Below are 57,671 nucleotides of genomic sequence, written 5' to 3'. Positions count from 1 at the left end.
CGATATCCAAACTGGGACTGCTGCGTCCGGATACAGGCGAACGTGAAATGATCGAGGTACTGCCGGAAGGTGTAGTCGATTCCCTTTCCTGGTTGAACGATTACGAATTGATCTTTGCACTGCGTTCTCCGGTAATGCCTGGCGATATCTGGCGGTATAACCGTCTGAATAAAGAGCTGGTTCGACTTACCCGAATAGGACATTCCGACACAGTGGGATCATTGTGGAGACAGCCAAAGCTATATCGTTATGATTCATTTGATGATCTGTCGGTGCCTTATTTCCTGTATGATCAGCAGTCTGTACCCAGTGGAGAGAAGGCAGCAGTCATCTATGTACATGGTGGTCCGGAAGGACAGACCAAAGCGGAATACCATCCGGTTATGCAGTATCTGGTACAGCAGGGATTCGTCGTAGCTGCTCCCAATGTACGCGGAAGCAGCGGCTATGGAAGAACCTACATCCAGCTGGATGATGCCCGCAAACGGATGGATTCGGTGCAGGACCTTGCCTGGCTTGTAAAAGCGCTCATTCGTGACCACGGTGTTCATCCCCAGAAAATCGGCATTATGGGACGTAGTTATGGCGGTTTCATGGTACTGGCTGCGATCACGCATTATCCCAAGCTGTGGGCAGCAGGGGTAGATATTGTCGGTATCTCCAATCTCAAAACACTACTGCAAAATACAGGTGCCTGGCGTCGCCGGCTGCGTGAATGTGAATATGGTTCGCTGGCAGAACACAGTGACTTTTTCGATGATATCGCTCCACTACATCATACTGCCAATATTACAGCACCACTGCTTGTATTTCATGGACGCAATGATACCCGCGTACCGGTCAGTGAAGCCGAGCAGCTGGTACATGATATGAAGGAGCGTAATCAACAGGTAGAGCTGATTGTTTTTGAAGATGAAGGACATCAGACAGAACGACTGGAGAATCATATTACCATGCACCGCAAAACTGTTGAATTTTTCAATGATCATTTGCGCTAAGTAGACCATATTTGAATGACAAAGGAGGCGGAATATATGAATAAACCAATCAATCATCCTGTTATATCCGCACAGGTTGGACAGATCTATGAGCAGCTTATGGCTGATGTACAGGTACAAGCCGGATTGCAGTTTCTGGAACAGGATCATGATCGAACGATTGAAGAACAGATTCAACTTACAGAGATCGAAGCACCAACATTTGCCGAAGCAGCCAAAGGAGCGGTATATCAGCGCAAGCTGGAGGAGTATGGCATTCAGGATGTTATGGTAGATGAGACAGGTAATGTATTCGGTCTTCGTTCTGGCAGTGGCAGTGGTCCTACTCTGGTTGTATGTGCACATCTGGATACCGTCTTTCCTGCCGGTACCGATGTTCAGGCCAAGCACAGAAACGGACGTATCTATGCACCGGGTATTGCGGATGACGGGCGTGGTCTCGCTGCTGTACTGACCATAGCCAGAGCGCTTCAGCACACCGGTATTCATACAGTAGGTAACCTGATTATTGGGGCAACAGTCGGTGAAGAAGGTCTGGGCGATCTGCGCGGAGTCAAAGCATTATTTGCAGGTCGCAGTGATATCGATGGATTCATTTCGGTAGAACCGGGAGCCCCGGAGAAGATTACCTACCTGGCTGCCGGCAGCAAAAGATACAGAGTAACTTTCCACGGTACCGGTGGTCATAGCTTTGCTGATTTTGGTATTCCGAACCCTATTCATGCGCTGGGACGTGCTATTGCTGGAATCTCGGAGATTCGTACGCCTGCTGAACCGAAGACTACTTTTAGTGTAGGGGTAGTAGAAGGAGGTACATCCGTCAATACGATTTCGGAGCATGCGACGCTGCTGCTCGATATGCGCTCCAATTCTGCACAAGCATTGGCAGAATTGGAGCAGCAGGCATTGAATATTATCCAAAAAGCAGCTGAAGCCGAAAACACCCGCTGGAACCGTGAAAATGAGCTGACAGTTCAATTGGAACTGGTCGGTGACCGGCCAGCAGGAGAACAGGGGTCTGATGCTGCAATTGTACAGGCGGCATCAGCTGCGAATCGCGCGATGGGACTGGAACCGGAACTGGAAGATGCAAGCAGTACGGATTCCAATGTAGCGATCAGTCTTGGTATTCCAGCGGTTACACTTGGCGGCGGCGGAGAATATGGAGGCATGCATACACTTGAAGAATATTTTGACCCTGCAGGTGCTTATCGTGGAGCGCAATATGTATTCCTTGTGATGCTGGGGCTACTTGGAGTAGAAGGTATAACACCGCCTTTGCTAATTTCCAAACAACAATAAGACAAAGCAGGCAAGTAAAAAGGCAAAAAGGTAAAAGCAAAAGTCAATCAACAGCGAACGTAAAAGTGAACTTAAAAGTAAAATTGAAAGTCTGATTATTTGTGGGAACTAATATTTGGTAGCGAAATAAGTCTACATTTTGCAGGTTGTGAGCAAGAATGGTATACTGGGAATTCTTTTTCAAACACAGTTATTTATGTGATATCGATATAGTCTTGATCAGATAGTAACACAATCAGAGACATATCCTGATGCATAATCAAATACTGTATTTTAGAAAATTGGAATTCCCAGTGACCTATTATTTTAGTAGTAATATTGCTAATGATCGGCATCAACAGGACAAAGTAATCCTATTTAAAAATTATAAAAATACTTCTTTAAGGCTATGTCATAGTTGGCATATCCTACATACTCGGCTTGATTTGATGACAAAAATGAAATATATTAATGGTGAAGCTGGTTACCAAAAGTCACATAAACTTAAAACATATGACCCAGTTTAAATCTTATAAATCTGGAAACTACCCTATGGAGCTTGATTTAATCATATATTATGGGTCCGTGGCATGGTGATGTCAGCCAAAAGGTATGCTATACTGCTACCAATATGTTTATTGTTCATGTGTTTACCTGGTTACATTTTTGTAATGCGTTATCTATTTCCTTGTTTGAAGCAGGGTGATATTGAACGGAACAACGCGACTCAAAGGAGCTATTTATTTATACCGGGTCAGATACCGATACCTAATAATATAGTTCCATACCAGAGTACCCGCATAACCGGAACGACAGTAATAGGGCATATAGCCAATATTATGGTCTTAGCCGACTATTCAAAAAATGGAGGTAATAACGAACTATGAGAAAACTACCCGCTTTTATAGCATCCTGTGCCTGTGCTCTAGGCATTACACTAATGGCGTCACCCGCAGACGCTGCTGTCCTGACTCAGGGCATGAGAAGTGGAGATGTCGTTCAATTACAACGGCAGCTTGCCGAGCACGGGTTCTTTCATGCGAATACAACAGGATATTATGGAAGTATCACCACTTCGGCAGTAAAACAATTTCAGCGTGCACACGGACTTAGTGCAGATGGTGTCGCTGGCCCTGCCACACTGTCCAAGCTTGGTGGTAAACGAAGCGGAATTGTAACTGCGAGTGCAAATGTGAGCAGTTCCAGCAGCAACCGGGTGACCGGTTATCACGTGAACGATCAGGAAGCTGTGAATATTCTGGCTCATATCATTTACGGCGAAGCCCGTGGGGAATCTTTCCGTGGACAGGTAGCAGTAGGCGCAGTCGTACTGAATCGTGTTCAATCCAGTCAATTCCCGAATACGATCTGGGATGTAGTGATGCAGCAGGGACAATTTACCGCAGTAGCAGACGGTCAGTATTACCTCAAGCCTAATCAGAGCGCGTATAATGCAGCACGCCAGGCACTTCGTGGTGTCGATCCGACTAATGGCTCGCTGTATTATTACAATCCACGGATTGCGACATCGCAGTGGAGTATGAGACGTCCGGCTGTTATTACCGTAGGACAACATATCTTTACGAACTAATTATTGGGTTGATTCCCGATTTCAAAAGCCCTATCCGCAGGTTGTAAGGGTACTCTGCGTATAGGGCTTTTATATATGTGTAAATTAAAGAAGTTACAGGGAAACGTATAGATTACCCATGATATATCTGTGCTGCTGAAGGAATATGAAAAAAGCTGGACACTGTGGTTGCTAACACGGTGTCCAGCTTTTCGGTTATATTTTTCTTGGGCTATAGCTTGTTATTCGGCTCTATCATCAGTTCAGCTTCGCTATACAGCTTTGGCGATCTCTCTGTCTGAAGCTGATCGTACCGATGTATACAAATGCAAATCCCATGATTCCTTTTTTATCTTATCAGATATTAATCATTCATCTGCTTGATGTTCAGCAAGAGCAAGAATCCTGTTCCGTTTGATTCTGATGGTTTGATATGGAACAGATTCTTGTTCCCGCTGAAAGTCTGGCAGAAAGATGAATATACTCTGGTAATTTTAGTGCAATCAGAGAAAGACATTACATCAGATCAATAAGGCAACTATATTTAAGCAAAAACAGATACTCAATCCACCAAGAAAACATAGCTTTCGATTAAAAGGACAATCATTTAGACATCATGTCCTCACAAAGTGTACTTCGTTAAATATGATGCCCTTCAAAAAGAGCAACTAATTAGCATCATGTCCGATAAAAGGTACACTTCATTAGACAAGATCAGCGTTTCAGACTTTTACCATTCGTGCTGATAACTTCTTTGTACCAGTGGAAAGATTTTTTGCGATAACGTTCCAGTGTACCTGATCCGTCATCATGACGATCCACATAGATATAACCATAGCGTTTTTTGAGCTGGGCAGAAGAAGCGCTGACTACATCGATACAGCCCCAGGAAGTGAAGCCCATAACCTCTACGCCATCTTCTACCGCTTCGGCTACCTGTACCAGATGATCATTGAGATACTGGATGCGGTAATCGTCTTCGACGGTTTTTTCTCCATCCGGACCAGTGATCAGTTCATCGACAGCGCCCAGACCATTTTCCACGATAAATAGCGGCTTCTGGTAGCGATCATAGAACATATTCAGTACATAACGCAGACCTTGCGGATCAATCTGCCATCCCCATTCGCTGGCTTCCAGATGAGGGTTCGGTACGCCGCTGAACAGGTTGCCCTGACCGGAATGCTTTTTGCTCTCATCGGCAGTTTCACAGATGCTGACATAATAGCTGAAGGAAATAAAATCTACCGTATTCAGCAGCATTTCCTCGTCGCCGCTTTCCATTTTGATCTCAATGCCATTTTCGCGGAAGTAACGCTTCATGTAGCCTGGGTATTTACCGCGTGCATGCACATCTCCGAAGAAGTAGTTTTTGTGCTCGGACTTCATCACGGCAATTACATCATCCGGATTCGGTGTCAGCGGGTAGGTGGGCATGCTCAGGATCATACAGCCAATCTGTGCATCCGGAATGATCTCATGACAGAGCTTCACAGCCGAAGCGCTTGCTACCAGTTCATGATGGATCGCCTGATACAGATCCTGCTTGCTCAGCTGATCCTTGGGCGTATAGATGCCGCCGCTCATAAACGGTGCTTCCAGGATAGAATTGATCTCGTTAAAGGTCAGCCAGTATTTGACTTTATCTTTATACCGGCGGAACACCGTCTCTGCATAACGCTCATAAAAACCGATCAGCTTGCGGTTGACCCAGCCATCGTATTCTTTGGACAGATGCAGCGGAGTCTCGTAATGAGACAGGGTAACCAGCGGCTGGATACCGTATTTGAGACATTCGTCGAACAGATCATCGTAAAATTGCAGACCCTGCTCGTTTGGCTCCGATTCATCACCTTTCGGGAAAATACGGGACCAGGCGATCGACGTACGGAATACTTTGAAGCCCATTTCAGCAAACAACTTCACATCTTCTTTGTAACGATGGTAAAAGTCGATCCCGACCAGCTTCATATTGTCTTCAGTTGGAGCTTCGGTAATTGGCCCCATTACGCCTTTGGGAGCAACATCCTGGGTGGACCAGCCTTTGCCGTATTGGTCAAAAGCGCCTTCGGCCTGGTTGGCAGCAATAGCACCGCCCCACAGGAATCCCGGCGGGAAATTAAGCGTGGTATTTTGAGAGTCACTCATGTTCAGCACTCCATTCGTTTCGGTATTTTGTGCTACACTGTTAGCAGCACTGCCTTTCAAGCGTAATCGTTGTAACGGGTTACATGTCAACCGGGAATTTTTAGTATGGTTCCGTCTGTATGAATGGGCAGGACAGTATAGTATGTATTTAGAGACAAAAGGGGAAGTCCGATGTCCAAGTTCGATGAAATTATTCGGTTATCCGGCTATTCCAGAGCAACAGTATCGCGAGTCATCAATCACTCGCGCCATGTCAGTCCGGAAGCAAGAGCCAAAATTTTGACTATTATGAAGCAGCTTAACTACGTACCCAATCGGAATGCAGTCTCCCTGTCGACAGGACAGACGAATCAGATCGGTATTGTAATGGCGAGTACAAACGAGATTGTACTGTCGTTTTTGAATCAATTTGTGGATATCGCCATGGATTATGGCTTTCAGACCATTATATATACGACACGCGGGGACAAAGAAAATGAACTGCGCGCTTTTGAAGACCTGCGCAGCAAAAGGGTCGATGGGCTGGTGATCGTCACCTGTGTTAATGAGCCCCGTCTGCTCAAAGCTTACTGTGAATATGGACCTATCGTCTCCTGGCAGCGGATGGGCAGTGATGAGATTCCTTCCGTCGCTATGGATCAAGCAGAAGGATATCGACTCGCTCTGGAACATCTGGTATCCAAGGGCTATACCCGGATCGCCAATCTATTTGGCCGGGTCGAGAGCTTGAATACCCGGAGCCGGCGGGAAGCCTATGAGCAGTTTATGCGGGATCATCATTTGCCGGTGCGAACAGATTGGTATCGGTATTCGGTATTTACACCAACTGATGGAGAGGAAGCGCTGCGCGAGCTGATTACCGGTTCGGAACTGCCCCAGGCTGTACTATGCGCCAATGATTATGTAGCGATCGGTATTCAGTCTGAAGCGAACAAGCAGGCAATCTCTATCCCGGATCAGCTGGCGATTGTAGGTTTTGATGATACAGAGCTGGCGCATACACTCGGGATTACAACTATTTATAATCCGATTGCAGAGCAGGCTACACATGCCTTTTATCGATTATGGGCTGTGCTTGGCAAGCAGCAGATGGGACAGGAACAACAGCTGCCACTGGAGAAGCTGCAGTACAAGCTGATTGCACGTCAGACTACTTAAACTCTCTTTTTTGTAATCCTTATGTAAAACAAACCTCTTCAAATCGCGATTTGTGTAAAAAATGTCTTATTTCCGGATTTTATTCGAAAAAGGCTTATCCATGATGACATTCCATCCGAATAATTGGGTAATAAGACGATATAAATTAGGGTTTATGATCAAGTTGTAGTCTGGTAGAAATAAAAACAACAATGATCTATCAGCGTCGTATCATGTTGTTTGCTCCACTTGCGCTGAATACTCGAAGGGGAAGGCAGGGGTTGCAGTGAAGCAGATCGCCGTACAGCCTTATTACAAAATCGAGCGTGAAATTACAGATCGCGAGCAGAAATACCTGACCGACGAGCGGGAAATGGTGCTGTATGAAGATCGTCTGATTACGCACCGCAGAGAATTTCCACTGTGTGATATATTCGATATGTCCTATCGTAAACTGGGAGCAGGCGAAGGATTATTCTATCTGCATACCAGCAAAGGTGTATTTTCGTACACGATTCGCAAAGACCCTACACGCTTTATTCGTGCCTTTAAGGAAAAGGGGTCCAAGTAGCAGCAAGCCGGAACCTATCGCTCCTAAACCAGGTACAACGTCAACATAGCATCATAACACAAGATTGGAATAAAAAAGAAAGCCCCGATCCTGGATCAGGGGCTTTTTATAATAATCAGATATGGTATGAGCGAAGATAAATAGGGTCTGAATTTACAGCAAGCACCACCGTACAAGCTCACTAACGAGCTTATATCGGGTTGTGCTGTTTGTGCATTTAATGAATGCTGGCAGCCGGGCGGATAATCATCTCGCTTACGTCCACTTCGGCAGGTTGCTCAATCGCATACAGGATCGCGTTGGCAATACTCGATGCAGGGATAGAGACGCTGCGGTATTCTTTCATCGCCTGGCGGGCATGTTCGTCAGATATGGTATCTGCCAATTCGGACTCTGTTACACCCGGAGAAATCAGTGTAACCCGTATATTGGAGTCCGTCTCCATTCGCAGTCCATCCGTAATTGCTTTAACGGCGTATTTGGTTGCGCAGTAGACTGCTGCTGTAGGAGTAACGCTGTAAGCCCCGATCGATGCGATATTGATAAAATGGCCGTTGGACTGCTGTTTCATAAGTGGTAATCCTGCGGCAATCCCATGCAGTACACCGCGTATATTGACATCAATCATACGATTCCACTCCTCCACTTTGATCTCTTCAAGAGCGGAGAGCGGCATGACTCCTGCATTATTCAATAGCACATCCACCTGTCCATAAGTATGAACGGCAAACTGTATAAATTGCTCCATTTCCTCCAGCCGCGTTACATCCAGTTGCATATACGCTGCAGATCCGCCAGCAGCCTGGATCTCGGAAGTGATGACTTCCAGTCGCTCGGTGCGGCGGGCGCCCAGAACGACGTGTGCTCCCCTGGCAGCCAATAGACGCGCGGTTGCTTCTCCGATTCCGCTGCTTGCACCTGTAATAACAATTACTTTTCCATTCAGATTAGACATGATAATTCCTCCAGTAAATTATATTTTAAAATCCCATTTGAAGACATCCAGAATCGCTAATATCTCTAATCATCTGCTGGTGTTTCTTGTACGAATCATCTGCCAACGTTCCATAGTTGAACCTGTGTACTATACATATCCCGGATAGTTTGATCTAAAAACATAATGTTTTGAAAGTAATAAAGTGTGTTGTCTATTATTCAATAAACAAGAGTATAGTCAGTCTTATTCACGATAAAGAACCATCCCGGCATGGTAAAGTACATCTTCACGAAAATCACCATCGGCAGTAAACCCGGTATCATCCACATAGTCAATATGATCACCGGTAATTGTATAATGACCTGTGTAGGCACTTGTAATCGTCCCTCTGGTTTCATCATAGCGTCCACCCGGTAATAATTCGTGACGGATATAACCGTCTGCGGTTACCCACATGCCAATATACGGATGAGTCGATACAGTTGGTTCGGACATGGTAATCTCTCCTTTGCTGGTTATAATTAAAATAGCAGCGGCATGATATACGGCTGTATAGAATATACTTATCGTATACAAACAGTGTATGAAGATAAGGAGTGCTGCCACTTGCTGATGTCTTTATTATGTGCCTCATTCAGCAGGAAGCGGTAGCAAGATCAGCCCGGATTCTTGCCTGAAACTCGCAAAATGGTTACAGCAGAAATTCGCAATTTAGGTACAGCAGAAATTGAATTCAACAGGAAAATGATAATTGACAGGATGGATGATAGAGAAATTCATATTTCGAGTATTCTATGTAGGCAGGAGGAATAGATATGACCATGATGGATACCGATCAGAGAATCCACGATCGTCTGCAGGAGTTGGCGGGTGAGATTGAGCGATTAACTGATCAAGAAGGCATTCAGCCAACACAGATTCTGTCACTAAGCCTGATTCGTAACAGTGAATTAACCAATGCGATCCATATGATCTATGAACCGGCTATTTGTCTGGTAGCTCAGGGGCGCAAGCAGGTGATGCTGGGACAGGAGAGTTACGAATATGGCCCGCTGGATTACTTTCTCGTCTCAGTCGATCTGCCTATTTCGGGTCAGGTAATCGAAGCTGATCGTGATCATCCCTATCTGGCAGTCCGGCTGGCTCTGGACCCTGCACAGATTCTGGAGATGGTGCAAGAGACGGAACTTCAGGCTGCCGCCGCACCGGCCAAGCGTGCCCTATGTGTAAGCCGGACTGATCTGGGATTGACCGATGCGATACTGCGGCTGGTCAGACTGCTGGAGACGCCGGATCATATTGAGGTGCTTGCCCCCCTGTTAATCCGGGAGATCCTGTATCGTATCTGGCAAGATCAACAGGGAGATATATTGCGGCAGCTGGCAGTGACCGGCAGCAGTACATCGCGCGTCGCCGGAGTCATCAAACATATCAAGCAGTACTACGATCAGCCGCTGCGTGTCGAGGAATTGGCAGCTGCAGGCAGCATGAGCAGTTCCTCACTGCATCGTTATTTCAAAGAAGTCACCGGCATGAGCCCGCTGCAGTACCAAAAGCAGGTACGGCTTCAGGAAGCGCGTCGTCTACTGCTATCGGAAGCGGCGGATGCAGCCGAAGTTGGCTATCGTGTAGGGTATGAGAGTCCTTCCCAATTCAGTCGTGAATATGCCCGGCTATTCGGTCTTCCGCCGATAAGTGATATGAAGCGATTACGTGAATGTCAGGTAGTTATATAAAACATGCACCGTCATCATAGACGGTGCATGTTATAAACGTACAGGGGCGCATCGGATTCATTTCCGATGCTTTTATATTATGTACGATTGGTATATTTGTAATTATTGAGCGGTAAATCCGCCATCAATAGGTATCACAGCTCCGTTGATATAGCGGGCACGATCACTGAGCAGGAAAGCGACCAGATCGGCGATCTCTTCGGGTTGTCCCAGACGACGCTGCGGAATAGCATTTTCTACGGCCTGGAAAGTCTCGGGATTATCCTGACGATATTGTCTGACCATTGGAGTCTCGGTAGTACCCGGAGCAATCGCATTAATCTGGATACCCTGATCGGCATATTCAACAGCAACTGTACGTGTAATCCCGATAATTCCATGCTTGGTAGCCGAGTAGGAACCCACGGTAGCCTGACCTACCAGTCCAGCGGTCGAAGATGTATTTACAATCGAGCCGCCGCCATGCTGAAGCATGACTTCCAGCACATATTTGATACCATACAATCCACCGAGCAGATTAATACCTACCACCTGATTGATCTGCTCAATCGTATTCTCTGCAAATTGTGTACCCGGTCCGGAAATTCCGGCATTATTAAAAAACATATCAATCGTGCCAAAATGCTCTACTGTACGATCTACATAATTTTTGACATCTTCGGCCCGGCTCACATCTGCCTGAATAAAAATAGCATCGGCGCCCTTTTGCTTCAGCAGTGTAATCGTCTCTTGGCCTGCTGTTTCCGAGATATCAACGATACTGATATTAATGCCTGATTCCGCCAATTTCAGTGCCACGGACTGACCCAGTCCACTGCCACCTCCAGTGATTACAGCTACTTTACTCTTCGTCTCACTCATACCTTTGTTCCTCCGTTATCGCATAATTATGCAGAAATCTGCTGCTTCATTGTATGCTTACGATAACGTATTTTCAAGTAAACCTGACAGTCATATATGGATGCTATCACCGGATACACAGGAATAGAGTAGAAGGAAGGGAGCACAGAACAGTAAAATAGCTGAATGTATCAGGTGATGATGATTTTGTTTTTGCTGGCGAGAATGCGCAGTTCACGCAGTAGTTGATCGCGTCCGTTTGGCGGAAATTCAATCTCTACGCCATAATGGTAGCGTCCGGATTCGGTACGGTTCCATTTCAGACGACCTTCCAAATACAGAGGTTCTTCATGCAGTAGCATATGGATGCTGACGCGGATTTCTTGATGATCTGCCTGAATCTCTACAGGAAGGGATAAACGGCAGCCTGCACTGCTCAGATCCAACAGCAGAGCCTGCATCGGCTTCGAATGTACAGCTTTGCCATTGATTTGCAGGATGTGCAGAGCAAAGGGTACAGGTTCTTTCAGTACATAACGGAACGGGGTTTTTCTGCGGTTATGTGTCATCATGATAATTCCTCCTTTGATTGGGTATCAGGATATAACGACAAGTAGAAGGGAAAGTTTATTTTACAGTCTAAAAGTAATGGTTTTTATAAATAACAGGTATTTAGTACTATTATTTATATCGACACTATTCGTCAAAATGTTAAGTCTTTTGTAACAATTTCGCCTAAAATAATACAAAACGAATGAAAATAATAAAATAAATTGAGAATATTGAATAGATAGATACGAATATGCGTGACAAATTTGTTATATATGGCATAAATGCGTTTATACGCACTATATTCTCCATAGAAATCCATAACAAAAAACATCTGCCTGTACTCAGGCCGGACAATAGCCATGAAGTTGGTACGGTCCGGTTGAAGTCTACAGAGAGATGTATAGATCGAGCAGATGAGTAAATGGTAAACGAAGAGTACAAATGAAAATAGTGAAGAGAGACAATGTGTATACCGATAGATGCAAGCAGGTATGGAGAAGCTGCTATACGCCTGAAAAATACAATTAATTATATCGATATCATTCGTATACTGATCAGAGAGCCAGTGCTTCTTCCGTAATCCGTTTGATATCAATGGTAGAGAATGTACCTTCATGTACCATATCCGGCAAAATATTTTCCAGAAAATAATCGACGCAATGAAGATCTACATGTTTGATTTTGACGAGTGCGTTACGGTACATGGCGATAAATTCTTTTTCGGTATTGCCGCGCTGAAGCTCCGAAAAAGCTTCATACACCTGGTCCATTTTATCAGCGACCTGCAGGATCATACCTTCGACCGAGTTGTCCTTTCCTTCATGCAGCTGCTTGCGGAAAATAGGCTTGAAGTCATCCGGAATATTTTCCTCGATAAAATGTTCAATCATGCCTTCCTCTACCTTTTGCAGCAGCGAACGCAGTTCGAGAGAAGAGTGCTTGACCGGCGTTTTGATATCGCCGATGAATATTTCGCCGTAATCATGGCTGCTTGTAATCTCGTAAAGTTTTTTCCAATCGATAGAAACGCCGTGCATCTCTTCAATGTCTGCCAGTGTTTTGGCATATTGTACCACTTTCCAGGAGTGGGCAGAGACGCTGTGCTGTTCAAATTTAAATTTGCCCGGGCAGCGAATAATCCGTTCCAGATCATCCAGTGAGCGGAAGTAAGCGTGAATTCCCATATGACTAACCATCCTTTGAGTACTGTGAATTTGAAGTGAGATCGCAGGTATAATGATCAGTATAGTACTCTAGTGTTAGCGGCAGGTTAAGCACAGGTCAAATCTGTGACAGACAGGAACAAAAGCAGACAAAATAAAAAAACTGATCAGCAATCAGATCAGTTTGGCATAACCTATGTAACAGACTGGGCCTTGGGAAGCCCGTCCACGAATAGATGAAAGGATGCTGCTGTCAGCATAACAGGGTATAATTATTAGTTGTAGCGAGGTGCAGTTTTTACGTTTTGATCCTGTACGATTTGTTCAGGGTCAAACTGCATCACACTGTCAGCAATTACGGATTTGGCTTGACCGTATGCGTAAAATGAAGCTTTGAATTCCTTCAGGAATGAAGCCAGTGTTTTCATCGGGGTAGCTCCTTTGATTAAAATATCTACATAAGTTATTTTCGGTTAATCCAGCTTATTTATCAAAGGGTGTGACAACGAGTACAACAGAGATGTAAGCGAGAACAGTCTGCGTTCTCTCCGCCAATCTATTGTTTTCTCCCTCTACCTTTTTATTTTAAAATAACAACAGATAATTCAGGAGGTCATATCATGAAAAATGCAGCCATTTACAGTTCTATACCAGACCTGAAGCAGCTGGAAGAAATTATCCGTACCCTGTACAAGGATCACAAAATTACGGTAAAACCTGATCGTACCTATATCGAAGTCATCCAGGGCGGACTGTTCCGCAAGAAGACGAGAAAAGGATTCAATATCATGACCAGTCAGACCGAGCCTGCACAGTTCAGCGCGATGATCGACGGAATGGGTGGATTTTTCTATCAGGTACCTGCTGTGAATAAGCAGGTACAGCAAAAGGTACTGCTTAAACTGAGTACTCTTAATATGGTGATTGGTATTGAGACAGAAGAAGATATTTCGGAAGAGTTCTATGGAGAACTGCTGCATATTGTTCGTTCGCTGGATGGGCTACTGTTCTGGGGAGGCGGCCAGCTGTTGAATGGTCAGGGACAGCTGCTGCTTGATGCAGAAGGCAATTCCGGCGTGGAAGATTATATGGTTACTGCGCATACGAGTCATTTGCATAACGAATTTCAGATTACACCGACCGGAGAAAGTCGCAAACAGCGCTCCAATACCCATCTGGAAAAGCAGGACATACCGATCAATGCGACACTTCCTGCACGGCTGGGAGATGAGCAGGCCGAACGGATTCGTACGAGAGATGAGGTAGCCAAGCGAGCCGTCGCTGTCTGTATTACCGCTGTCAAAGGAGAATGTGTGGGTGCGGGCGAGACGGTGACAACTACCCGGAAACTGATCAGCCGGATTGTTCGGCAGTATGATGCAGAGGGCTTGTTCACTCCGGAAGAAAAGGCATTTATTGATCAGGAACAGCCAGGGCAGGACGATGTAGTTCGCTTCTCCTGGCGTTATGAAGCCTTATGGGTATTGCTGTGGGCACTCGGACATATCGATTCACTAGAGGAACCGACACAGATCTGTGACGTAGAAAAGGCAGTATCGATCCTGCATGAGTTTGACAGCTTTACAGCTTTTCGTGACCGTTCACAATTGCGACCAGCATCCGAGATTCTGGATGCAGCGGATTTGATCTATCGTTATGATTGGGCATGTATAGACAGTCGTGTACATCAGCGTCCTGTGCCGGGTGGTCTGGATGCAGGTGTTGTTCATGAACGACATTATGCGCTCAACTGGCTGACCGGTTATCTGGATCAGGACTGGGATGATGTTCGCACCGATACGTGATCGAATCCATACACTCATGCCGGATCGCTCAGGTTCATCGACGATTGGATTCGCAATGAAAGAGGCAATATACCCATCATCTACACGATTCAGCTGTCCCGAAAGAACAGCATTCATAAGCTGGTTAACAGGGTAGATACCCCCCCTTTTTTTAATGCGATAACAATAATTCTATTCCTGCCCTGTGTGACATAAAGCGTTTACAATCGAAAAATATCGTGTTATGGTAATGACCAAAGGATTGTTACTGCGAATGCGGGCAAAACCTGGGTACGACTATGTTCCATGCTATGGAGCACAGTGGTATCCGGGTTTTTTTGCGTTTATAGCTGAGGGGCAGACAATTCTACAGTATGTAAATGGAAAAGGGGTCAGCATAATGAGGAAAAGCAGATGGGTCAAAATGGTATTGTCAGTAAATCTATGTATACTGCTCGCAGGCGGAATAAGCGGACAAGCGACAGCTGCACCTGCCAAGAGCAAGGACGCTTTGGCGGCAGCCGGACAATCTGTCCAGCAGCAGAAAGCGCGAACCGTTATTACCAATGATGGTGAAGTGGATGATATGAACTCGATGCTGCGCTTTTTCCTGTATGCCAATGAAGTCGATCTGGCCGGGATTGTATTGACCAGCTCGGTCTATCATTATGCGGGTGATCCTGCGAAAGGAATTGAGCCTTATCGCTGGACCGGTACCCAGTGGCTGACAGATATGACCGATGCTTATGCACAGGCCTATCCCAACCTGAGCAAGCATGCCGATGGTTATCCAACGCCAGATTATATTCGCAGCGTAACCAAGATTGGCAATATCTCATACAAGGGAGAGATGGATCAGGTTACCGAAGGTTCCGAATTTCTGAAAAAGCTGTTCCTGGACAATGACCCGCGTGATCTGTACGTGCAGACATGGGGCGGTACCAATACAACAGCGAGAGCACTGAAATCAATTGAAGAGCAATATAAAGGAACGGATCAGTGGTCGGCTATTCAGCAGAAAGTCAGCGACAAGCTGGTACTGTACATTATTCTGGACCAGGACGACAGTTACAACGAATATATCGCCAAGAATTGGCCGGATATCCGTATTATCAATGATCAATCGAACTTCTGGCACTTTGCTTATGCCTGGAAAATGCACACCGAAGCTGTAAACAGCAAGCTGCACGGTGCGTGGAACTACGAGAATATCCAGAACAATCATGGTCCGCTGCTGAATCTGTATGCACTGATGGGTGACGGCAAAATGATCGATGGAGAGCTCGCTGAAGAACAGCGCGGTAGTGAATCCTATTTGCAGAACAATCCGCAGTATGATCGGTATGATTTTATTTCCGAAGGTGACTCACCATCGTTCTTTTACTTGATCGATAACGGACTGCGCAGTATGGAAGATCCAAGCTATGGAGGTTGGGGCGGCCGTTTCGGTCAGGTCAATGACAAGCTGTATCGCAACAATGTACTCGATTATGATGTACATACCGGTCGCTATGAATCGGAGTATTCATTAACGCGCTGGTTTGATGATATCCAGAACGACTTTGCAGCCCGTGCAGATTGGGCAATTGCTTCACAATACAAAGATGCCAATCACAACCCCACGCTCAAAGTCAAAGAAGGACTGAATCTGACTGCCAAGCCGGGTCAGTATATTACGCTGCATGCGATAGGCAGCGATCCGGATGGCGACCAGCTGAGTTATCGCTGGTGGCGTTATTATGAAGCGGATACGTATACCGATTCCCGCGTAACGCCTGCTGCCGAAGAGAAAGACGCGGTGGACGGACTGCTACTGGGTATTCACCGTCCGCTTGCGACAGGCGAGAAGCGTAATACGATAGGGCTGAAAAACAGCAATACCCCGACCGTTAAATTCCAGGTTCCCAAAGATGCCAAATCCGGTGATACGATCCATATGATCGCTGAAGTCCAGGATAATGGCGCTCATACACTCAAGCATTATCAGCGGGTGATTATTACAGTGAAATAATTCGCGCTGCTGCATGATCCCTGTTTCCCTTTTCCCTGAACGCTGCCATCTGTTCTACACAGCAGCAGTCTATGGACAAAAGGGATCAGGGTCTTTTTTTGTACAAGTGATCGAATGTAGTAAAATAAGTACCATACATAAAACGGATCATGAACGGAGGAGCTTATGGATAAAAAAGCAAAACAAATACTCACCAAAACATTCTGGCAAACCGGCGGCTGGAAGTCTGGACCGCCAGTGCTGCAGGGAGAAGATTTTGAGTATGCCCGCAGTCAGGGTGTCATGTTCGACCCGCTGACGATTACGCATGATGAACTGGTACAGCGTCTGCATGAGCTTCATCAGCGTATTACGTTGGAACAGGTGAGTGAAGCCTTTTTGCATAGTTTGTCTACCCGCCGGATACATCTGCGCAGTGCACTGTCCAGCTGGGCGCTTACGGCGGAGCTGCCCCTGCATACATACGAACAGCGCCAATCGGTACATGCCAATACGAGCAGCTGTGGTGATTGTAATTTTCACAGGCTTATGTCGGATCGCAGCTATGTAAATACAGATCTGAATGTACTTAATTTCGAACGGATCAAATGGGGCGGTGTACGATTGAACTGGCTGCTGTACTGCTGGCTAGATCTGGAATTGTTCAGCAGGGAAGAGCCTGCTGCTGCCACACAAGAAGATGTATGGCTATTCCGGCAGATGCTGGAGCGGGTGAATCAATGTGATCCTGCAGATAGCGCACGCAAACTGGAGAAGCGCTGGAAAGATATTTTCCCGTCCAGCAAGTATGAGCGGGATGCAGTTATGGAAATCCTCGGGTATGCCGGAATTCTCAAGACACAGGATACACCGCGAATCGGCAGGGGCGGCGATAATGATTTTAGTTCGATGGCGGTATGGCAGGGACAGGATCGGTATGAAGCTGGAGCGGTTGCATATTATTTTGGCAAATGGAGGCTGGATTCATGAATGGAGAGATCCATCAGCTGCTGCTGATTACATCGCTGGGTAACGGTTATCTGATTCATAGCGAAGATGCTTCCAGCAAGGAATTGGAGCATACCAATAGTATTCACGTTACCTTTACAGATGGCGTACAGAGCTGGAATTGGGCGAGCTGGCTGTATTATCTGCGCAGTGCAGGCTGTCAGCGTCTGATGATGGTCAGCGACAGCCAGCCCGAGGACAATTGGCAGACGAGCGGATTCGCCGGAGGTGGTGCCCGAGCAGGTATTATTGCCCTCGGAGCACTGCATAACCGGATCTGGATTCCCCAGTGGGAGAGTGGGCAGTTCCGTTCGGAAGTGCGCTGGAATATTACGTATACCGAGCAGGAACAAGAGCTGGGTCAGCCTTCCGAGCGGGTCTTTTTACCACTGGATGAAGTCAGGATACAGTTCAGAAGTGCGCTGGAACAAATTGCCCGATTGGCGGAGGAGATTGAACAATCCTTTTGGAAAAAGAACTTTTTTGACCCTGCGATTGCTATTCTCGATGGAACAGCCGATATGCCACGTCTTGTATTCAAACTGCCGGATGTCTACAGCGAAGAAGCAGTGCGTCTGCTGAATGCAGTCTACAAAACATGGGTATTTGGCGCGATGGGTTCGTGGAACGACGATCCGCCTGCTTCTGCGCATGCTCACGGAAGATATGAGGAATACAACCAATACTCCGCCCGTTTGTATGCAGCACTGGTGCAGACTGCCCAGGCAGCAGTAAATTCGGTTGTATTTTAACTTCTCGGATAGAGGAACAGGAAAGGAGGCAGACATCGATTATGTATCAGAAGATTCATGACCATCTGGTGCAGATAGAGCACACATTGACCCTGGAAGAAGTACAGCAGCTGGCTGCCAGCCCGGATCTTCGTATCATCCAGTGTGCAGAAGTGCTCGAACCGGCAGCCTGGAAACTGCTGAATGAGCACCTGTTCCCAGTAAGACAGGATATTCTGCTGCGTCTATACGGATTTTATGACTCGGTATGTGATCTGGGTGTTCTGGAGATTCTGCCACAGCTAACCCGACTGTCAGTGGAATGTGAAGGAGAATTCCAACATCTGGACGCAGTGGCTGCACTGCCAAAGCTGGTACAGCTGCAGCTGTCTCTGACACAACTGACTGATCTGGATATCCTGGAGCGGATTCCATTGGCACTGGAGCATCTGCATATCGGGCGTACGCAGTCCCGCAGACCCGACCTGCAAGTGCTGGCGAGATTCCAGCAGCTGCATCATCTGCATATCGAGGGACATCACAAAGGTATCGAGGTGATCAGTCAATTATCTCAATTAAAGCAGCTGACTTTACAATCAATTACCGTCTCTGATTTACAGTTTGTGCAGCCCTTGTCCAACCTGGATCAGCTTATTATTCGCCTTGGCGGAATACGGGATTTGAGTGCGCTGGATAACAATCAATCGATCCGGTATCTGGAGCTGTCGCAGATCAAGGGACTGGAAGATATCTCTGTAATTTCTTCACTGACAGGGCTGCAGTATCTGTTTCTCCAGGCACTGCCTCATATTTATGCGCTGCCATCCTTGTCCGGTCTGCATTACTTGCGCAAGGTGGCGCTGGAAAATATGAAAGGACTGCGGGATATTAGCACACTGGAGTATGCTCCGGCTCTAATCGAATTCACCCACCGCGAAGCATGGGAGATGAAGGTAGAGGCTTACGAACCGCTGCTGCGCAATCCATCGCTCCAGCGCGTCTATGCCAAACTGAAAACACCCAAAAAGATGCAGCAGCTTCGTCAGCGAATGATATATCATAACAAGAAAGATGCACTGGAAGAATATGAGCAGGGTAGAACCAGTTGGTGGGACACGTTTCCTGTTCAGTAGCGAGCACGGGTATAGGGACTGTAATTATAAAAAAGGGACGCTACCTTTTTCTGGCAGCGCCCTGTTTATGATGCAATTATTTAATAATGTTCATTGTATTATTCCGTCAGGCAAGTATACTTTTGCGCTTTGCTTCCTCGATCCAGCTTGGGAATTCACTCAGTAGCCGATCATATAGTTCCTCGTCACTGACTTTAGAGATATCGTCCAGTTCAAAGAAATTCGCATTATCTACGAAACGGCCTTTGAGTTCATCCAGTTCGCGCAGCACGCCATAGTTGGCATTGCCCAGTCCAACAAACTGCCAGAACAGATTGTAGCGAGAGCTGTCGATGATCAGCTTGGCAATTTTGCTCTTACTGCTGACACCACCATCGCTGAAAAAGATAATATAGGTAGGTATGCGTACATTGGGTTCTTCTTTGGTATATTTGCGGATCACGTCCTCCATCACGGGCGGCTCGTTATTGGTTCCGCCTTTGCTACCCAGCTTGTAGGCACGTTCCACATAATTCTCATAATCCTCTGCACGTACGCTTCGTGCACGCAAAAAATCTTTAGCAAAAAACCATACATCCAATTCTCCATTATCATCAAAAGCAGCTGCAATCGCCAGTACACGTTCAAAAGCTTCCTGTACAATCCCTTTTTTGTAAAGGGAGTACATGGAACCGGAAGCATCGAATACAACAGCTACCCGTGCCTGGATTGGTGCTACGTTTTTCTTTTGGAGAGACAGGGTGACTTTCTTTTTGAGCAGATCGATCTTGGTCAGCGATGTCGTTAGTTTGGGACCTGGAGGTTCGGCAGCGGTTGAATCTGTAGATGCAGATACAGCAGCAGGGGTGGAAGCTGTTGTTTGTGTGGCGGAATTTGTTGCGCTTGAGCTCTCTGCTTCATCAGCCGAAGCATCACTGCTCTCGATCTCTACGCCAAATGACTCGGCTAGTGGCTGCAGTCCACCGAAGAAGCCACGACCAATCGCCCGGACTTTGAATGTATCTTTATACTTATAGATCTCGATTAAAATCAGTGCCGTTTCTGCGGTCACCTCGGATAGGGTATATGTAATTTGCTGTCCATTTATTTGTAGCACAGCCTGACAATTGCTCACCTCTGCAAAGGTACCTGCACCCTCAAGGGTAGCCGTAAATACACATTTGCTGACAGGAGCCTGCTGGAGTCTGTTCAGATCCAGTTGAAACCGGGAGCGCTGTCCATCTGCCTGTACCAGTTGAACACACTGGTGAGGATCTACATTCTGATTATAAAAAATAAAATACTCGTCGGAAGGAACCTTGCCATCCTCATTGACCATAAAGCAGCTGATATCCAGTGAAGAAGGGGAAGCACTACATTGTATAACCACGTCTAGCATACTGCCGGATGGTATATTGGCGTTTTGTCCCTGATTTAATACAATCTGTTCTCCAGCCATGTGTCTAACCTCCTGAATAAATAATAGTTATTATACTCTTTACCATGATTTCTTGAATTCGCATCGTCCAATTGAAATAAATGTACGATTCTTCTATTGATCTGTGTGATACAAATAGTTAGAACAAGTATCCTCAAAAAAGGACTAATAAAGGAATCATCAGAGTAGCTATAGCAATCATAAAGGATACTTGGGACGATGCTCCAATCAAGTTGCTTCCTGCTCACCAGCTGCCAACATCAGCCGGTAAATCTGACGCGTTGTATTCACATTGCGTATTGTCATGTACCGGTACAGCCTGGAAGAGGCCAGTTTGTTCATGCCGCTTCGCGTGACATTTTCCCGGGGGACCGATATCAGCAATGCACCGGGGATATACAACAGCGTACCCAGATCTGGTTTGAGAGGTATCTGTTCCAGGATGGAGCTATCGTTGATGTCATCCCACAGGAAAAATACATCGCTTTTCATCTGCTCATCGTTGGTCCAGTTCTCTGGTAAAGCCGTGATAACCTCTTCCATCTGCAGCAGCGAACGTACCATTACCGGGATATCCAGCTGGAAATCTTCTGCAATCGCCTGTTCTAGCTGGATAGATAGTTCAGCCGAAGACAGTTCACTGGCGAAAATAATATTTCCTGAGTTAATATAGGTCGTCACCCGAGTCATCCCGGCTTGTTCAAAAGTGGATTTGAGCAGTTTCATATTGATTTTGTTATTGCCGCCAACATTAATGCCGCGAAGCAAAGCTGCATAAATCATCCCTATCCCTCCTAGGTGTCCGGTCTATTACCAGTTTAAGCCCAGATATATAAACAGATCATTCATTTGCTGTTCGCCCAGAAGGTCGAGCAGTTGCGGTTCGATCATTTTCGTATATTCGGTCTTGATCTCGTCTGTCTCTTCATCTGTAATCTCCCCCTGCAGGACAGCAGCCGCTTCAATCATAATAACCAGAGCCGCAAAAAAATCAGCCAGGGATGAGGCTATAGGCTCGGGATCATTGCCTTCAAAAGCGGCATATACCGGAGAGTCCGCTCTGCTGGTATCCACAATCAGCGGATCATCATTATAATTGGCAATTACCACATGGTGGGATGGCCAATTTGCTGATTCCACCGGTGAATCTGAAACTCCAATCCAGCGGTAGCCGAGCTGCTGGCGGTACAGATACTCCGGCGCTGCAAATTTCAGCAAAATACCGTCTCCAATCAGCACTGCTGCACTTTTTATTGAGCCAGCCGCTTTTTCATCGACCATTTCAAAATGACTGTATAGGTAATGAAGCTCGGGAGACAGGGGAATACGATCATCAATCTCTGGTTGAATCGGCTCGGAATAGGCACGAATAAAAGAATCGTCAAACAGTCCGTATGATTGATTGTACAGATCCTGCTGCTGAATAAAGGAAAGAATAGAGGTATGTAATTTACTAAAATCCGTCATTGGACAACGTCCTTTCAATAGGCTTTATAGGTGTGGATAAGTGTCTGTAACAACATTATAGTATACCATCCGGCGTACAGAACAACGTAGGTATTGGAGGCGAATAGATTACTATTTGGCCGGTCTGTTATACTCTACTATAAAGTAATTCAACCCAAAGGAGAGATGGATATGTCCGTATTATCTGCACAAGAATTAATTGACCGGGACAATCATGCCTGGGAAGAAATTGTACAGCTGTTTGCCGAAGGTACGAATACATATACCATATGGCCTGCCGACCGCAGCGAAGGAGAAGAGACCCTGCGTTGTCTTCAGGTAAGTACGCGTTCCTATCTGGGCGCAATCGCCTATGAAGCAGGCGGTATCTGCTTGGATCATGGCTGGATTACACTGCTGGGTGCAGGCAGTACAGAGGTATATGGCGATCTTCGTTCATGGAATGGACTGCAAAGTCAGTTGCCGGTGAAGACACTGACAGGCAAACTTCTGGTAGCTTATGATGCAGCAGGCGGGTTTTTCGCGCTGGATACGACAGATGGACAGATTTGTTATTTTGCACCGGATACGCTGGAATGGGAAGCGACTGAACTGACATATTCGGAATGGATCAACTGGCTGGCAGCCGGTAATTTACAGCAGTTTTACGAGACATTCCGCTGGCAGAACTGGAAGCAGCAGACCGAGCAACTGGAAGTGGGACAGATATTTGCCTACTATCCGCCGCTCTGGACAGCCGAAGGTGGAGGAGAAACCAGCAGCAAACAGGTAGTGCCTGTCACAGAAGCCTGGCAGCTGGCTTTGGAGAAAAGCTGACAATGGAGAATTCTGCAGGCCCATACCTATCGTTTGCACCTATTTATTGTATATTACAGCAGTAGAGAACGATTCGTTGGGTGCCATACGTGTACTTAACTTATATAATTGTCGATCGCAAGCTTCATCCCTTCATGACTAGCGACAAAGCCAAGCTTTTCATAAAAATGATGTGCGCTCTTCCTGCTCTTGTCGGTTGTCAGCTGAATCAGCTGGCAATCCATGTCCCGAGCGGTTTCAATAGCATGGCGCAGTAATGCTTCTCCGATTCCCTGGCTGCGATAGCGGCTGTCCACACGAACGCCTTCGATTTGACCGCGTGTCATCCCGAGTCTGGATAGACCGGGAATGATCGTTAGTTGGAGACATCCGATAACATCCTCATCATGAACAGCAACGATAATCGAGTTGCCCGCCTGTTGCTGGATTTTGGCAAAAGCAGTCTGATATTCTTCCGGTAGCGGATCTTCAAAACGCTCTCTCGAAGCTCCCAGTTCATCATCTGCCAGCAAACGTACTATTGCTGGCAAATGTTCCAAAGTAGCTGTCTTATATTCCATAAGAATTCACTCCCTTTTTATATGAATAGCTATTCCTGTGCAGCATGACGATTTACATACCAGTCGATCGCATTTTTGTACATTACTTTGTCGAATTGTTCCTGCTCCAGCGTATGATGGATGAGTTCAATATCATCATGATGATAAGGTCGTCTGGCTCTTGTAGAAGGCAGATCTGTACCGAACATTAGTGCATCCGGACTCACTGCACAAATTGCCTGGATCGCCTCCGGCACATTCAGTTCCACCCTCCCAAAGCCGGTAGCTTTGACACGGATGCCTTTGTCTACCAGATGGAGTAAATGAGGAAATCCTGCACGGGACAGTCCCATATGATCTACCACTACAGCCGGAAGATTCTCGATCACTGAGGCAATCTCGGGCAAAGAGGAAGAGTCGATATATAATTCCGCATGCCAACCCGCCAGTTCGTGTACTCTTTTGGCAAAGTAATCCAGACGGGATAATGTTTCCGACCCGCCACGTTGCACATTAAACCGGATCGCCCGTACTCCATGTCCATGCAGCTCCAGAATGTCTTCATCTGGAGTGTCATAAGGAAGCTGCGTCACCCCTACAAAGTCACTGCCCAGTGTCTGCAGGGAATGAATTAAATAAGACTGATCAAACCCCTGAAAGGAGCCGGAAACGACTGCTCCACCTCTAATATCTACTTCTTTGACCTTATCCAGATAATCTTCGCAGGTAAATGGTTCAGGCAAAAATCCCTGATTTTCGATCAGTGGAAATTGCGGATCAATAATATGCAAATGTGCATCAAACAAGATTCGTTTCAAAGGGGAAAACTCCTCTCCATATCAAGAATGAATGGTTGTGAAATAGATTCATGACAAGCTATTTGTATCAGCGAACCGATCCATAGATTGTCCATGATAAAAGACTAGCTTTGTTCTCTAAGCTGACTGACATGCTGCAGGAATTTCTTCTGCTTGCTTGCGCTGCCAAAGATCAGATATAGCAGCTGTTCCTGCTGATAATCCTCCAGCGAGGTGAGCTGATGATCCAAAGCAAGGACCAGCTCGGGTGTAGTCCAGCGGTCGGCGAGACCTTTGACCGGACGCGCAGACTGACCGCTACCTAGCAGGATCGCAGCCAGAACAGGCACCAGCCGTGGTTCCACTTCATGAGTCTCGATAAAAGTCTGGATATAGCTGTTATGTGCCATCTGATGCTCGGTATCTACCAGTTTCATGTAGTCCACCAGAAGTGGGAAATACTCATCGCTATGCAGACCCAGCCCCAATACCGCATATGTTCCCGGCATAACAGATTTCTCGCCGGGTTCTACATCGTTATACCAGGCAAATTCCTGCATCGCAAGCTGTGCATAATCAGCGATAAGCGGATACAGCTCGGGATACCTCATAGCTGTAGCAAATAGGCGGTGCAACGGCGATTTGGCCAGTCCTTTTACAGGCAGGAACAGTTTGGTCTTGCTGCCAAGCTTGAGTTTGTATTCGCACGGGAATCCCTGGCGCAGCAGATCACAGAGGTAGGTGATGGCTTCCCGGTAAGCTGCCGGATCTTCATTCAACAGCTTGATCTCGATCAGCTGCAAAATATCATTGGCTTTACCATGGATATAAGCATTTTTACGGGAACTCTCGACTTGGCCGCTGCCTTCCTTGAGATAACGTGTCGCTTTATCGGAGCCTAATTGTGCAGCATATTCCAGATACTGCTGCCGTTCATCGGCACTTTGTCTTCCCATGCACAGTGCAGCATAAAGAAGCAGTTCCAGTTCCTGTGGATCGACCGAACGGGAATCGGCATCCACTTTCAGACTGAATGGCTGGGCATAGCTGCCGGTTGCATCAAAGTAAACAGGCAGCCACTGTTCATTGGCCCATGTACGGAGCGCAGAGATCAGATTGCGGTCCCATTCGGCATGCAGCTTAGGAATCGGCTTTAGTTTGTGGTCCAGCTGGGTAGCCAATTCGATGATCCGGTCGGTACGGCGCGCCCAGATATCACTATTCAACAGCAGTTCACTGAAAAAGAAGAGATCCAGCTCTTTGGGATATAGAGGTGGTGGACTCTCTACTTTATCCCGGATAAATGTCTCCATTGCCAGACGTAGCGCTTCCCGTTTGGATTCATTTGTCCAATATTCGGTATGCTGCAGCGTATCCTCAACGAGCGCACGTTCAATATATAAGGAGACTTCCAGCTTGTAATCATAATACTGTGATCCCAGCTGATCTTCATAAAAGACCGGCTCCAGCCGCTTACGCAAAGCCGGCAGCCATTCCTGAATCAGCATCTCGTCGGTGATCGCTTCGATATCAACTTCCGTGTCCCATGGATACGCTGAATCACTCCAGGAAAAAGGTCTTTCAATCTCGATAAACATTTGGCCGCTGGTCCAATTGTTTTTACCTTTGCGATAGCCGATGCGGATGTAATCGTGAATCCCTGCCTGAAGCGTACTGCGTTGGCCGAACTCGCTAATTCGCTTTTGCTCACGCTTGGAGAGGGATTCCAACTGCTCCCATGTTTCTTCCAGTAATAATTCAATCTTGGCGTTCATATTCTATTCCTCCTGTAAGCCGCTTATATGTAAAATCATTTGTTATTCATTATATCATTTTGTATATGCCATCTTTTGGACGAGAAACTATCACCACAAAATATTAGCTGGTGATTGGAAAAGGATACATTTATTGATCATCTATAACAATTTATGATGAATCATCCGTTTAAGTATATAGAAGATTGTTTATGCATATATTCATTTTACATAGCTATAGCACATTCAAAGGATAACACTCATCCCTGATTATGCAATGGGATGACATCAAGGAGGTGAGAAGATTAATACACGGCAAATCGGGCTGCATATTATTTTGCCTATCCTGGTCGGTAGTATCATTTATATTCTTTACCGGCATACGACACTTCTTGTATTTCAATGGTTAAGCTTTGCAGGTCTATTGTCTTTTGTAATGCAGCTCAGAGAAATGGCTTCTCTATCTCTGCCATCTTTTGTTAAATATTCGCTGCCGGACGGATTATGGGCTTATGCATTTGCCTACACCCTTTATCAGATCTGGCGAGAATCCAGTAAAGTAGTCACGTATAGCATTATTTTTGGAATACCATGTATCGGAATATTCAGCGAGCTTTTACAGATTCCGCATATCATACAAGGTACATTCGATCTCAATGATGTGATCGCCTATAGTATCGCAGCTATTATTCTTTATATTATTTCTATTCAAAAGGGGAATATACACAGACATGAAAAAAACAATTTCAACACTGATCGCCTGCGCCATTTTTGGTACACTGGCAGCAGGAAGCATGAATAGCGATGAGCCTAGTTCGACCAGTAGTTCTACAAGTAGTTCCAATACAACTTCTGCCAAAGAAGAAAGTAGCAAAGCACCCAAGCAGGAAAAGAAACAATTTTATATTGGAGATGGCGTTAGTGTAGGTGGATTTGCCGTACTGGTACATACACCAGAAGTCAAAAGCAGTGTAGGTACTCAATACCTGCGTCAGGAAGCCAATGGCGAATTTTGGGCAATCCCGATTTCTGTGATTAACAATGACAAAGAAGCGCGTATGGTTACTATGGCTATGTTCAAGCTTGTATCCAAGGATGGAAGATCCTATGATGCCGATGCTACAGCCGTAATGTACATGGATTCTCAAAACAAATTGCTGCTGGACAACATCAATCCGGGTGTGCAGGTAGATGGATATATTGTATTTGATATGCCAACAGGTCAGAAAATGTCCAATTATTCCATGGAAGTTAGTGACCCGTTTAGCTTTACCCGCAACAGCCAAGTCATGATCAAGCTGGCCAAAAAATAACTTTGCTTCAAATAAAAAGACTGCCGACGTAGGTTCGGCAGTCTTTTTATATTTTTATCATATGAGAGAGGTTGTAATAGAATTGGCTGTATTCAAAATTTATTTGTTTGGAGAAACGAGGATTTTCACCTGATTTTTCTCTTTCATCAGTGCTTCAAATCCTTGCTCAACAATCTCGCTCAGGCCGATCCGTTTGGTAACCAGTTTCTCCGGAGAGAAATAGCCTTGATTCATCAGGCTGATTACAGCAGGGAACACATCACGATAGCCGATAATACCGGCGATATTGCGTTCCTGCATAACGATCAGATTCGGATGGATTGGAGCTTCTTTTTCGAAAATGCTGACGATCATGATCTGTCCGCTCAGCTTGGTTGATTCAATTGCCTGGGTCAGTACGACCGGTACACCGGTAACTTCATAGGCAACATCAGCGCCGCCTTCGGTCAGGCGATGAATTTCTTTGACTACATCGACATCAGCCGGGTTCAGGCCGATTGCGCCGAGAGATTCTGCTGTTTTGCGGCGTTCTTCGGACAGCTCAACCGCATAGATCTCGGCTGCGCCGGATGCACGCAGTGCTTCGATCACGAGCAGACCGATCGGACCTGCACCGAATACGACAGCGCGATCACCGACTTTGAACTGGCTCTGACGAACAGCATACAATGCGACTGCAGAGGGTTCAACTAGTGCGCCCTGTTCAAAGGAAACAGTATCTGGAATTTTGTGTACCATATGTTCATCTGCGGATACGTATTCGGAGAATCCGCCACCACCGCCGGCCAGACCGAGGAAGCCCATTTTCTCGCACAGATTATATTTGCCCTGACGACATGCTGTACATTTACCGCATGCAAAAATCGGCTCCACAACAACGCGGTCGCCTTCTTTGAATTTGGTTACGCCTTCGCCCACTTCGACGACCTGTCCGGAAAATTCATGTCCCATAACAACAGGTGCTTTTTCGTGAGTCAATGGGTGAGGGGTATCTTTGGAAATGAAAATAGGACCTGCTGCGTATTCATGCAGATCACTACCGCAAATGCCGCACCATTGTACTTTAATTTTTACTTTGCCTTCCTGTACGGTTGGTTCTTCAATTGTATCTACTCTCAAGTCTTTTACACCATGCCAACGTAATGCTTGCATCGAAGTCATCTCCCTGTGAGGTCATAAGATTATAAATGTGTTGCTACCGATAAGTATACACTATTTTAGGAAACGTTTCCGGTATTAATGATGTCACACTATAGACATATTGTCAAATGGATTTCGGCAGGAACTGACGTAAACCTACACAAGAAGGCAAAAAAATATATAGATCCATATTATCTTTGAATATGTGATTAAGGCTTTTATATCAGCTAATGAGTAGATAAAATTTAAAATAGTTCATTTCCGTAATGTAATCAGTATAGTCCGGATTGACTTCCTTTAATCAGACAGGCTTGTTTGCAAACCGCTATGTTATAATGTAAGAAAGTAATGAAAAATTTCACGGATGAATGGAAATGATTCCGATAAGAGGGGTAGAAACTGGCATGGCCAACAGAAAAAAGGTAACGATCGAAGATGTAGCCCGGCAAGCGGGCGTTGGTATTGCTACTGTATCGCGTGCTCTTAATGATAGCGAAGGCATCAGTGCGAAGACCAAAGCGCGTATTCTGGAAATCGTCGAAGAGATGGGCTTTATCCCCAATACATCTGCACAGAGTCTCAAAATCCGCCAGACGCGGCAGATTGCACTCGCTGTACCCGATATCCGCAATGCCATTATTCCGGATATCGCATGGTCGGTGGAGCAGGCTGCCAAGCAGCATGGCTATCGTGTTGTGCAGATCAATACGCTTGGTAATGCACGATTGGAGCTGGAGACGCTGCGTGAAGTAAAAAAATTGCATGTGGACGGTCTGGTTCTTATGCCACTGGCTTATCCGAAAACATTGGAAAATCTGATCAATCAATCCGCTATCCCGATATCGGTTATCAATTACAGCAAAAAACTCAGTCCCGATCTCAAAGCGGATATTGTCGGTATGGCACGCCCCGAAGGACGTCTCGTTATGGAACATCTGCTGCAGATCGGTCGTACCCGTATCGCTTACGCAGGAGCACCCAAGGACAAGATCGAAGAGCGTTATCTGGCGTATGAACAGTCGTTGCGTCACGTAGATGCTTCGCTTGTGTACTTTGGCGAAGACTTTACATTTGATACAGGACGCCAGGCAGCAGATTACTTTTATAATCTCAAACATATGCCTGATGCCATCTACGCAGTCAATGATATGGTTGCAATCGGTATTGTGAACCGGTTCAAGGAACTGGGTGTTCAGGTGCCCGAGGATGTGGCTATCGTCGGCATCGATAACAATCTATGGACTACAGTTACCACACCGCAGATCAGCTCGGTATCGATCATGGGCAATGAAGTGGGGAGGTTGGCAGCTGAGCTGTTGCTCAAACGTATTCAATCGCCGGAGCCTGTCGAATATGAACGCGTAGAATTTGAACCAAGGCTGATTGTCCGCGAATCGAGCCTTGCAGCCAAACATTATTCGCGTAAGGATCAGGAGTAGAGCGGACATCATGTCCACTCATATGGAGGAGAAAGTATGATTACTCAATCTCTGGAGCTGCTGCTCAAAGGAAAAATATTGCTAAAAGAAATAACGCCTGTCGATGCCAATTCCATCACATGGATGGAGGTGCGGTTGCAATCTGGCTGCCTTCCAGCTTATCCGCTACGTACTGAACCCGGTGCAATGATCGCATTTTCACCTTATCAACCAAGCGTTACTATAGAACAGGCCTGTTTCCAGGTCAGACAGGCTTCGTTTGATAGAGCCGATATTGAAGATGAACTGGAGCCCTCATATGACCGGGTAGGCGAGTATATACAGATTGCCAACTGGCAGGATCTACAGGAATATTTGGGTCACTATGATCTGATGATTGATGATTTTATCGATTCGCGGCATGTAGACAAGTATCCTTTATAAATGTCTGCTGACGAACGAGTATCTGGTTATACTGAAGCAGTGTAAAGGCAGAAAATCCAGCTCCCTTTTAGCTGTACATCCAGCTTCGTAAAAAGTACAGCCGATATTTCGACTTATCGTTGACAATCCGGCTGTACTGCTTCATAATCCATAGATGATAATGATTATCATTATCCGCAAATATATACATAATAGAGGAGAATTCGAACATGAAAAAGGGGTTCAGCGGAATCGCACTTATGCTCGTTCTGATGCTTGCACTTGCAGGCTGTGGAACAGCTGGAAATACAAAGGCTGAAGGAGAAACTGCACCAGCCGCTGGCGGATCAACAGAAGCTGCCGGACCGATAACGATCAAGCATAGTCATGGCGAGACAACGCTGGATAAACCGGCACAGCGTGTCGTTGTACTGGAATGGACATTTACCGAAGATCTGGTAGCTCTGGGTGTACAGCCAGTAGGTAGTGCTGACAATGAGCAGTACAAGATCTATGTAAGTCCGGAAGCTGCTCTGGATAGCAGTGTAGCCGATGTAGGTCTGCGTAATGAGCCGAATCTGGAAGCGATTGCGGCACTGAAGCCGGACCTGATCATTTCCAACTTTGACAGCAATAATAAGATTTATGATCAGCTTAATACGATTGCACCAACGATCGAGTATAATCTGAATACCGGAAATGGTTATGACTATGACAAGATGGTTGAAGTGTTCAACAGTATTGCCACTGCAGTAGGCAAACAGGATCAGGCGAAAAAAGTACTGGCCGATCTGGATCAGCACTATGCCGATGCCAAAGAAAAACTGGCTGCTGCCGACAAAGCGGATATGCACTATGTGATTACTCAAGCCTTCACTTCCCAGAATGCAGCAATGTTGCGCATGTTCCTAGACAACTCGGTTGTAGCAGGTACCCTGGCGAAGATCGGCATGATCAACGACTGGAAATCGGATAAAGTCGAAAATTACGGTTTCTCGACCGTAGGTATCGAAGCATTGTCCAAAGTACAGGACAGCAACTTTATCTACATCACCCAGCCGGATGACGATGTATTCGGAGCGGCAATGAAAGGCAATTCCGTCTGGAACGGACTGAACTTTGTCAAAGAAAAACGTACGTATCCATTGTCCGGAACCACCTGGACATTCGGTGGGCCTGTATCTTCCAAAGCATTGGTAGATCAGGTGGTTGGCGTACTGACGAAATAAGAAATACACGGATTATGATACAGCTTTGGCAATGAATCATGTGGGTGAAGTGATAGCTATTGTTATGAAGTGGTTATGATCCAATTAAGTATCGGCTCATCATATTGATAACGACATTTGCAATAACTCGCAATAATGATGTTCGTAATACCGGCATTCGTCATAATGATGCTCGCATTAATGATAATATGAGAAAAGCCTGCAGACTTTAATCTGCAGGCTTTTTCGTATTTCAGATAAATGCAGGAATGCACCAAACATATTTTAATTAGTACACAAATATGTTAATCAATAAAAGTACCATCCGGCTTATGGATGCATACTCCATTTCACGACTCCTCCCCGAGCATCAGCTGTATAGATTGCACCGTCACCATAAGCTCTGATGTCGGCATTCAGCAAAATATTACCGCTGGAAGAGGCGAAAATAGTTTGCAAATTCTGCGGATTCAAAACGTAGGCGCTTTTTTGTAAAGTGAGCAGCAGATTACCATCGATCGTTTGGATCAAGGAGATTCCTTCCTCCGGCGGGCCAACCACACTTTGCTGTGCTATCTGACTGTTCATGATATACAGGCTGATCGTATGGGAAGCAGGTTGGTATACAGCATAACCTGCACTCGATGCTGCAATCTGCGCATCAATTGGAATAAGACGTTTCCATAGAAGCTTACCCTTCAGCGAGAATCCGTACCATTTATCTTGTGTAGAGCCAGCTTCGCGAATAATTATGGAACCGTCAGACAGTATAGTTTGCTGTTCGTCCATATCGTCATATAAAATAGTAGCTTTGGGCATTTGGCAGGTGTACTGCTGCTGACCGTTCTGGTTGTATACTGCCAGCTTGGAACCATAGGCTGTATCCCAGATGCCACCGCGTCTAACCATGGGCGAGAGATCCATGAGGATATGCTCATTTTGGATACGGATTAACCGACCGGCGATTTGACTGCGATGGATCAGTTTGCCGCTGGCCTGGAAATGTAGCAATTCTGTATGATATATCCCTTTATTATCATAGCTGTACTGTACAGCAGCCAGAATAGAGTTGTCTTTCATCACAGATAGCTGCACGATATCCAGCCCATTCTGATGTGGAAGCGAGCGAGTCCAGTTTAATTTACCGGAACTGTTGATAGAATATAATTTGTAGGTGCCGTCCGTAAAATTCTGAAAGGCATATGTAGTACCATTAGCTGCAAAAGCAGTCTCGCCATAGATAGTAAAAGGGCCACCGGATTTGTGGAAATTATACGTCCATTTCACTTTGCCGGTATTCTCGTCCAATGCCTTCAGACTGTCCAATCTCCAATCATACGATATTCTGGCCTTAGGAGTGTTATCGACCAGCTGCGTAACATAGGCATAGACCAGCTTCTTGGCAGGAACCGCATGAATAGTGCTGACAAAGGAATTGGACGCATGTCGTATCAGTACAGAGGGCGTTCTCAGATTGGACGATGTCCATGATTTGTGCAGTGCATTCATAGCTGTAAGCGATTTTGGAGAGGAGCTTGCTGGTAATGATGCTGCATTCGTTCCTGTAATAGAGGATTCAGCAATGCTATCTTTATCAGTAGCAGATACAGAAGATGCAGGAAGAGCAGAAGCATGGACAGCATTAGAGGGAGTAAGCCACATGCTGCCGAGCAGGCCGGCTGTCACCAGACAGGAAGTCGTACGAGTAAAGAATGTTTGAAGCATATTGATTCCACCTTTATGTATTGAATTGCCGAATAGGTAAGCAGAGATGTTGCTGTAAGCAGGATAAGCTAATCCAGCTTATCCATGAACGACATCTGTCTGCCGATTAGCAGACCCTGTTTATTTTAGAACAAAAAGGTAGAGTATTTAATATGGAAAAAGTGACAATCCTATTACTGAAATGATACCTGCCTATAAGAAAACAGGGAAAGGCAGTAGAGAGCGCAGCATAAACGGGCTAACAATACATTGTGTACAGTGGAAGATATGTGATCTAATTTAGAAGTATAGAAAAAGCCTGCAGAATCAGGTCTGTAGGCTTTTATATTCATTTTATTCTACCTCGATTGCCAATTGTGTTGCCTGTTCAATAATTGCTAGATAACTGGCATTTACTTGGTCACTCATTTTCTGATACTTTTCATAATAACCCTCATCGTCGGTTTGCATATATTTGCTCATTAACTGCATCATATCGCTCGCTGTATTTCCCATATCCAGCGTGTGATTCCGAATAGAAACTACTTTTTCACGTACACTCGGATTGTCAATTTGAGGGATTGTCAGGGATTCAAGTCTTTGTAGGCGACTATCTATATTTTTGCGGTGAGAGGCTATTTGTGCCACTACTTTCTCAATTGTTGGTTCCTGCATCGTGGAGAAGTCAGCTGCTTGTTTCATTTCCTGACCGATATAATGCAGCATTTGAGTACATTCTTCTAAATATTGCAAAAGGTTATCACTTGCTTGCGTAGATAATCCGGATGCAGAGGTAGTTGGCTGCGATGGGCTGGGAGAATGATTCATCTCAACAGATGTGCTGGTCTCTACCGAAGTACTACTACCTGCAGAAACACTGGTCTCTACAGAGGTTGTTGTCTTCACGCTAGTAGAGATACTATTCGAATCCTGAGAGCTCTCCTGGACGGGAGGAGTACTGCTATTATCATTAAAATTATTGCTGCCAGCATTCTCGGTGTTGTGCAGATCATCTTCATTCTCGGCATAATCATCTGTTGCGCCGTTTGCTGTATTTCCGGTGGTGTCGGTATTCCATGTGGACGAGGAAGAAGAAGTCTCCGCCTGCTCTGTGGGCGCATCCTGCATATTTCCACAGCCAGCAAGAACAACAATTAGAGCAGCCGGTAAAATTAGATTTTTGAACAGTGTCATGATACACATCCTTATTGTTATAAAATAAATAGGGTAGCAGTACTACAGATACATAGACGTTATGTAATAGATCAAATCTGATTTAGAGCAGAGCTAATCATATCAAACGATAGGAAAGACTACAATTACTTTTACTATCACTCTATATCGGATATCTGCGATCATTTCATAAATATGAACAAGCAGCAAGTAGATAAATTGGCACCACATAACCGCTCATTCCCTAACTCATAGCCTTTATCCCATACGTCAAAAAACCGTCACAACTTTGAATCAACAAAGTTGTGACGGTTGGAGTCAATTTATCCTTAGGACATGCTATATGGTTTGGCAGCCGATAGGGTAGCGGGTTCGGAATGTGACGATTCCGAGGTTTCGCTATGCCATTCTTCTTCGCGTACGGTATGCAGCTCGTGTTTGTTCTGATGAAGTTCCTTGATCATATTCCGGTAAATAAAAGCTTCCTGCTGGGATAGGCCACTGCGGTTCTCTTTCAAAATCCAGTTCTCCACATTCTTCTTCAACATTTCACTTTTGCGTTCCAGTGCTTCGGTATAATTCAAGTATATTCATCCTCTCCGGTTTATGCTGTCAGATGGCAATCATAGTATGTAGTATGATCCCGATATGGAAGTCACATCCGACGTAACATTTACCATTATACGGCAAAGCTGCCGGGTGCCCAATCGGCATCTGAAGAGCTGAGTAACCATATTGCAGCTTGAGGATAGAAGAGACGGAATCAGAAGATTCGTTCGAAAGAGTCCTTCCGTATGCTCGCTTTTGCTGTTATGAAGAGAATATCGCCTACATCTTATTATTTATTAATTGTGCTGTTAATTCGTTTATAATGTCATAGAGCAGCTGCTTTAAACACCCAGAAAGGATGGACAAGATGAATAATAATCAAGTTTTAAATGGATTATGGAAGAGGAGAGTAAAGTATAGAAAAAGTTCCTGAGAACATGTTCAACGAAACCGTGCGTGAATAAAGAAGACATAGACCAACAAGGCTGTCTGGAACGGTTGTATACATAAAAGAAGCAGACTGCGGAATCTGTTCGCAGTCTGCTTCTAGCTACAATAATATAAGATTACAAATAGATCTTCATAATCGACTACTAATCACATAAATATCAGGCATTTCCCAATTCTTTGCGGTTCTTGGCATACTCTGCTGTTGCTGTGAACAGTACATCCGAAGAAGAATTCAGTGCCGTCTCACAGGAATCCTGCAGTACACCAATGATAAATCCTGCGCCTACGACTTGAATGGCAATTTCATTCGGAATCCCGAACAGGCTGCATGCCAGCGGAATCAGCAGCAGGGAACCGCCAGCTACGCCGGACGCTCCCGCAGCGGCAACAGCAGATAACAGACTAAGTATAAAAGCTGTACCGATATCTACTTGAATACCCAGTGTATGGACAGCTGCCAGGGTTAACACGGAAATGGTCACCGCAGCACCAGCCATATTAATCGTGGCTCCCAGCGGAATGGAGACGGAATAACTGTCACGGTCAAGTCCCAGCTTCTCACACAGCTTCATATTGACCGGAATATTAGCTGCTGAACTGCGTGTGAAAAAGGCGGTGAGTCCACTTTCTCTCAGGCAGCTGAATACGAGTGGATAGGGATTACGGCGAATGGTCATGTATACAATCAGCGGGTTCACTACCAGCGCCATAAACAGCATGCAGCCAATAAGTACGAGCAGCAGTTTGCCATAATCAAGCAATGAAGCCAGACCATTCGCTGTAATGGATTCATATACGAGCCCCATAATCCCCAGTGGTGCCAGATTAATGACCCATTTGACGATCAGGGACACAGCATCCGAGAAATTGGAGAGCAGATTTTTGGTAGTATCTTTGGCATTTTTGAGAGCAAGACCAAGCATGATTGCCCAGGCGAGAATACCGATATAGTTGGCATTCATCAGTGCATTTACCGGATTGTCGACTACATTGAGCAGTAGACCTTTGAGCACTTCTACAATGCCTCCAGGCGGCGTAAGACCTTCAGCACTTTGGATCAAGGATAATTTTACAGGGAAGAGAAAGCTTGCGATTACCGCGATCAGACCAGCCAGAAAAGTACTTAATGCATATAGCACAATAATGGATTTCATATTGGTAGGCCGCCCCTTTTTGTGCTGCGAGAGGGCAGACATGACGAGAAGGAATACCAGAATAGGCGCTACTGCCTTCAGTGCAGATACAAATAAGGAACCAAAGATACCAATTCCTGCAGCATGGGGAAAAGCCAAAGCCAGGATAATCCCGACTACAATTCCGATAAGTATTCGTTGGACCAGACTTACTTTATTCCATTTGTGCAGCAATGTCGCCATAATTCCCCTCCGGTTATCGTTAATCATACACCAACCCGCTTCACAGTGGTGAAGCAGGTTGGTAATTAGATATTAGTTTACCATGAAATTTTTCGTTTGCAATGAAAAATATAAGGTATAATCACTTCAAGCCAGACAGCAGGTCAGCACAGCCGATCCCAGAGCAGAATAACTTCAATTATGCATAGAAATACAGGAAGATTCATTATGAATGTAGCACGGTATTATGGAAGGACAAATACAACAAGGAGGAGGATGGAATGAAATTAATGATCCTGTCTGGCCGAACCACAAGCAGTTGGCAAAATGACTGTTGGACAGCATCTGGCTGCCAAGACGGATATGAAGCTGTTTCATAATCATATGTCGATCGATCTGGTATGGTTGGAACAGGATCTGGTGAGCTCTCATGAGCAGTATTGGCTGAATTCACAGCCTGGAGAGCTGAGTACGCCTCATTACCTGCGGATCAACAATACATATATCGACGCCGAAACCGCAGCCGAGATGATTATACAACATATTGAATGGTAGATGGCTGCTTCTGTAGAGAAGCGCATCCCTATATTAACTAATACACAGGAGTGAATACATATGATCAAACGACCTGTATCGGTCGCTATTATGTCTGTACTAATTATGGCTATCGGTTTCCTCAATCTAATCCTGACCTCTATGATGATCAGCCGCGATGTACCGATCAAAGGAATTATTTTCGCAGATACCCCTGAACTGGTAGCTGTAATGCTGGCCTATGCGGGCGGTGCACTGCTATTCATAGGAGGAATTCTGGCTTTTAGAGGAATGCATGCGGGCAGGATGATTATTGTAATCTGGTGCATTCTTTCTTTGCTGCTGTATGCGGATTCCATCATCCCGAGAGTGGTATATCTGGTTGTTATTTTCCTGACTTTATTCAACAGATCGGCTAACCCATTTTTCAAATCCAAAAGATAAGAGGTGCTGGAAATGAGTGAATTTACTGCTGGGAATATAATACTCGCTGCACACAAAGAAATGGTTAAAGATCAACTGCCATCAGGAACGGCTATTTATCGTTTGAATGATAAGTGGATCACCTGGCTAACCAAGGATGACGGTCATATAGCCGATCATAATCACAAGGCTCCGGCATATATATATCGTGTCTCGAATAGAGTACCTGTACTTTATTTTTATAACGCTGAAGATCACTGGTGGGGGTACCAGGTGTTTGATCAGGGCAAGGAAATAGCGAGGCTGCACTTTTCTTTTGAATATGAGGATGAACTGGTATATAAGATAGCCAAAAAGCGATATCCGGAATCCAGTTCGAGTGATTTATTATTCAGTGGAAAGCTGGAAGATTTGTATACAGAATTAAAAGAAAGCAATATTTTTGAAAAAGAATTTAAACGGGTATTTGATGAGTGCAATACAGAAGCATTTCGATTGTTTGGATGCAACGACGAGCAAATAAACCAGCTGAACCGTATTCTGAATATCGATTATATTGAAAATGGTATAGAAAAGAATATGAATCTGGCAGAAGAGTTCAAATCGATTATCAGCATTCCTGAAATGTTTTTTGTTAGATATGATCGAGTTCTCGAATCCAAAGAATATGAAGAACTTCTCTAAAATCATTCAAGAATACAAAGTGCAAGCCCATTTAATTATAAAAGGAGCTAAATAATGTCCTATAATGTCCATGTTACAAAAGCCTTGAATTGGTGGCATAGTGAGCAACATCCCATTACGGAAGCTGACCTTGAACAGGTGAAGTCCTGGATCGATCTATTGCCTATCACCTATAAAAAAGGACGTCTTACTCTGGAAGGAGCCAATAATGAAGTGATGGGAATATTAATTGCTATTGCCGAGCAGATCGGAGCCCGTGTTCAGGGAGATGAAGGTGAAGTATATGAAGGAGATTATCCTATTGACCCCCAAATGCTAGCCGAGCTTGAACGGAGCAAATCCATGTATGTCAGTCCAGAGCTGCCAGCAACCAATGAATACATCGAATCACTCATTATAGGCTCGGAGCTGCTGCATCCCAAGTATGGACCAGGAACAGTGATGGAGATTATTAATGAACAAACGGATAAAGAACTGATTGTGTTCTTCCCATCAATAGGTGCAACCAAACAGATCTTGGCATACTATGCCAAGCTTAATATGCCAAACAAATAAAATGATCGATAAGGAGAAATAAAATAATGGGATACAATGTATATATTACAAGAGCAGCCAATTGGTATGAGAATGAGGGTACTCCTATCAGTCTACAGGAATGGAAGGACTATGTTGAGAGCGATCCGGAATTTGAGATGATGGAAGAGATTGCTGTTAGCTTGCCGAATGGCAGCATGATGAGCTACGCCAGTGAAGGAATGGCAATGTGGGTAAGCGAAGAAGAAGAAGTGCTGTTCGATTATCAGGAAGGTAATATCGTCGTGAAAGGTCCCGAAGATGATGTGATTGAGAAAATGAAGCATATTGCATCCAGACTGCAAGCAAAAGTCCAGGGGGAAGAGAACGAAGAATACTGAAATAATTACTCGCTTACTCAGAAAGAAGGAATGTTCTCATGAAACTTGTCATCCTGTTCGGCCCACAGGCAGTAGGCAAAATGACCATAGGACAGCATCTGGCTGCCAAGACGAATATGAAGCTGTTCCATAATCATATGTCTATTGATCTGGTATCCCATTTTTTCGATTACGGAACTCCTGCTGGCAAACGGCTCGTGAACCTGATCCGGCGCGAGATTTTCGAAGAAGTTTCTCGGAGCGATCTGAAAGGTCTGATTTTCACTTATGTATGGGCATTCGATCTGCAGAGTGATTGGGATTACATAGAACAGGTAGCTGCATTATTTGAAAGTAGAGGCGGGACGGGCTATTACGTCGAGCTCGAAGCAGACATGGAGCAGAGAATCCAGCGTAATAAGACGGAAAACCGGCTTCAGCATAAACCTACTAAGCGCGATATCCAGTGGTCGGAAAAGGATCTAATCGAGACCCATGAGCAATATCGATTGAATTCATTGCCTGATGAGATACAGAAGACAAATTACCTGAGAATCAACAACACCGATCTTGACGCAGAATCCGCAGCAGAGATGATTGTAAGCAGGTTTGCATTGTAACCGATCAATATCAAATAGAGCTCAATTAGTCAGAAAGGATGACTTCTATTGATTATTGTAAAAGCAGAGCAATCCCATCTCCATCAAGTAACAAATCTCGCTATGCAGCTGTGGCCGGACAATATAGAGTCAGAACTTCGTGCAGACTTTGCGGAAATACTGGATTCTTCGACGGATATTGTATATCTGGCAAATGCAGAGGAATTGAGTATTGGCTTTATTCATATGTCCCTCCGGCATGACTATGTAGAAGGCTCCGACTCCAGTCCAGTCGGCTATATCGAAGGCATTTACGTTGATCCAGCCTTTCGTCACAGAGGAATATCCACCAGACTGCTGGCAGCAGGTGAAGAGTGGTCCAGATCAATGGGCTGCAGCCAGATTGCTTCGGACACTGAGCTCGATAACTACGGTAGTCAGAAGTTACACAAGAAGCTGGGATTCGAGGAAGCCAATCGAATAGTGGCTTTTATCAAAAACTTGAGCTGATTACTGGGAACTGCAACGAGCATCATAAGCTGATGAATGACGATGAGGATAAATCTCCGAAGACAAGCAATTCATAGCTGCATATAATGTGGGTCAATCCTGCCAGCTGGATAGTTCCCCCTTTATTGTCATTCAAGGTAAACAGTTTGAAGGAATTGTGATGGAGAATGGATGTTATAAAAGAATACTGACTCCTGTATGGGAGGATGATACCGTTATTACACCAGACATAGTAGCAAGAATTATTGTCTGGTGTTTTTCTGTAAAAGAAGTAGTGACCCTCGCAGGTTGAAATTATCAGCTGATAGATTGTAATGCGACAGATGTAATCCATAAATCATAAACAAAGAAGGTGATTGGCTTGTCAAAGTTAGCGATATGCTTGTTGGGGATTATATTACTATGCAGCTGTTCAACCCAAACTGTTATAGAACCGGACGCTTTGGCTTGGGGAACGTCCAGAGAAAAAGTCGAGCAGACCGTAAATATGGATGTGATCGAGAAAACAAAAAACGAATTAAAATACAATACTCCTACCGATATAGGAGAAAAAGCAGAAATCTATTATTCATTTGATGACAAGAATAACGGTTTGCAAGCTTTTACCAAAATTATTGATTTTAAATACACTTCGAAAATTGATCATCAGAAGCGGCTGGAAAATCTGAATCTGGTCTATGAGCAGTACAAGAATAAATATGGTCCTGGTACATATACTAAAGACAAAGAGTTCGAGGGATATAGCTGGGAGCTTGAAGACAAACTGGTTAGAGTTATATTGTCTGAGGGGACTCCTGAATCTGTGTTTGTTGCTTACTACAATCCCGATTATGTAAAAAAAATTCAAAGCCATAGAAAGTCATCCTATAAAACAACATTCAGTGAATGAATAGCGCTACTTCATCGGGAAGGAAGGTACAAATGCCGGAATACTCTCATATTCAAACTTACATACCCTGTGATAAAAAGAGTTACAAAGATATATTCCGCTCCTTTGTATCCGTGCTCATCAAGCTCAATATCGATCCTGCATACTTCCTGGACCTTTTGGAAGAGGAAGTTGCAGATAAGGACTTTATGTACAAAGGTAGCAGCACAGCTACCCAGGAGTACGTATATCAAGAGCATACTATACATGTACGTCCATATATTATGGGCTGGACTCCGGCAGTTATACCGGAACTTACCACGAACTGGATGAAGATTGCTATCCTGTTATGGACAGAAGAGATTGAAATGGATCATGTAACAGGTGAAATAAAAGAAACGTACAGATCGCTGTTGGGGCAGATGATGTGTGCTTTGGCAGAAGAATTCACTCAAACCGGCGTTTATTTCACAAATGAAGTGACGTATGGTTTACCATGGGAAGCTATCGTAAAGAAGCACTATGAGAGCTTGTATGTATTTGATGCAGCGATCATTCCCAAATCGTTACATACAATGTACAAAGATTTGGATAAAGAACAATTTATGCATATGCAAACGGATGACCATTTGTATATTGCTGACAAAGCCAGTTGGAAAGAAGCCCCTGGGATCTGAAAAATGAATCCTTTTAAAAGTATAGCTGGATGATACAGAGATGAGGTGAAGTATGCCGGGCTTCTCAAAAAGAAATGATAACTTTCAATACGACACGTTATCTGTAGAAATAAAAGTCGATGTCAAAAAAGTATACAAAAATATAAGCAAAGTCAAAGGCCGTATGGTGTCTGTTATCGATTGGAAGCTATTCCTTTACATTAACGGTAATAAACTGGCAGAGGACGAAATTCTGGTGATAGACGAATTTTTTGATTCTTTGCTCCGTCCTGGAAAATATCCTCTATTCACATGTACCTGTGGCATATTTGGCTGTGGTGGTTATTATGTCGAAGTTATTCATGATACGCATAGTATTACTTGGATAACTGAACAATCTCCTTTTGAAGATCAGCTGATTTCAACCTCCAAAGAATTTGTATTTTCTCGGAATCACATAGTAGAAGTTGCAGAAGAACTTAGGCAGAAGCTTAATGAACTTCAAGATATTATGAATAATACAAAATAAAATTTAACGGTTCGCTTCTGTTAGAGGAATGATTATAAATATATTGGGCATGATTAAAACTAGAATATTCACTGGTCTTTAGAACCAATAGATAGGTAATATAGTATAGTTAAAAATATAATATTAGGTGCTTAAAGAGTCAGGATTTCAGATGTATATCATCTAGAAGTCCTTTTTTTGGAAAAAGTAATTCCAAAATATTGGAATAGATGATAATATGAGGAGGAAACAATAGATATTTACCTGACTTATTTAAATAATCAACGAATCGCAGTACCACTGGAACGGTACAGTGCTCAACAATGAGCGGATGTTCATCAGGGGAAAGGTAGAAAAGATCGCCAGACACTATTATCCGAAGTAACGGCCTTGGTCTTAAAGCAATACATAGAACTAGAAAAACCTATCGTCTGGCTATTCCCAGGACAGCGAACAGGACGTCATCTCACCGAACGATCCGCACAGAAAGTATTCGAAAGAGCGCTTATTCAAGGGGGAATTCGCAAGCAGGTGAGTATAAATTCGTTAAGACACTCCTTTGCGACCCATCTGCTAGAAAATGGAATGGATCTTCGCTATATTCAGGAGTTGCTCGGACACCAGAGTGTACGAACAACAGAACCTTACACGCATGTGAGCAAGTGTGATATCGGGAATATTCAAAGTCCGCTTGATCGGATGGAACGTTTTTAAAGGGAAGTGTTGGTAGGTTCGGGAATACTGCGATAGGTTGGGGATTTATGAAATTCTTGAATATAACAATATATGAGTGATTACAGAAGTTCGTAAATAATACGTTATAAGAAATTGCTACAAATGATCATACCACTCTAGGAGCTGAAATTAATGAGAGAGATTCAAAAGTGGGCAATTGAAATCAATTGGGATAAAAGAATAAAGGCAGTGTGCAAACCATGTTGGGAACTAAAATATTGTCCATATGGACTTCTTGTTGAAGACTTTCCTTTAAAAAAAGAACGCGATGATCATAGTTGCAGGATTTTTGGCCATGATTGTCCAGTTTTTTATGTATCTGAACCACTTACCGAGACAAAAGAGTTAAGAAATATAAGTCGAAATATTCAGCGGCCAGTACAATTCAGAGTAATGAAGCGAGACAATCAAATATGCAGAGTGTGCGGCCAATCAGTAAGAGATGAAGATATTGAATTTGACCATATTATCCCTTTCTCAAAAGGGGGAAGTTCAGAAGAAAACAACATTAGATTGCTTTGTTCAAACTGCAACAAAAAGAAAAGTAATAATTTTGAGGATGAGTACCTAGTAAGAAATTCCTCTGAGCATATGATGAAACCTATTGATCTTTCTATACTTGAACTGTTGCTTGATTCTATGGACTTTTATCATGAGTTTACTAATAATAATCATAAAACACCTGATATAGAAGATTTCCAAGAAGCTTTTTATAACAGTGATAATGAATTTATTGAAATAATAAATAGCGTTACGAGCGACATCGTTAGATTTTTTCAATCAGATGTTCCCACTGAAATGAATAAGGGATTGTTTAGAGCGTTAAAAATGCGATGGGGATTTAAAGATGGATCTTTGCATTATATCGAAGAAGTTTCTGAGAAAACAAAAATTGAAGTGGAAAAAATCATAATCGAAGAAAAATATTTTATTCAATTGCTTGGATGGAATATTCCTCTTAGCAAAAATAATAAAATGAAATGGAAAAACTTTTAGTAAATCGTCAAAAGGGCAGTAATATCTTATAACAACATATTCACGCTTTGGACATTCGTCGTTGGCTCGGTATTCGCTAGACACTCAGCATACGTTGAGTCGTGAATACAAGAACGTTATCGGAAATCAAGGCTATTTAATAATACGGAGGATGAAATTATGCCAATTTTAGATTTCAAGGAGATTGCCCAAGCCAATCTTACTAATGGATTACAAGATACTTTTGAAATGTTTGCTCGAGATTTTTTCATGATGTTGGGTTTTGAAATTAAAGATGGACCTGATAGAGGTCAAGATGGTGGTAGAGATTTAATAATAAACGAGAAGAGAGAAGGAATTATTGGTGATACTGAAATTAGTTGGCTTGTGAGTTGTAAACACAAAGCGCACTCTGGAAGCGCGGTTCAGAGTAATGATGAAATAGATATTAAAGGAAGAGTTGAATCTTTCGGTGCGCAGGGATTCATAGGTTTTTATTCAACAATAATTAGTTCTTCGCTGAATAGAAGTTTAGAAGGTCTGAAACGACATTTCGATGTGAAAGTATTTGATCGCGAAATTATTGAAAAAATGATTCTTGAAAATCCGAAGGGGAGAACTATTGCTAAAAGATATTTTCCAATTTCATTTTCGAAATGGGAAGAAGATCATCCAAAGCCAGCTAATATTTTCTCGGAGTATGAGCCTTTACATTGTCAAAATTGTGATAAGGATTTGTTACCTCAAGGGGACGGGATAATCGTTTTCAAGAAAGACCTTAAAACTGAAGTTTATGTTGCTTTTCTCTGGTGCTGTAAGGGGAAATGCGACCAAGATTTAAAGAGCAAATATCGTCTCATGGGGTATACTGATGCAGGTTGGGAAGACATTTCTGATATTTTAATTCCCGGAAAATATTTAGCTTGGAATATGGCTGTGTTAAACAGAATACAACAGGGCGATGATAAATATAGTGATGAAGCATTTAAGAGCCTAAAGCAATTTATTTTAAGAGTCTCACAGATGGTTCTTAGAAGTCAAAATGATGAGCAGATCCGAAGATTAATGGATTTAGCATCGCTCCCTTGATTTTTTTGAATAATACTCTGAATCTTACAGTAGAAAAATATCCTCATAGTTTATTTGAGGGTAGCCTTGACATCCGATAACATAATATTCATGCTGCGGGCATACGCCCTGGGTCCGGCCGTTCGCTGGACGCCCAGTATACGCTGGGTCGTGAATACAGGAACGTTATAGGAAATTGGCAAGAACTATCAATTAAAAGGTATAAAAGAGTATTAAATAATTATTGGAGGAAAGAAAATGACTTCAAAAATTGATATTTTATTTGAAGAGCTTTTTGGATTCAAACCTAAAAAAAGTGGAGAAGCATATGAGAAAATTTCAGCCGCTGTTATGAAATTACTATACAAAGATAGCAAGGTGACGCATGATGAAAAACTTAAAGGAGAGTTTAGCGACACATTATATCAAATAGATGTGATGCTAGAAGATGAATCCAAAAAAAGAATGGGTGAGGCAAAGGATTATACTGTGAAAGGAGCAAAAGTAGGAGAGCAGATATTCAAAAGTTAAGCGGAGCTTTAGTTGATCTAAATGAAGTAACAGGTGGAGCATTCTTTTCTGCAACGGACTATACAAAACCAGCCATGGAATATGCAGAAGCAAGTCCGAAGATGTTTGGGAAGGATATACAATTGTACAATTTAAGGCCGTCAACAGAGTTAGATGAAGAAGGAAGAATAATGAAGATTCTTATAACTATAAGTATCTTTACTCCCAAAGATGATGAGATTGTTTACACACCAATTTTTTCAGAGAACGGAAAAGACAAGATTGACCAATTGATAAAAGAAGGAAAATTAGTAGAGGGTAAAACTCAAGTTCTTATAGAAAATTTTTATGATGAGAATAGAAATGTTATCACTTCGTTAAGTGAATTATCATCCACTAATATACAAAAAGGTTTTGGGGATATGGCACAGGGTTCTTTTTACTTAAAAGGAAAATTTATTGAAATTTCTGGTCATTTAATTGAATTATTGGGATTATCATACTGTATTCCATTTTCAAAGACTGATGAAACTATTGAAGTTAATTCTGATGGAAAGCATAAATTATTAATAAGAAATCAAGACGGAAGTATTAATAAATTGATTACTGATGAAGAGATTAGAAAAAGCATAAAAAGGATCAATTGACTTGATTATAAACCTTTAGAGCACCGAAATCCTATAACATAATATTCACGCTACGTACATACATTCTTGGTCCAGCATTAGCCGGACACTCAGCATACGCTGAGTCGTGAATACAGGAATGTTAGATGAAATCTCCAAAATCATAAGACTTCACAAGAAAAGGGGCGTGGTCTATTGATAAGGTCATATCGAGAACAAGATCTTGAACACACTATAGAAGCCCATTATCAAATATACTAAGAAGAGTATAGCTTTTATGGATCTTTTAAAGAATTTATAACAGATTCAATCGGTTCTTTCAGAAAGAATAAAGATGAAGAAAGAGAAAACATATGGGTTATAGATATCAATGGATTACTTAAAGGATCAATAGGTATTGTTAGAATCTGTGACGAAATGGCTCAATTGAAATGGTTTCTGATAGAAGTGGATCAAAGAGGAAAGGGACAAGGGAAGCATTTAATAAAAGAAGTGATACAATTTAGTAAAGATAAAAACTATAAGAAACTTATTTTATGGACAAATGATTCTTTAAGTGCTGTAAGGAATTTATATAGAGATTTTGGGTTTGAGATCACGAAAATCCAGAATCTTTTTTATCAAATTAAGAGATCATTGAAGCGAAGTAGGAACTAAGGCTTTTGAAATGAATTATCTTGTAAGTAAGTCGATAAAGGGGCGACATCATCTAACCTAATATTCACGCTGCGGGCATACGCCCTTGGTCCGGCATTCGCCGGACACTCGACATACGTTGAGTCGTGAATACAGGAACGTTATGCGAAATTCTTAAAACCTCAAACAGTAAAAAGGAAGGATTGAATTCAATGATTATTATCGGTATTGACTGTGCTACTGAGCACAAAAACACTGGTATTTGTGTATACGATTATAATAATAAAAAGTTTATTGCTTATAAAGCAGCTTCCACAACGATGGATACCATTAACTCAATTTTAAAAGACCATTCTAAAGAAAATTTTTTATTGTGTTGGGATACACCATTAGGATGGCCTATTGATTTTTCGAGTTCTTTAGTTAATCATTTGGCTGGACAGTATCTGCGAAGTGCTCCTCTAAACTTTTTTAATAGAAGTACCGACTTATTTTGTCATTCCTTATTAGGAAAGAAGCCATTAGAGATAACTACAAATAGAATTGCAAGAACAACTCATAAAACATTAGGAATAATTAATGAACTCCAAATGAAATATCCTAAAATGAAGTTATTGTGGGATCCAAAAGAAGAATTTGAAATAGGCTATATTGAGGTTTATCCAGTAACTTGGCTGCTATCAGAATCAATAGTACCGAATAAAACTAAACAATATGACAGCTACAAAGGTACAGAACAAAAAAACCAAAGAAGGAGACTAGATATTATCAAAGAACTCAGAAAGAGAGGGATGAAATTTAATGGTATGTATAAAAGAATGATTAAAGAAGAACACTTTTTTGATGCATGCCTGTGCTGCTTAGGCGGAAAAGATTTTCTTGATGATAGAACTATTAGGCCGATTAATAACATATCTTCTATTCAAAAGGAAGGATGGATATGGATAAAGCCTATAGTATAAATACAATTTAAAATAAAGAACCTCGCATAACATAATATTCACGCTGCGGACATTCGTCCTGGGTCCGGCATGCGCCGGACACCCGACAGTCGTCGGATCGTGAATACAGGAACGTTATGTGAAATCGGTAAAACCAATAAAATTTATTTAATGAATGGAGATATACATATGGCAACATGGTTAGAAGATATCATTCAAGCTTTTCATAATTTAAATGGTTTAGCGCCATATCAAGTATTGTATAAAGAAGTTCAAAAAATAAGAGAAACACCTATGCCGAAAAGTTGGAAAGCCATAATTAGAAGAACAATAGAAAAAAAATCATCAGATTCAAAAGTCTTTTCAGGGAATCAAGATGATGACTTATTCTATTCTGTCGAAGGGTTAGGAAGTGGTATATGGGGATTGAGAAAGTTAAAGCAAGAAACAATATATGCAATTGATATTTTGGAACCAATAGATACAGTTCGAGAAGAAACAACAGTATATAGAATATTAAGAGATACCTATTTAGCAAGACGCTTGAAGCAATTGCATAATAATGAATGTCAGATTTGTGGCGAGAGTATAAAACTGAGCAATCAAAATTTTTATTCTGAAGCTCATCATATTAAACCATTAGGAAAACCACATAATGGACCTGATATAGCAGAAAACATTTTGGTACTTTGTCCTAACCATCATGTTCAGTGCGACTACGGAGCAATAAATTTAAATATAAATACTCTTAAGATTGTAAATGGGCATAAAATATCAAATGAATTTATTAAATACCACAATACTAAAGTTTATAAGAAGAACGATCTCCAAGTATTTCAGGAAGATACCGACATCACATAACAATATATTCACGCTGTGGACATTCGTCCTGGGTCTGGCATTCGCCAGACAACCGCCATACGTCGAGTCGTGAATACAGGAACGTTACATGAAAGGGACGCAAGATATGGATAAATACATTAAATACAAACCTAAAAAGAAAAATGAAAGATTGATTCTTCAAAACATACCATTAAGATGGGATAAAGAAGTGCGAGGAGATCCCTTTTCAACAGTGCGAAACCATTACGAAAAAGCATTTAGAATTCCCGATACCTTATTTAGTTACGATGCTGCTTATGGTTTTCCTTACCATGAGCTTCTTATTTTACAAGATAAAAAAGGATTTGAGGTTATTGATGATAAAAGTTCTATTATAGATCCTGACCAAAAAGAGTGCAGAATAGGGGATATAGAGATTGAAAGAACAGAATCAGAATACCTTTTTACCTTTAAATATTCAAACTACTGTGGCAAACCAATAAGGCTCGATAAGTTTTATAACCCTTTAAGTTGAGAAAATCTTTGGATTGAAGGCTAACGAATATGGCAGGATTATTTATAATGGAAGACACACTTCACAGAGTAAAGGGCAGTGGTACTACGAATTACATATAATGAATGCCCTATTTACAGAAGATAAGGACCCCAATATATTGATTGATAACAACCCAATAAAGGAATACAAACAATTAGAGGTTCTCTTCTAGAAAAATCGGAGAAGACGTTCCCATCATCTAACCTCATCTTTACGCTAGGGGCATATGCCCTTGGTCTGGCACTCGCGAGACATTTAACATAAGTCGGATCGTAAATACGGGAAACTTTATCTAAAATTCTCAAATTGTATTAGGAGAATTCACTATGGACTTAATTAAATTTAAAACGAATCTATTGTTCTACAAAATATATAAGAGTATAGCTTCAGGAAGCGACTATTTAAATTGGAGCTTTTCGTTACTAGAGAATGATGTGGAATCAGAATCCTTATTTAAACTTTCGTCAATGAATAAAGCCGATAGTCTATTTATATTTGAAGATTTTTTTTATAAATCACTTGAGGAAATGGAATTGAAAAGACCTAGTGTTGAAGAGACTCTGGAAGCACATATTATTCTAATGTGTCAGGAGATTGTGAATCAAAAGAGCGATCCTTTCAAAATTGCGAGCGACATATTTATAGAAGTCATTGAGTTACATTTCCCTGATGATTTGATTGTATGGCTTGAACTCAGTAATGCTATAGACGCAATTATTTATGATAACGAAGGCGAGAAGTCGAATGAAGATGAACTAAAGAAACGAATAATTGATGAAGCAAAAAAATACTTAGCCATACAAGAAGCAGAGGACATCAGATAACATAATATTCATGCTGCAAACATCCATCCTAGCCTGGTATACATTGACTAGTAAATACAGAAATATTATTTGAAATATACGTAAAACTTGCCAGTAACCTGATCAAACTGAGACATGAATGCGGAGGGAATACTATGGAACAGTGAGAAAAGCTTGTTAAAATATTACTAGATGAAGAGGCTGCAGATGCTGAACGAGATGATGCAGCTATGGATCTTAGTGAGTACAGTCATAAAAATGTAGTAAAAGCTTTACTAATAATTTCCAATCATGATTCGACAGATGATATGCTTAAAGCAAGTTGTGGGGAATCTCTAGCCATGATCTTAGTAAATAATGATCGATTTGATAAGGAGATTTATAACCAATTAAGAGGCATTGCGAAGATAGAATTTGAAAGCTTTATTCGTTTAAAGAAAAAAGATTGGAAGGCCTATTTAAATACATAAGCATAAGGAGCAAGAAGAATCGGAGAAGACGTATTTATCAGATGACATAATATGCACACTATAGGCATTCATTCTTTGTTTGGCATTTGCCGGATACTCCACATAACTCGGTTCATGAATATGTAAACGTCAGATGAAATCGTCTAAATTCAGTGGAAATCATATTTGGGAGGTGGAGTTCAATGATGCTTAAAGAAATTGTTCCAGTTTTACGGATTTTTGATGTAAATAAAGCAAAAGAGTTCTATTTAGATTATTTAGAATTTAAACTAGATTGGGAACATCGAGTTGATCCTAAATCACCTTTATATATGCAACTATCTAAGCATGATATTAAGATACATTTAAGTGAACATTATGGAGATTGTAGTCCAGGAGCTGCCCTTAGAATTAAGGTGATCGGAATTGAAGCAATTCATAAAAATCTAATAGGAAAACAACACAATTATTCGAAGCCTGGATTAGAAAGTACACCTTGGAAAAGTGAAGAATGTTGTTTGATTGATCCATTTGGAAACAGAATTATTTACTTCGAAGAGCAAGATTCGTAATACAAATCTTAATGTGAGAATAACTGAAGAAGTCGATGGCACTATCTACAAATGTATTCATGTATCCCAATCCATCCGATAACATGATATTCACATTGTGGGGGATCGAGCCTCTTGCTTTTTCCAACGATATGAGCTGAAAATAGTTTAGGCGAAACTTACCAGAGATAATTAGATGAGGAGCTGGATATAGATGATTATTAGAGAAATAAAGCTCGAAGAGGCAGAGAAAATCAAAGAAATTGATCGATCAGAAAAAATTAATTTGATCTATGAAAACAGTGATGCAGGACTGAAGGAAGTTAGCACCGATCATGAATGTCCAACATGGGATACTAGGGAGTTAGATCAATTGTTAGAAAGGTTCAGAATTGAAATAACAGCAGGTGGGATAGCTTATGGAGCATTTGAGAACGACTGCCTTATCGGTTTTGGTGTTTTAGGTCACAAATTAAGAGGGAAAAATAAAGACCGGCTGCAAATAGATCTCATGTACGTAACAAGAAGTTTTAGAAGGAAAGGAATAGGCAAACAATTAATGAATGAGTTAAGCAAAGAAGCCAAAAACAGAGGTGCTAAATTCTTGTATATTTCCTCAACAGAGACAGAGTCAGCTGTGAATTTCTACCAAAACTGTGGAAGTGAATTAACAGACGAAATAGATCAAGAATTATTTGATTTAGAACCCAATGATATACATATGTTAAAAAGACTTTGAAAGTAATGTAGTTACGTATTGCCTAACACAATATTCACGCTACGGGTATACGCCGGATACCCGATATGCGTTAGAGTGTGAATATAGGAACTTTAGGTAAAGTATAATAAGAGCGGAGTGAAGACCATAATACAGTTTGATCTCATATCTGATATTCATTTAGATTTTTGGGTGAAATATTCCAGTAATCACACAAAACATAATCAAATCGTAGAGAAGTTTGTGAATTCAATTCTTCCTAAAGAGCCTTCGGAAGTATTAGTGATCGCCGGTGATCTAGGGCACTATAACAAACAGAATTTTATTTTTCTTGAAAAGCTTAAAGAATATTATAGGCATATTCTTCTAGTTGCAGGGAATCATGACTACTACTTAGTTAGTAATTCAATAAAAAATAAATACAGATATAACTCAAAGCGCAGATTCCAAGAAATGAAAATAATTGCCGAGCAAATACCAGGAGTATTGTTTCTGGATGGGGATACTGTTGAAATTAGTGGAGTTTCTTTTGGTGGGACTGGAATGTGGTACGACTTTCAATATGGAATTAATCAGTTAAATATAGACGCTAATAAAGTATATGAAAGTTGGAAATTAATTTCTAATGATTCAGTCTTAATCGAAGGCTTACCTCGATTAGTTGAAGCTATGTATACAGAAGAATTAACAAAACTTAAGAAGGTGCTTGATCGTTCAGATGTGATCATCACTCATATTTCGCCCGATTGGTCTAAAGTTCCATTGGATCATATTAATGATATTAGCAATAGCTTTTATTATTTCAATGGCAGCGATTTATTATCTAATTTAAATCAAAAAATCTGGTGTTTTGGGCATGTTCATCGAAGAGAAGATTACTTTAATAAAGGATGCAGGCTAATAAATGCTTCTTTAGGATATCCAGATGAGAATAATCATATACCAAAGAAGATTATGAAGGTTATTCATTGAAAAGTCATATATCATCTAACAGAGTAGTCATGCTGCGGGCATACGCTCTGAGTCCGACATTCGTCAGACATCCAGCAAATGATGCGTCATGAATAAATGAATATTAGTAGAATTTCTAAAATATAGAAATTATAAAAGTAATGAAAGAGCTTGATTAATAGCCATGAAGCAATCAACCGTTTTTGGGAAGACGAGATTTCATCCCAGGAACTGTATGGAGATATCTTTGATTCTATTACTTCCGTGCACATTCGTAATGGAGAATTTGAAGGGAATTATTACATCCTAAAGGAAATGAATTTAGATAATTTTATAATTTACGTGTAGAATATCTATCCAGATGATAACCATATAGAAATTCCATATAGTACTTCAATTTATAAAAATGATTTACTAAAAGAGATTAATAAGAAGACAAGAGACAATAAATATCTATTGAAATCGTAAAGACTAAAGAAACAAGGGTTAGGAATTGAACTTCGAAAATAAGGAAATCATTTCATAAGTTGTAAGTCTGCTAAATGTTAAAGTGTATTCAATAATTCATTATGGAGGGAATAAATGGAATTCGAGGACAAGGCTAAAGAAAAAAATGAGATGAACGTCTCTAAAGATTCAAAGATATTTTTAGAACTAAGAGAAATCGTTAACCGATTTGATCCTATAAGTTTAGTGAAAAATGGTGCTCCGGATAATGAACATGACGATTTAACTACAGCCCTATTAGAACTTCTTTGTAAAGAATCGCTGGATGAAATTCGAGATCTTTTGATTAATTGTGAGGACTGGTATGGGTATGATCCCAATGATATTAAAGAAGAATACAGAGAAAGATATAACCAAAAGATTGATCAAACACATAAAGATATTTTAAATTGGTATGCCACGAAGAAAAATAAAAATTAGAAGCTAAAGTGGTATAGAACTAATGAAGTCAATTCAGGAAGTTGGAAACAACGCTTAGCATAATGTCCACGCTGCAGACATGGGCCTTAAGCTGATGTTCGCCATAAAATCGACATGCGCTTAGTTAGTGAATACAAGAGTATTAGGCGAAGTTCCCGGAAATCTATTCTACGAGGTGTGTCAAGATGAAGGAACTACATAGAATTATTCGTGATTCTTCTAAAGACATTTATACAAAACTAGATGAACTAGTCAATGATTTTTGGGAATGGTCAAAGTCCCAAAAACATGAATATGAATGGGAAACGGAATACGATAATTGGACAACAATACATACTATATTTTCAGAATTAATAGAAACGACAGGACCCTCATATTGGTCTCAAAAAACAATTCATAACTTACTCTATATAATTGCAAAAGATCATGAATGTGAAATTCTAATTAATAATTTATGTGAAAGTCCAAAAAGTTTTCTGTTTTTAGCACAGGAGGGTTTATTTCATTCCGACCTGGATGTGAGATGGCAGTTAGCGCATTATCTTATAAAAATATCTGAGCACTATTCAGAAGCTGAAGAAGTCATTCTTAAATTTGCTGATGATCGGGATGAGTATGTCCGAAGAAGAGCAATGTTAGCTCTTGGATATATTAAATCTCAGTATGCTGAAGAAAAAGCCATAATTGCATGGAATACGAACTTGGAATATCAAAGAATTGCCGCTCTGGAAGTGTTATACCAAATAAAATCGAAAAAACTTGAACACTACCTAAAGTTAGCACTAAATAGTGAGTTTGAGTATGTGAGATCAAATGCAGAAAGAATAATAAATGACCTCATATAGAAGCTTTGAATAAGATTGTTACATCTCACAATATCCAATCAAAATATAAATTGTGTAACCTTGGTTCTGTCAGAAGTGGTGAGCAGAGAAGCGGAAACAGGAGGACATCTTTGCGAAATTAAGTGGCGAAGCACCCGGTTCTATAAGCACATTGAAGTAAATCTGAGAGATCAAGTGATTCTAGATTATGATCTAATGATCTATCTAATTAAAAAATTGGAAAATGAGCTGTAAATGTAAATCTAAAAAGTGAAGATGATTCGTTTGAGACAAGGAATCATCATGGCTGAACGGAACTTCAAGTTTTAAAGTCAGAAAGAGATTTTTTAATAACTAATCACAACCAATACAATGAATTTATTAAAGGGGAACTAAGAAATGCAAAAAATAGTAAAGGTAATATGGATTATAGCGGTTGTGATTGCAGGGTTGGCGTTGATGTGGTTTATGTCTTTGGTAATTGATGATAGAAATATGATTGGACCTGCAGGCCCTTTCATTCTTTATTTCATCTGGTTTCCACTTCTAGCTTTTTTTATTGTATCCATAGTGCTTTTGATTAAAAATAAGATGCCAGTTGGAATAATTTCTCAGATCATGCTAGTTTTGTTTTTGGTTATAGTTTCATTTGTTTTTTCTGCAACACTTCTTCGGGAGCCACAGTATGAAAAATTAATGCAAGAAATCGATGAAAAAAATCAGCAATATTTAGAGCAAATGAGGCAAGTTACGATTGATGGAAAGTACGAATACTCTTTTTATTTAGTTGGAAGGCTAACCGACAGTCCACATGCACATATCGCTGTTCGTAACTTAACTAACAACGACGAAAAAAGTATTACCATAGATCTAAACTTTGAAGGAATTGGAGCGGTGGAACACCTTTCTCCAAGCGTCAGATTAATTAAACTTGCTCCAACAGATAAAGGAGATATTTATACATTAACTACAACGCCCCAATTAAAAGATGAAATAGAAGTTTTTGAAGTGAATATGGAAACAGAGATGTCAAAAAAAATTAAGTGATAAGGAGAGATATCATATAGAACTAATGAGATTGCACGAATTAAAGCAACGAAATTATTTTGAGCTTTTTCCAGGTGTACTATTTAAGGGTTATGGTAATGAAGAATCTATTTATATAGATGATGAGTCTTTCAGTTTTATAACTCCAGCAATTCAAAAGGGATTTGAATCCTATAGAGCTTTTGAAAGGTTCGAAATTGGAAAAAGTCAATGGCATTCGATTATAAAAGAATTACTAAACTTAAGAGATATAATTGATCGTAAAGATCGAATCAGATTGAAAGCTTATATTTCAACATTTTTTTGGCAAGAATCAGTTTTAGAATGGAAATTGGAAGAGTATGAAAAGATAGATGTTTTAAAACTAATGAGATTTATTGAAGATCTAATCGAATGGATTGAGAGCCAACTTGAAGACAATGATGTCATTACTTTAATTGGGCTATAAGACTGGAAAGACTCTCAAGAAAATGTCAGCATCTGATAGTGTAGTATTCACGCTAATGTATGTAGCCTGATCCGGTATTCGTCATATCCCCAACATACGTCGGGTCGTAAATATAAGTAATTATCTAAAGTGCGCTAAATCTTATACAAGAAAAGAGCGTTAGCAGAAATGAATATAAAAGAAATCAGAAATTGGATCAGTACAGAAAATTTATAGGATCAAACGTTTCAAGAATTTTGGATATCTATGAGTGAGGAGAGAAGAAATGAAATTTGGAATCAACAACTATGAGCCAAACTTTTATAAATCGAGTTCTGAAATCATACAGAGCTTTTCTTCTCAATTACTAAGATTAAAAGAGCAGCACATCATAAATATATATGCGATGTGGGACAAGATCAATGAAGAATGGAATGACGATGCTCCAATTATTCTGGAATTCACTGCTTTCAATTTGGAAGTATGCAACTACAAGCTAGAGGAATTAGCTTTATCTATAAATTTAATCAATATTCATCAAGAGATTGAGAAATATGATTTTGAGGAGTTTGGAAAGTTTGAATATGAGTGGCGTAAAAGACCGGAAGAAGTTCTCAAATTTAATCGAGCTACGATTATTAGTATGGAGATTATTGAGTATAAATTTGAGTCAACCTTAATAGCTAGTCAGTCCGTCACAGAAGAGATCGGTCAAACAACTTCAAACTGGATTTTAAACGGAATAGGCTTTATAACTTCCAAAGGCTACTTTTCTATTTGTAATGGCTTAGATACAAACCGGATAAGCCATTTCAGAGAAGAAGGAGACTATTTAAGATATATCAAGGTCTTTTAGTATTTCAAGAATGAACCTAGCATCATTTTACTTAATATCCACGCTGCAGACATTCGTCGCGCGTGAATACAGGAACATCATAGGAAATCAGCTCACACTATAAAAGTCCACTGATTATCCAATGCCTGGAATTTAGTTACTAACGGGCAAGTCATAATACAAGTTAATTGCTTATACTGAATCGTTTAAAAGTAAATAAAAACAACTTCTTACCAACATATGGTATAGTTGTAGCTAAATTAGAAGTGAAGAGGATGGTGTAGATTTGAGCTTATTTCCTGTTACCTACTCGCTCTTGTCCAGGCAAGCTTTACTAGCGCATATCAAAGACCATTATAACTTTCAAGAAACTGTCCATTTAAAATACTTCCTTAGAGGCATGAACGATACCTATATTGTAGAAACGGGTTCAGGAAAATATGTCTTTAGAGTGTATCGGGCGGATCGAAGAAATCGATCGGAGATTGCTTTT

Annotated in this window: 62 protein-coding genes and 2 pseudogenes (2 of these 64 running past the window's edge); 46 read left to right on the top strand and 18 right to left on the bottom strand. The window is 42.1% G+C overall.

Annotation, left to right across the window (positions count from 1 at the left end; genetic code table 11):
- The 3 genes from WH46_RS13450 to WH46_RS13440 form a co-directional block, all read left to right on the top strand.
- Positions 1-998, top strand: the 3' portion of a protein-coding gene (locus WH46_RS13450; RefSeq protein ID WP_082208402.1) for a S9 family peptidase. The gene continues 820 nt to the left of window position 1, outside the view; only the last 998 of its 1,818 coding nucleotides appear in the window; its start codon lies off the left edge, out of view; the stop codon is at positions 996-998.
- A 36-nt stretch (positions 999-1,034) separates the two neighbouring features.
- Entirely contained in the window at positions 1,035-2,300 is a 1,266-nt protein-coding gene (locus WH46_RS13445) for a M20/M25/M40 family metallo-hydrolase (RefSeq protein ID WP_046227020.1), read from the top strand.
- Between the two features lie 862 nt (positions 2,301-3,162).
- Positions 3,163-3,870 carry a cell wall hydrolase gene (locus tag WH46_RS13440; protein ID WP_046227019.1) on the top strand — a complete coding sequence of 236 codons (708 nt, stop codon included), beginning with the start codon at positions 3,163-3,165 and terminating at the stop codon, positions 3,868-3,870.
- 693 nt (positions 3,871-4,563) lie between these two features.
- Here the strand turns inward: WH46_RS13440 and WH46_RS13435 are convergent.
- Positions 4,564-5,997: a glycoside hydrolase family 1 protein gene (locus tag WH46_RS13435; RefSeq protein ID WP_017812005.1), complete on the bottom strand. Its 1,434-nt coding sequence runs from the start codon at positions 5,995-5,997 to the stop codon at positions 4,564-4,566.
- A gap of 171 nt (positions 5,998-6,168) precedes the next feature.
- Here WH46_RS13435 and WH46_RS13430 point away from each other — a divergent pair, with 171 nt between their 5' ends.
- Both WH46_RS13430 and WH46_RS13425 read left to right on the top strand, forming a co-directional pair.
- Complete coding sequence (locus WH46_RS13430; protein ID WP_046227018.1) at positions 6,169-7,155, top strand: LacI family DNA-binding transcriptional regulator; 987 nt, start codon at positions 6,169-6,171, stop codon at positions 7,153-7,155.
- A gap of 265 nt (positions 7,156-7,420) precedes the next feature.
- On the top strand, positions 7,421-7,705 hold the full coding sequence (locus WH46_RS13425) for a hypothetical protein (RefSeq protein ID WP_046227017.1): 285 nt from the start codon (positions 7,421-7,423) through the stop codon (positions 7,703-7,705).
- Positions 7,706-7,922: 217 nt separating this feature from the next.
- Here the strand turns inward: WH46_RS13425 and WH46_RS13420 are convergent, their stop codons facing one another.
- Both WH46_RS13420 and WH46_RS13415 read right to left on the bottom strand, forming a co-directional pair.
- The gene (locus WH46_RS13420; protein WP_046227016.1) at positions 7,923-8,660 is read right to left on the bottom strand and encodes an SDR family oxidoreductase; all 738 of its coding nucleotides are present in this window, start codon (positions 8,658-8,660) and stop codon (positions 7,923-7,925) included.
- 225 nt (positions 8,661-8,885) lie between these two features.
- Positions 8,886-9,137 carry an Atu4866 domain-containing protein gene (locus tag WH46_RS13415; RefSeq protein ID WP_046227015.1) on the bottom strand — a complete coding sequence of 84 codons (252 nt, stop codon included), beginning with the start codon at positions 9,135-9,137 and terminating at the stop codon, positions 8,886-8,888.
- A 320-nt stretch (positions 9,138-9,457) separates the two neighbouring features.
- Between WH46_RS13415 and WH46_RS13410 the strand changes: the two genes are divergently transcribed.
- Entirely contained in the window at positions 9,458-10,378 is a 921-nt protein-coding gene (locus WH46_RS13410) for an AraC family transcriptional regulator (RefSeq protein ID WP_046227014.1), read from the top strand.
- A 102-nt stretch (positions 10,379-10,480) separates the two neighbouring features.
- Here WH46_RS13410 and WH46_RS13405 read toward each other — a convergent pair whose 3' ends face one another.
- From WH46_RS13405 to WH46_RS24080, 4 genes are all read right to left on the bottom strand, one after another.
- Positions 10,481-11,239, bottom strand: a complete 759-nt coding sequence (locus tag WH46_RS13405) for an SDR family NAD(P)-dependent oxidoreductase (protein WP_046227013.1) — start codon at positions 11,237-11,239, stop codon at positions 10,481-10,483.
- Positions 11,240-11,409: 170 nt separating this feature from the next.
- A complete protein-coding gene (locus WH46_RS13400) occupies positions 11,410-11,790 on the bottom strand; it encodes a PilZ domain-containing protein (RefSeq protein WP_017811998.1) in 381 nt (126 codons plus the stop codon).
- Positions 11,791-12,324: 534 nt separating this feature from the next.
- Complete coding sequence (locus WH46_RS13395) at positions 12,325-12,954, bottom strand: YfbR-like 5'-deoxynucleotidase (RefSeq protein WP_017811997.1); 630 nt, start codon at positions 12,952-12,954, stop codon at positions 12,325-12,327.
- A gap of 254 nt (positions 12,955-13,208) precedes the next feature.
- Positions 13,209-13,361 (bottom strand): hypothetical protein, encoded by a 153-nt coding sequence (locus WH46_RS24080; protein ID WP_156172261.1) that lies wholly within the window; start codon positions 13,359-13,361, stop codon positions 13,209-13,211.
- A 192-nt stretch (positions 13,362-13,553) separates the two neighbouring features.
- Between WH46_RS24080 and WH46_RS13390 the strand changes: the two genes are divergently transcribed.
- From WH46_RS13390 to WH46_RS24265, 5 genes are all read left to right on the top strand, one after another.
- Positions 13,554-14,738 (top strand): DUF4272 domain-containing protein, encoded by a 1,185-nt coding sequence (locus WH46_RS13390; RefSeq protein ID WP_046227012.1) that lies wholly within the window; start codon positions 13,554-13,556, stop codon positions 14,736-14,738.
- Positions 14,739-15,117: 379 nt separating this feature from the next.
- On the top strand, positions 15,118-16,728 hold the full coding sequence (locus WH46_RS13385) for a DUF1593 domain-containing protein (protein ID WP_046227011.1): 1,611 nt from the start codon (positions 15,118-15,120) through the stop codon (positions 16,726-16,728).
- A 165-nt stretch (positions 16,729-16,893) separates the two neighbouring features.
- Positions 16,894-17,697 carry a hypothetical protein gene (locus WH46_RS13380; RefSeq protein ID WP_046227010.1) on the top strand — a complete coding sequence of 268 codons (804 nt, stop codon included), beginning with the start codon at positions 16,894-16,896 and terminating at the stop codon, positions 17,695-17,697.
- Positions 17,694-18,467 carry a hypothetical protein gene (locus WH46_RS23875; RefSeq protein ID WP_052714228.1) on the top strand — a complete coding sequence of 258 codons (774 nt, stop codon included), beginning with the start codon at positions 17,694-17,696 and terminating at the stop codon, positions 18,465-18,467. The genes WH46_RS13380 and WH46_RS23875 overlap by 4 nt, the downstream gene beginning before the upstream one ends.
- A 41-nt stretch (positions 18,468-18,508) precedes the next feature.
- Complete coding sequence (locus tag WH46_RS24265; protein WP_046227009.1) at positions 18,509-19,579, top strand: leucine-rich repeat domain-containing protein; 1,071 nt, start codon at positions 18,509-18,511, stop codon at positions 19,577-19,579.
- Positions 19,580-19,685: 106 nt separating this feature from the next.
- Here WH46_RS24265 and WH46_RS13365 read toward each other — a convergent pair whose 3' ends face one another.
- From WH46_RS13365 to WH46_RS13355, 3 genes are all read right to left on the bottom strand, one after another.
- Positions 19,686-21,017, bottom strand: coding sequence for a VWA domain-containing protein (locus tag WH46_RS13365; protein ID WP_046227008.1), 1,332 nt, complete (start codon positions 21,015-21,017; stop codon positions 19,686-19,688).
- A 207-nt stretch (positions 21,018-21,224) separates the two neighbouring features.
- Positions 21,225-21,779 carry a DUF1697 domain-containing protein gene (locus WH46_RS13360; protein WP_046227007.1) on the bottom strand — a complete coding sequence of 185 codons (555 nt, stop codon included), beginning with the start codon at positions 21,777-21,779 and terminating at the stop codon, positions 21,225-21,227.
- 27 nt (positions 21,780-21,806) lie between these two features.
- Positions 21,807-22,463, bottom strand: coding sequence for a hypothetical protein (locus WH46_RS13355; protein ID WP_046227006.1), 657 nt, complete (start codon positions 22,461-22,463; stop codon positions 21,807-21,809).
- A gap of 171 nt (positions 22,464-22,634) precedes the next feature.
- Here WH46_RS13355 and WH46_RS13350 point away from each other — a divergent pair, with 171 nt between their 5' ends.
- The gene (locus WH46_RS13350) at positions 22,635-23,279 is read left to right on the top strand and encodes a DUF2625 family protein (RefSeq protein ID WP_046227005.1); all 645 of its coding nucleotides are present in this window, start codon (positions 22,635-22,637) and stop codon (positions 23,277-23,279) included.
- 95 nt (positions 23,280-23,374) lie between these two features.
- Here the strand turns inward: WH46_RS13350 and WH46_RS13345 are convergent, their stop codons facing one another.
- The 3 genes from WH46_RS13345 to WH46_RS13335 all read right to left on the bottom strand — a co-directional run bounded on the left by WH46_RS13345 (position 23,375) and on the right by WH46_RS13335 (position 26,390).
- Positions 23,375-23,839, bottom strand: a complete 465-nt coding sequence (locus tag WH46_RS13345) for a GNAT family N-acetyltransferase (RefSeq protein WP_046227004.1) — start codon at positions 23,837-23,839, stop codon at positions 23,375-23,377.
- A 29-nt stretch (positions 23,840-23,868) separates the two neighbouring features.
- On the bottom strand, positions 23,869-24,636 hold the full coding sequence (locus WH46_RS13340; RefSeq protein WP_046227003.1) for an amidohydrolase family protein: 768 nt from the start codon (positions 24,634-24,636) through the stop codon (positions 23,869-23,871).
- 104 nt (positions 24,637-24,740) lie between these two features.
- The gene (locus tag WH46_RS13335; RefSeq protein ID WP_046227002.1) at positions 24,741-26,390 is read right to left on the bottom strand and encodes a DUF6138 family protein; all 1,650 of its coding nucleotides are present in this window, start codon (positions 26,388-26,390) and stop codon (positions 24,741-24,743) included.
- Between the two features lie 710 nt (positions 26,391-27,100).
- On the opposite strand from WH46_RS13335, the gene WH46_RS13330 reads away from it, so the two are divergent.
- On the top strand, positions 27,101-27,682 hold the full coding sequence (locus WH46_RS13330; RefSeq protein ID WP_046227001.1) for a DUF4352 domain-containing protein: 582 nt from the start codon (positions 27,101-27,103) through the stop codon (positions 27,680-27,682).
- A gap of 99 nt (positions 27,683-27,781) precedes the next feature.
- Here the strand turns inward: WH46_RS13330 and WH46_RS13325 are convergent, their stop codons facing one another.
- Entirely contained in the window at positions 27,782-28,834 is a 1,053-nt protein-coding gene (locus WH46_RS13325; protein ID WP_017811981.1) for a 2,3-butanediol dehydrogenase, read from the bottom strand.
- 392 nt (positions 28,835-29,226) lie between these two features.
- Here WH46_RS13325 and WH46_RS13320 point away from each other — a divergent pair, with 392 nt between their 5' ends.
- The 3 genes from WH46_RS13320 to WH46_RS13310 all read left to right on the top strand — a co-directional run bounded on the left by WH46_RS13320 (position 29,227) and on the right by WH46_RS13310 (position 31,892).
- On the top strand, positions 29,227-30,261 hold the full coding sequence (locus WH46_RS13320) for a LacI family DNA-binding transcriptional regulator (protein ID WP_046227000.1): 1,035 nt from the start codon (positions 29,227-29,229) through the stop codon (positions 30,259-30,261).
- A gap of 36 nt (positions 30,262-30,297) precedes the next feature.
- Positions 30,298-30,684, top strand: coding sequence for a hypothetical protein (locus WH46_RS13315; RefSeq protein ID WP_046226999.1), 387 nt, complete (start codon positions 30,298-30,300; stop codon positions 30,682-30,684).
- Positions 30,685-30,893: 209 nt separating this feature from the next.
- The gene (locus tag WH46_RS13310; RefSeq protein ID WP_046226998.1) at positions 30,894-31,892 is read left to right on the top strand and encodes an ABC transporter substrate-binding protein; all 999 of its coding nucleotides are present in this window, start codon (positions 30,894-30,896) and stop codon (positions 31,890-31,892) included.
- A 309-nt stretch (positions 31,893-32,201) separates the two neighbouring features.
- Here the strand turns inward: WH46_RS13310 and WH46_RS13305 are convergent, their stop codons facing one another.
- The 4 genes from WH46_RS13305 to sstT all read right to left on the bottom strand — a co-directional run bounded on the left by WH46_RS13305 (position 32,202) and on the right by sstT (position 37,123).
- Positions 32,202-33,596, bottom strand: a complete 1,395-nt coding sequence (locus WH46_RS13305) for a PQQ-like beta-propeller repeat protein (protein WP_046226997.1) — start codon at positions 33,594-33,596, stop codon at positions 32,202-32,204.
- Positions 33,597-33,929: 333 nt separating this feature from the next.
- On the bottom strand, positions 33,930-34,769 hold the full coding sequence (locus tag WH46_RS13300) for a hypothetical protein (protein WP_046226996.1): 840 nt from the start codon (positions 34,767-34,769) through the stop codon (positions 33,930-33,932).
- Positions 34,770-35,077: 308 nt separating this feature from the next.
- A complete protein-coding gene (locus WH46_RS13295) occupies positions 35,078-35,332 on the bottom strand; it encodes a hypothetical protein (protein ID WP_017811975.1) in 255 nt (84 codons plus the stop codon).
- A 573-nt stretch (positions 35,333-35,905) separates the two neighbouring features.
- The gene (gene sstT, locus WH46_RS13290) at positions 35,906-37,123 is read right to left on the bottom strand and encodes a serine/threonine transporter SstT (protein ID WP_046226995.1); all 1,218 of its coding nucleotides are present in this window, start codon (positions 37,121-37,123) and stop codon (positions 35,906-35,908) included.
- A gap of 306 nt (positions 37,124-37,429) precedes the next feature.
- Between sstT and WH46_RS13285 the strand changes: the two genes are divergently transcribed.
- The 30 genes and pseudogenes from WH46_RS13285 to WH46_RS13145 all read left to right on the top strand — a co-directional run.
- Positions 37,430-37,657, top strand: a complete 228-nt coding sequence (locus tag WH46_RS13285) for a hypothetical protein (protein ID WP_046226994.1) — start codon at positions 37,430-37,432, stop codon at positions 37,655-37,657.
- A gap of 60 nt (positions 37,658-37,717) precedes the next feature.
- Positions 37,718-38,080: a hypothetical protein gene (locus tag WH46_RS13280; protein WP_046226993.1), complete on the top strand. Its 363-nt coding sequence runs from the start codon at positions 37,718-37,720 to the stop codon at positions 38,078-38,080.
- A gap of 12 nt (positions 38,081-38,092) precedes the next feature.
- The gene (locus WH46_RS13275) at positions 38,093-38,743 is read left to right on the top strand and encodes a hypothetical protein (RefSeq protein ID WP_046226992.1); all 651 of its coding nucleotides are present in this window, start codon (positions 38,093-38,095) and stop codon (positions 38,741-38,743) included.
- A gap of 54 nt (positions 38,744-38,797) precedes the next feature.
- Complete coding sequence (locus WH46_RS13270; RefSeq protein WP_046226991.1) at positions 38,798-39,298, top strand: hypothetical protein; 501 nt, start codon at positions 38,798-38,800, stop codon at positions 39,296-39,298.
- 26 nt (positions 39,299-39,324) lie between these two features.
- Entirely contained in the window at positions 39,325-39,657 is a 333-nt protein-coding gene (locus WH46_RS13265; RefSeq protein ID WP_046226990.1) for a hypothetical protein, read from the top strand.
- A 38-nt stretch (positions 39,658-39,695) separates the two neighbouring features.
- Positions 39,696-40,256, top strand: coding sequence for a P-loop nucleotide/nucleoside kinase family protein (locus WH46_RS13260; RefSeq protein WP_046226989.1), 561 nt, complete (start codon positions 39,696-39,698; stop codon positions 40,254-40,256).
- 48 nt (positions 40,257-40,304) lie between these two features.
- The gene (gene aac(6') / locus WH46_RS13255; protein WP_046226988.1) at positions 40,305-40,745 is read left to right on the top strand and encodes an aminoglycoside 6'-N-acetyltransferase; all 441 of its coding nucleotides are present in this window, start codon (positions 40,305-40,307) and stop codon (positions 40,743-40,745) included.
- Between the two features lie 361 nt (positions 40,746-41,106).
- On the top strand, positions 41,107-41,634 hold the full coding sequence (locus tag WH46_RS13250; RefSeq protein WP_156172260.1) for a hypothetical protein: 528 nt from the start codon (positions 41,107-41,109) through the stop codon (positions 41,632-41,634).
- Positions 41,635-41,981: 347 nt separating this feature from the next.
- Positions 41,982-42,290 carry a hypothetical protein gene (locus WH46_RS24075; protein WP_156172259.1) on the top strand — a complete coding sequence of 103 codons (309 nt, stop codon included), beginning with the start codon at positions 41,982-41,984 and terminating at the stop codon, positions 42,288-42,290.
- A 52-nt stretch (positions 42,291-42,342) separates the two neighbouring features.
- Positions 42,343-42,798: a hypothetical protein gene (locus tag WH46_RS13240; RefSeq protein ID WP_052714227.1), complete on the top strand. Its 456-nt coding sequence runs from the start codon at positions 42,343-42,345 to the stop codon at positions 42,796-42,798.
- A 324-nt stretch (positions 42,799-43,122) separates the two neighbouring features.
- Positions 43,123-43,491, top strand: a pseudogene (locus WH46_RS24425) (tyrosine-type recombinase/integrase); the annotation flags it as partial.
- Positions 43,492-43,644: 153 nt separating this feature from the next.
- Entirely contained in the window at positions 43,645-44,508 is an 864-nt protein-coding gene (locus WH46_RS23410; RefSeq protein WP_052714226.1) for an HNH endonuclease, read from the top strand.
- Between the two features lie 159 nt (positions 44,509-44,667).
- Positions 44,668-45,576, top strand: coding sequence for a restriction endonuclease (locus WH46_RS13230; RefSeq protein WP_046226985.1), 909 nt, complete (start codon positions 44,668-44,670; stop codon positions 45,574-45,576).
- A gap of 237 nt (positions 45,577-45,813) precedes the next feature.
- Positions 45,814-46,086, top strand: coding sequence for a hypothetical protein (locus tag WH46_RS13225; RefSeq protein WP_046226984.1), 273 nt, complete (start codon positions 45,814-45,816; stop codon positions 46,084-46,086).
- Between the two features lie 170 nt (positions 46,087-46,256).
- Positions 46,257-46,712, top strand: coding sequence for a hypothetical protein (locus WH46_RS13220; protein ID WP_156172258.1), 456 nt, complete (start codon positions 46,257-46,259; stop codon positions 46,710-46,712).
- Between the two features lie 273 nt (positions 46,713-46,985).
- Positions 46,986-47,348, top strand: a pseudogene (locus tag WH46_RS24595) (GNAT family N-acetyltransferase); the annotation flags it as partial.
- A 191-nt stretch (positions 47,349-47,539) separates the two neighbouring features.
- Positions 47,540-48,289 carry a DUF429 domain-containing protein gene (locus tag WH46_RS13210; RefSeq protein WP_046226982.1) on the top strand — a complete coding sequence of 250 codons (750 nt, stop codon included), beginning with the start codon at positions 47,540-47,542 and terminating at the stop codon, positions 48,287-48,289.
- A 168-nt stretch (positions 48,290-48,457) separates the two neighbouring features.
- Positions 48,458-49,129: an HNH endonuclease gene (locus WH46_RS13205; RefSeq protein ID WP_046226981.1), complete on the top strand. Its 672-nt coding sequence runs from the start codon at positions 48,458-48,460 to the stop codon at positions 49,127-49,129.
- Between the two features lie 88 nt (positions 49,130-49,217).
- Complete coding sequence (locus WH46_RS23855) at positions 49,218-49,625, top strand: hypothetical protein (RefSeq protein ID WP_052714224.1); 408 nt, start codon at positions 49,218-49,220, stop codon at positions 49,623-49,625.
- Between the two features lie 347 nt (positions 49,626-49,972).
- A complete protein-coding gene (locus tag WH46_RS13195) occupies positions 49,973-50,470 on the top strand; it encodes a hypothetical protein (protein ID WP_046226980.1) in 498 nt (165 codons plus the stop codon).
- Between the two features lie 209 nt (positions 50,471-50,679).
- Positions 50,680-50,919 carry a hypothetical protein gene (locus WH46_RS13190; protein ID WP_046226979.1) on the top strand — a complete coding sequence of 80 codons (240 nt, stop codon included), beginning with the start codon at positions 50,680-50,682 and terminating at the stop codon, positions 50,917-50,919.
- Between the two features lie 182 nt (positions 50,920-51,101).
- Entirely contained in the window at positions 51,102-51,470 is a 369-nt protein-coding gene (locus WH46_RS13185; RefSeq protein WP_046226978.1) for a glyoxalase superfamily protein, read from the top strand.
- Between the two features lie 193 nt (positions 51,471-51,663).
- Complete coding sequence (locus WH46_RS13180) at positions 51,664-52,188, top strand: GNAT family N-acetyltransferase (RefSeq protein ID WP_046226977.1); 525 nt, start codon at positions 51,664-51,666, stop codon at positions 52,186-52,188.
- Between the two features lie 117 nt (positions 52,189-52,305).
- Positions 52,306-53,139 (top strand): metallophosphoesterase family protein, encoded by an 834-nt coding sequence (locus WH46_RS13175; protein ID WP_046226976.1) that lies wholly within the window; start codon positions 52,306-52,308, stop codon positions 53,137-53,139.
- A gap of 561 nt (positions 53,140-53,700) precedes the next feature.
- Positions 53,701-54,045: a hypothetical protein gene (locus tag WH46_RS13170; RefSeq protein ID WP_046226975.1), complete on the top strand. Its 345-nt coding sequence runs from the start codon at positions 53,701-53,703 to the stop codon at positions 54,043-54,045.
- Between the two features lie 185 nt (positions 54,046-54,230).
- Entirely contained in the window at positions 54,231-54,890 is a 660-nt protein-coding gene (locus WH46_RS13165) for a HEAT repeat domain-containing protein (RefSeq protein ID WP_046226974.1), read from the top strand.
- Between the two features lie 378 nt (positions 54,891-55,268).
- The gene (locus WH46_RS13160; RefSeq protein WP_046226973.1) at positions 55,269-55,916 is read left to right on the top strand and encodes a hypothetical protein; all 648 of its coding nucleotides are present in this window, start codon (positions 55,269-55,271) and stop codon (positions 55,914-55,916) included.
- A 25-nt stretch (positions 55,917-55,941) separates the two neighbouring features.
- The gene (locus WH46_RS13155; RefSeq protein ID WP_046226972.1) at positions 55,942-56,364 is read left to right on the top strand and encodes a hypothetical protein; all 423 of its coding nucleotides are present in this window, start codon (positions 55,942-55,944) and stop codon (positions 56,362-56,364) included.
- A 265-nt stretch (positions 56,365-56,629) separates the two neighbouring features.
- Entirely contained in the window at positions 56,630-57,199 is a 570-nt protein-coding gene (locus WH46_RS13150) for a hypothetical protein (RefSeq protein ID WP_046226971.1), read from the top strand.
- Positions 57,200-57,464: 265 nt separating this feature from the next.
- Positions 57,465-57,671: the beginning of a phosphotransferase enzyme family protein gene (locus WH46_RS13145; protein ID WP_046226970.1), read on the top strand. It continues 774 nt past the right edge of the window; 207 of the gene's 981 nt are visible here — the first part of the coding sequence; its start codon is at positions 57,465-57,467; the stop codon falls past the right edge of the window.

Origin of the sequence: Paenibacillus dauci (genome assembly GCF_000971985.1) — a bacterium.
Lineage (GTDB): Bacteria > Bacillota > Bacilli > Paenibacillales > Paenibacillaceae > Saccharibacillus > Saccharibacillus dauci.
The sequence above is the reverse complement of the archived record's forward strand: the minus strand, read 5'-3'. Positions and strand labels throughout refer to the sequence as shown.

Coding starts and splice junctions, on each gene's coding strand:
- WH46_RS13270 (WP_046226991.1), top strand. CDS start 38,798: ATGTCCTATAATGTCCATGTTACAAAAGCCTTGAATTGGTGGCATAGT.
- WH46_RS13410 (WP_046227014.1), top strand. CDS start 9,458: ATGACCATGATGGATACCGATCAGAGAATCCACGATCGTCTGCAGGAG.
- WH46_RS13360 (WP_046227007.1), bottom strand. CDS start 21,779: ATGATTTATGCAGCTTTGCTTCGCGGCATTAATGTTGGCGGCAATAAC.
- WH46_RS13305 (WP_046226997.1), bottom strand. CDS start 33,596: ATGCTTCAAACATTCTTTACTCGTACGACTTCCTGTCTGGTGACAGCC.
- WH46_RS13405 (WP_046227013.1), bottom strand. CDS start 11,239: ATGAGTGAGACGAAGAGTAAAGTAGCTGTAATCACTGGAGGTGGCAGT.
- WH46_RS13220 (WP_156172258.1), top strand. CDS start 46,257: ATGAAGATTCTTATAACTATAAGTATCTTTACTCCCAAAGATGATGAG.
- WH46_RS24265 (WP_046227009.1), top strand. CDS start 18,509: ATGTATCAGAAGATTCATGACCATCTGGTGCAGATAGAGCACACATTG.
- WH46_RS13400 (WP_017811998.1), bottom strand. CDS start 11,790: ATGATGACACATAACCGCAGAAAAACCCCGTTCCGTTATGTACTGAAA.
- WH46_RS13300 (WP_046226996.1), bottom strand. CDS start 34,769: ATGACACTGTTCAAAAATCTAATTTTACCGGCTGCTCTAATTGTTGTT.
- WH46_RS13365 (WP_046227008.1), bottom strand. CDS start 21,017: ATGGCTGGAGAACAGATTGTATTAAATCAGGGACAAAACGCCAATATA.
- WH46_RS13320 (WP_046227000.1), top strand. CDS start 29,227: ATGGCCAACAGAAAAAAGGTAACGATCGAAGATGTAGCCCGGCAAGCG.
- WH46_RS13390 (WP_046227012.1), top strand. CDS start 13,554: ATGAAAAATGCAGCCATTTACAGTTCTATACCAGACCTGAAGCAGCTG.
- WH46_RS24075 (WP_156172259.1), top strand. CDS start 41,982: ATGGATCATGTAACAGGTGAAATAAAAGAAACGTACAGATCGCTGTTG.
- WH46_RS13415 (WP_046227015.1), bottom strand. CDS start 9,137: ATGTCCGAACCAACTGTATCGACTCATCCGTATATTGGCATGTGGGTA.
- WH46_RS13325 (WP_017811981.1), bottom strand. CDS start 28,834: ATGCAAGCATTACGTTGGCATGGTGTAAAAGACTTGAGAGTAGATACA.
- WH46_RS13225 (WP_046226984.1), top strand. CDS start 45,814: ATGACTTCAAAAATTGATATTTTATTTGAAGAGCTTTTTGGATTCAAA.
- WH46_RS23855 (WP_052714224.1), top strand. CDS start 49,218: ATGAAAGGGACGCAAGATATGGATAAATACATTAAATACAAACCTAAA.
- WH46_RS13260 (WP_046226989.1), top strand. CDS start 39,696: ATGAAACTTGTCATCCTGTTCGGCCCACAGGCAGTAGGCAAAATGACC.
- WH46_RS13335 (WP_046227002.1), bottom strand. CDS start 26,390: ATGAACGCCAAGATTGAATTATTACTGGAAGAAACATGGGAGCAGTTG.
- WH46_RS13240 (WP_052714227.1), top strand. CDS start 42,343: ATGCCGGGCTTCTCAAAAAGAAATGATAACTTTCAATACGACACGTTA.
- WH46_RS13195 (WP_046226980.1), top strand. CDS start 49,973: ATGGACTTAATTAAATTTAAAACGAATCTATTGTTCTACAAAATATAT.
- WH46_RS13395 (WP_017811997.1), bottom strand. CDS start 12,954: ATGGGAATTCACGCTTACTTCCGCTCACTGGATGATCTGGAACGGATT.
- WH46_RS13190 (WP_046226979.1), top strand. CDS start 50,680: ATGGATCTTAGTGAGTACAGTCATAAAAATGTAGTAAAAGCTTTACTA.
- WH46_RS24080 (WP_156172261.1), bottom strand. CDS start 13,361: ATGAAAACACTGGCTTCATTCCTGAAGGAATTCAAAGCTTCATTTTAC.
- WH46_RS13170 (WP_046226975.1), top strand. CDS start 53,701: ATGGAATTCGAGGACAAGGCTAAAGAAAAAAATGAGATGAACGTCTCT.
- WH46_RS13155 (WP_046226972.1), top strand. CDS start 55,942: ATGAGATTGCACGAATTAAAGCAACGAAATTATTTTGAGCTTTTTCCA.
- WH46_RS13315 (WP_046226999.1), top strand. CDS start 30,298: ATGATTACTCAATCTCTGGAGCTGCTGCTCAAAGGAAAAATATTGCTA.
- WH46_RS13345 (WP_046227004.1), bottom strand. CDS start 23,839: ATGGAATATAAGACAGCTACTTTGGAACATTTGCCAGCAATAGTACGT.
- WH46_RS13165 (WP_046226974.1), top strand. CDS start 54,231: ATGAAGGAACTACATAGAATTATTCGTGATTCTTCTAAAGACATTTAT.
- WH46_RS13150 (WP_046226971.1), top strand. CDS start 56,630: ATGAAATTTGGAATCAACAACTATGAGCCAAACTTTTATAAATCGAGT.
- WH46_RS13330 (WP_046227001.1), top strand. CDS start 27,101: ATGAAAAAAACAATTTCAACACTGATCGCCTGCGCCATTTTTGGTACA.
- WH46_RS13280 (WP_046226993.1), top strand. CDS start 37,718: ATGATCAAACGACCTGTATCGGTCGCTATTATGTCTGTACTAATTATG.
- WH46_RS13160 (WP_046226973.1), top strand. CDS start 55,269: ATGCAAAAAATAGTAAAGGTAATATGGATTATAGCGGTTGTGATTGCA.
- WH46_RS13275 (WP_046226992.1), top strand. CDS start 38,093: ATGAGTGAATTTACTGCTGGGAATATAATACTCGCTGCACACAAAGAA.
- WH46_RS13355 (WP_046227006.1), bottom strand. CDS start 22,463: ATGACGGATTTTAGTAAATTACATACCTCTATTCTTTCCTTTATTCAG.
- WH46_RS13205 (WP_046226981.1), top strand. CDS start 48,458: ATGGCAACATGGTTAGAAGATATCATTCAAGCTTTTCATAATTTAAAT.
- WH46_RS13385 (WP_046227011.1), top strand. CDS start 15,118: ATGAGGAAAAGCAGATGGGTCAAAATGGTATTGTCAGTAAATCTATGT.
- WH46_RS13380 (WP_046227010.1), top strand. CDS start 16,894: ATGGATAAAAAAGCAAAACAAATACTCACCAAAACATTCTGGCAAACC.
- WH46_RS13350 (WP_046227005.1), top strand. CDS start 22,635: ATGTCCGTATTATCTGCACAAGAATTAATTGACCGGGACAATCATGCC.
- WH46_RS13180 (WP_046226977.1), top strand. CDS start 51,664: ATGATTATTAGAGAAATAAAGCTCGAAGAGGCAGAGAAAATCAAAGAA.
- WH46_RS23875 (WP_052714228.1), top strand. CDS start 17,694: ATGAATGGAGAGATCCATCAGCTGCTGCTGATTACATCGCTGGGTAAC.
- WH46_RS13420 (WP_046227016.1), bottom strand. CDS start 8,660: ATGTCTAATCTGAATGGAAAAGTAATTGTTATTACAGGTGCAAGCAGC.
- WH46_RS13440 (WP_046227019.1), top strand. CDS start 3,163: ATGAGAAAACTACCCGCTTTTATAGCATCCTGTGCCTGTGCTCTAGGC.
- WH46_RS13310 (WP_046226998.1), top strand. CDS start 30,894: ATGAAAAAGGGGTTCAGCGGAATCGCACTTATGCTCGTTCTGATGCTT.
- WH46_RS23410 (WP_052714226.1), top strand. CDS start 43,645: ATGAGAGAGATTCAAAAGTGGGCAATTGAAATCAATTGGGATAAAAGA.
- WH46_RS13445 (WP_046227020.1), top strand. CDS start 1,035: ATGAATAAACCAATCAATCATCCTGTTATATCCGCACAGGTTGGACAG.
- WH46_RS13185 (WP_046226978.1), top strand. CDS start 51,102: ATGATGCTTAAAGAAATTGTTCCAGTTTTACGGATTTTTGATGTAAAT.
- WH46_RS13430 (WP_046227018.1), top strand. CDS start 6,169: ATGTCCAAGTTCGATGAAATTATTCGGTTATCCGGCTATTCCAGAGCA.
- WH46_RS13210 (WP_046226982.1), top strand. CDS start 47,540: ATGATTATTATCGGTATTGACTGTGCTACTGAGCACAAAAACACTGGT.
- WH46_RS13435 (WP_017812005.1), bottom strand. CDS start 5,997: ATGAGTGACTCTCAAAATACCACGCTTAATTTCCCGCCGGGATTCCTG.
- sstT (WP_046226995.1), bottom strand. CDS start 37,123: ATGGCGACATTGCTGCACAAATGGAATAAAGTAAGTCTGGTCCAACGA.
- WH46_RS13230 (WP_046226985.1), top strand. CDS start 44,668: ATGCCAATTTTAGATTTCAAGGAGATTGCCCAAGCCAATCTTACTAAT.
- WH46_RS13265 (WP_046226990.1), top strand. CDS start 39,325: ATGGGATACAATGTATATATTACAAGAGCAGCCAATTGGTATGAGAAT.
- WH46_RS13285 (WP_046226994.1), top strand. CDS start 37,430: ATGACTGTTGGACAGCATCTGGCTGCCAAGACGGATATGAAGCTGTTT.